The sequence below is a fragment of the Azospirillum picis genome (assembly GCF_017876115.1).
Classification (GTDB): domain Bacteria; phylum Pseudomonadota; class Alphaproteobacteria; order Azospirillales; family Azospirillaceae; genus Azospirillum; species Azospirillum picis.
On sequence record NZ_JAGINO010000003.1, the window covers coordinates 396,056 to 453,726 of the forward strand.

At 70.2% G+C, this 57,671-nt stretch carries 47 protein-coding genes (1 of these 47 cut by a window edge); 17 read left to right on the forward strand and 30 right to left on the reverse strand.

All coding sequences use genetic code 11. The features are described from left to right. From J2850_RS06795 to fumC, 3 genes are all read right to left on the reverse strand, one after another. On the reverse strand, positions 1-89 hold the 5' end (the start) of the coding sequence (locus J2850_RS06795; RefSeq protein WP_209980082.1) for a DUF599 domain-containing protein. The gene continues 634 nt to the left of window position 1, outside the view; the window shows 89 of its 723 coding nt (coding positions 1-89); it begins with the start codon at positions 87-89; its stop codon lies beyond the left edge, outside the window. A gap of 122 nt (positions 90-211) precedes the next feature. After that, the gene (locus J2850_RS06800) at positions 212-427 is read right to left on the reverse strand and encodes a ribbon-helix-helix domain-containing protein (protein WP_209980085.1); all 216 of its coding nucleotides are present in this window, start codon (positions 425-427) and stop codon (positions 212-214) included. A gap of 85 nt (positions 428-512) precedes the next feature. Then, complete coding sequence (gene fumC / locus J2850_RS06805; RefSeq protein ID WP_209980087.1) at positions 513-1,904, reverse strand: class II fumarate hydratase; 1,392 nt, start codon at positions 1,902-1,904, stop codon at positions 513-515. 280 nt (positions 1,905-2,184) lie between these two features. Between fumC and J2850_RS06810 the strand changes: the two genes are divergently transcribed. Next, entirely contained in the window at positions 2,185-2,448 is a 264-nt protein-coding gene (locus J2850_RS06810) for a hypothetical protein (protein ID WP_209980089.1), read from the forward strand. Between the two features lie 341 nt (positions 2,449-2,789). After that, positions 2,790-3,005, forward strand: a complete 216-nt coding sequence (locus J2850_RS06815) for a hypothetical protein (RefSeq protein WP_246512853.1) — start codon at positions 2,790-2,792, stop codon at positions 3,003-3,005. A gap of 38 nt (positions 3,006-3,043) precedes the next feature. Here the strand turns inward: J2850_RS06815 and J2850_RS06820 are convergent, their stop codons facing one another. Further along, positions 3,044-3,526: a GNAT family N-acetyltransferase gene (locus J2850_RS06820; protein WP_209980094.1), complete on the reverse strand. Its 483-nt coding sequence runs from the start codon at positions 3,524-3,526 to the stop codon at positions 3,044-3,046. Positions 3,527-3,638: 112 nt separating this feature from the next. Further along, positions 3,639-4,712, reverse strand: a complete 1,074-nt coding sequence (locus tag J2850_RS06825; protein ID WP_209980095.1) for a glycosyltransferase family protein — start codon at positions 4,710-4,712, stop codon at positions 3,639-3,641. 320 nt (positions 4,713-5,032) lie between these two features. Here J2850_RS06825 and J2850_RS06830 point away from each other — a divergent pair, with 320 nt between their 5' ends. After that, a complete protein-coding gene (locus tag J2850_RS06830) occupies positions 5,033-6,319 on the forward strand; it encodes a lytic murein transglycosylase (protein ID WP_209980097.1) in 1,287 nt (428 codons plus the stop codon). Between the two features lie 26 nt (positions 6,320-6,345). Here J2850_RS06830 and J2850_RS06835 read toward each other — a convergent pair whose 3' ends face one another. After that, the gene (locus J2850_RS06835; RefSeq protein WP_209980099.1) at positions 6,346-7,002 is read right to left on the reverse strand and encodes a hypothetical protein; all 657 of its coding nucleotides are present in this window, start codon (positions 7,000-7,002) and stop codon (positions 6,346-6,348) included. A gap of 281 nt (positions 7,003-7,283) precedes the next feature. Here J2850_RS06835 and J2850_RS06840 point away from each other — a divergent pair, with 281 nt between their 5' ends. The 4 genes from J2850_RS06840 to J2850_RS06855 all read left to right on the forward strand — a co-directional run bounded on the left by J2850_RS06840 (position 7,284) and on the right by J2850_RS06855 (position 14,238). Next, positions 7,284-8,372, forward strand: coding sequence for a response regulator (locus J2850_RS06840; RefSeq protein WP_209980101.1), 1,089 nt, complete (start codon positions 7,284-7,286; stop codon positions 8,370-8,372). Between the two features lie 258 nt (positions 8,373-8,630). Continuing rightward, positions 8,631-12,143 (forward strand): indolepyruvate ferredoxin oxidoreductase family protein, encoded by a 3,513-nt coding sequence (locus J2850_RS06845; protein ID WP_209980103.1) that lies wholly within the window; start codon positions 8,631-8,633, stop codon positions 12,141-12,143. A 325-nt stretch (positions 12,144-12,468) separates the two neighbouring features. Further along, positions 12,469-13,299 carry a cell wall hydrolase gene (locus tag J2850_RS06850; RefSeq protein ID WP_209980104.1) on the forward strand — a complete coding sequence of 277 codons (831 nt, stop codon included), beginning with the start codon at positions 12,469-12,471 and terminating at the stop codon, positions 13,297-13,299. A gap of 210 nt (positions 13,300-13,509) precedes the next feature. Beyond that, positions 13,510-14,238, forward strand: a complete 729-nt coding sequence (locus tag J2850_RS06855) for a CBS domain-containing protein (RefSeq protein ID WP_209980106.1) — start codon at positions 13,510-13,512, stop codon at positions 14,236-14,238. Between the two features lie 113 nt (positions 14,239-14,351). Here the strand turns inward: J2850_RS06855 and J2850_RS06860 are convergent, their stop codons facing one another. Beyond that, entirely contained in the window at positions 14,352-16,412 is a 2,061-nt protein-coding gene (locus J2850_RS06860; RefSeq protein WP_246512854.1) for a PAS-domain containing protein, read from the reverse strand. Positions 16,413-16,652: 240 nt separating this feature from the next. Between J2850_RS06860 and J2850_RS06865 the strand changes: the two genes are divergently transcribed. Further along, on the forward strand, positions 16,653-17,126 hold the full coding sequence (locus tag J2850_RS06865; protein ID WP_209980108.1) for a hypothetical protein: 474 nt from the start codon (positions 16,653-16,655) through the stop codon (positions 17,124-17,126). 291 nt (positions 17,127-17,417) lie between these two features. Here the strand turns inward: J2850_RS06865 and J2850_RS06870 are convergent, their stop codons facing one another. The 22 genes from J2850_RS06870 to J2850_RS06975 form a co-directional block, all read right to left on the reverse strand. Next, on the reverse strand, positions 17,418-20,540 hold the full coding sequence (locus tag J2850_RS06870) for an efflux RND transporter permease subunit (RefSeq protein WP_209980110.1): 3,123 nt from the start codon (positions 20,538-20,540) through the stop codon (positions 17,418-17,420). Next, on the reverse strand, positions 20,537-21,793 hold the full coding sequence (locus J2850_RS06875) for an efflux RND transporter periplasmic adaptor subunit (protein WP_209980111.1): 1,257 nt from the start codon (positions 21,791-21,793) through the stop codon (positions 20,537-20,539). Before J2850_RS06875 ends, J2850_RS06870 begins: the two co-directional genes overlap by 4 nt. Before the next feature lie 36 nt (positions 21,794-21,829). Then, positions 21,830-22,438, reverse strand: coding sequence for a TetR/AcrR family transcriptional regulator (locus J2850_RS06880; protein ID WP_209980113.1), 609 nt, complete (start codon positions 22,436-22,438; stop codon positions 21,830-21,832). A 243-nt stretch (positions 22,439-22,681) separates the two neighbouring features. Continuing rightward, positions 22,682-24,187 carry a BON domain-containing protein gene (locus J2850_RS06885; protein WP_209980115.1) on the reverse strand — a complete coding sequence of 502 codons (1,506 nt, stop codon included), beginning with the start codon at positions 24,185-24,187 and terminating at the stop codon, positions 22,682-22,684. 307 nt (positions 24,188-24,494) lie between these two features. Further along, complete coding sequence (locus tag J2850_RS06890; protein ID WP_246512855.1) at positions 24,495-24,896, reverse strand: response regulator; 402 nt, start codon at positions 24,894-24,896, stop codon at positions 24,495-24,497. A 107-nt stretch (positions 24,897-25,003) separates the two neighbouring features. Beyond that, complete coding sequence (locus tag J2850_RS06895; protein WP_209980116.1) at positions 25,004-25,342, reverse strand: STAS domain-containing protein; 339 nt, start codon at positions 25,340-25,342, stop codon at positions 25,004-25,006. A 79-nt stretch (positions 25,343-25,421) separates the two neighbouring features. After that, complete coding sequence (locus J2850_RS06900; protein WP_209980118.1) at positions 25,422-27,590, reverse strand: PP2C family protein-serine/threonine phosphatase; 2,169 nt, start codon at positions 27,588-27,590, stop codon at positions 25,422-25,424. 8 nt (positions 27,591-27,598) lie between these two features. Further along, on the reverse strand, positions 27,599-29,044 hold the full coding sequence (locus J2850_RS06905) for a hypothetical protein (protein WP_211113802.1): 1,446 nt from the start codon (positions 29,042-29,044) through the stop codon (positions 27,599-27,601). 10 nt (positions 29,045-29,054) lie between these two features. After that, positions 29,055-29,864, reverse strand: a complete 810-nt coding sequence (locus tag J2850_RS06910) for a hypothetical protein (protein WP_209980121.1) — start codon at positions 29,862-29,864, stop codon at positions 29,055-29,057. Between the two features lie 48 nt (positions 29,865-29,912). Beyond that, on the reverse strand, positions 29,913-30,710 hold the full coding sequence (locus J2850_RS06915; RefSeq protein ID WP_209980123.1) for a GNAT family N-acetyltransferase: 798 nt from the start codon (positions 30,708-30,710) through the stop codon (positions 29,913-29,915). A gap of 37 nt (positions 30,711-30,747) precedes the next feature. After that, a complete protein-coding gene (locus tag J2850_RS06920; RefSeq protein ID WP_246512856.1) occupies positions 30,748-31,800 on the reverse strand; it encodes an ABC transporter substrate-binding protein in 1,053 nt (350 codons plus the stop codon). A 5-nt stretch (positions 31,801-31,805) separates the two neighbouring features. Continuing rightward, positions 31,806-33,968: an MFS transporter gene (locus J2850_RS06925; RefSeq protein ID WP_209980127.1), complete on the reverse strand. Its 2,163-nt coding sequence runs from the start codon at positions 33,966-33,968 to the stop codon at positions 31,806-31,808. After that, on the reverse strand, positions 33,965-34,750 hold the full coding sequence (locus J2850_RS06930) for a hypothetical protein (protein ID WP_209980129.1): 786 nt from the start codon (positions 34,748-34,750) through the stop codon (positions 33,965-33,967). The genes J2850_RS06925 and J2850_RS06930 overlap by 4 nt, the downstream gene beginning before the upstream one ends. Positions 34,751-34,792: 42 nt before the next feature. Then, a complete protein-coding gene (tssK, locus tag J2850_RS06935) occupies positions 34,793-36,127 on the reverse strand; it encodes a type VI secretion system baseplate subunit TssK (protein WP_209980131.1) in 1,335 nt (444 codons plus the stop codon). Positions 36,128-36,233: 106 nt separating this feature from the next. Continuing rightward, a complete protein-coding gene (tagH, locus tag J2850_RS06940; RefSeq protein WP_209980133.1) occupies positions 36,234-37,442 on the reverse strand; it encodes a type VI secretion system-associated FHA domain protein TagH in 1,209 nt (402 codons plus the stop codon). 4 nt (positions 37,443-37,446) lie between these two features. After that, positions 37,447-38,019 (reverse strand): DUF6931 family protein, encoded by a 573-nt coding sequence (locus J2850_RS06945; RefSeq protein WP_246512857.1) that lies wholly within the window; start codon positions 38,017-38,019, stop codon positions 37,447-37,449. Between the two features lie 62 nt (positions 38,020-38,081). Continuing rightward, positions 38,082-40,202, reverse strand: coding sequence for a type VI secretion system Vgr family protein (locus tag J2850_RS06950; protein ID WP_209980136.1), 2,121 nt, complete (start codon positions 40,200-40,202; stop codon positions 38,082-38,084). A 148-nt stretch (positions 40,203-40,350) separates the two neighbouring features. After that, entirely contained in the window at positions 40,351-40,827 is a 477-nt protein-coding gene (locus tag J2850_RS06955; protein WP_209980137.1) for an Hcp family type VI secretion system effector, read from the reverse strand. A 136-nt stretch (positions 40,828-40,963) separates the two neighbouring features. Next, positions 40,964-43,654, reverse strand: a complete 2,691-nt coding sequence (gene tssH, locus J2850_RS06960) for a type VI secretion system ATPase TssH (RefSeq protein WP_209980138.1) — start codon at positions 43,652-43,654, stop codon at positions 40,964-40,966. 63 nt (positions 43,655-43,717) lie between these two features. Continuing rightward, positions 43,718-44,845 (reverse strand): methyltransferase domain-containing protein, encoded by a 1,128-nt coding sequence (locus J2850_RS06965; RefSeq protein ID WP_209980139.1) that lies wholly within the window; start codon positions 44,843-44,845, stop codon positions 43,718-43,720. 4 nt (positions 44,846-44,849) lie between these two features. Next, entirely contained in the window at positions 44,850-45,233 is a 384-nt protein-coding gene (locus J2850_RS06970) for a PAAR domain-containing protein (protein ID WP_209980140.1), read from the reverse strand. Between the two features lie 17 nt (positions 45,234-45,250). Beyond that, positions 45,251-45,592, reverse strand: a complete 342-nt coding sequence (locus J2850_RS06975; RefSeq protein WP_209980141.1) for a hypothetical protein — start codon at positions 45,590-45,592, stop codon at positions 45,251-45,253. A 273-nt stretch (positions 45,593-45,865) separates the two neighbouring features. Between J2850_RS06975 and tssA the strand changes: the two genes are divergently transcribed. From tssA to J2850_RS07020, 9 genes are all read left to right on the forward strand, one after another. Beyond that, positions 45,866-47,002, forward strand: coding sequence for a type VI secretion system protein TssA (gene tssA / locus J2850_RS06980; RefSeq protein ID WP_209980142.1), 1,137 nt, complete (start codon positions 45,866-45,868; stop codon positions 47,000-47,002). 44 nt (positions 47,003-47,046) lie between these two features. Continuing rightward, positions 47,047-47,553 (forward strand): type VI secretion system contractile sheath small subunit, encoded by a 507-nt coding sequence (gene tssB, locus J2850_RS06985; protein WP_209980143.1) that lies wholly within the window; start codon positions 47,047-47,049, stop codon positions 47,551-47,553. Between the two features lie 4 nt (positions 47,554-47,557). Continuing rightward, the gene (tssC, locus tag J2850_RS06990; RefSeq protein WP_209980144.1) at positions 47,558-49,048 is read left to right on the forward strand and encodes a type VI secretion system contractile sheath large subunit; all 1,491 of its coding nucleotides are present in this window, start codon (positions 47,558-47,560) and stop codon (positions 49,046-49,048) included. 7 nt (positions 49,049-49,055) lie between these two features. Then, complete coding sequence (gene tssC / locus J2850_RS06995) at positions 49,056-50,630, forward strand: type VI secretion system contractile sheath large subunit (RefSeq protein WP_246512858.1); 1,575 nt, start codon at positions 49,056-49,058, stop codon at positions 50,628-50,630. Positions 50,631-50,667: 37 nt separating this feature from the next. Beyond that, a complete protein-coding gene (locus J2850_RS07000; RefSeq protein WP_209980145.1) occupies positions 50,668-51,474 on the forward strand; it encodes a type VI secretion system accessory protein TagJ in 807 nt (268 codons plus the stop codon). Positions 51,475-51,622: 148 nt separating this feature from the next. Next, complete coding sequence (tssE, locus tag J2850_RS07005) at positions 51,623-52,099, forward strand: type VI secretion system baseplate subunit TssE (protein ID WP_209980146.1); 477 nt, start codon at positions 51,623-51,625, stop codon at positions 52,097-52,099. Continuing rightward, positions 52,092-53,924, forward strand: a complete 1,833-nt coding sequence (gene tssF, locus J2850_RS07010; protein WP_209980147.1) for a type VI secretion system baseplate subunit TssF — start codon at positions 52,092-52,094, stop codon at positions 53,922-53,924. Before tssE ends, tssF begins: the two co-directional genes overlap by 8 nt. Next, the gene (gene tssG, locus J2850_RS07015; protein WP_209980148.1) at positions 53,888-54,973 is read left to right on the forward strand and encodes a type VI secretion system baseplate subunit TssG; all 1,086 of its coding nucleotides are present in this window, start codon (positions 53,888-53,890) and stop codon (positions 54,971-54,973) included. The genes tssF and tssG overlap by 37 nt, the downstream gene beginning before the upstream one ends. Positions 54,974-55,137: 164 nt before the next feature. Next, on the forward strand, positions 55,138-56,679 hold the full coding sequence (locus J2850_RS07020; RefSeq protein ID WP_209980149.1) for a class I SAM-dependent methyltransferase: 1,542 nt from the start codon (positions 55,138-55,140) through the stop codon (positions 56,677-56,679). 46 nt (positions 56,680-56,725) lie between these two features. Here J2850_RS07020 and J2850_RS07025 read toward each other — a convergent pair whose 3' ends face one another. Further along, positions 56,726-57,529, reverse strand: a complete 804-nt coding sequence (locus J2850_RS07025; RefSeq protein WP_246512859.1) for a tetratricopeptide repeat protein — start codon at positions 57,527-57,529, stop codon at positions 56,726-56,728. Positions 57,530-57,671 lie beyond the last annotated feature (142 nt).

The window sequence follows — 57,671 nt, forward strand, 5'->3', positions numbered from 1 at the left end:
ATATGGTCCTGGACGATGGTGAAGCCGGCCCAGCAGGTCAGGAACCAGGCGAGGGCGAGGATGTCGAGCAGGGAGGTGTCGGGCGGCATCGCGTCGGACCGGCGGCGGGGATCGGAGGGGGCATCGGAAGGGGGCGAGGAGCCCGCACCGTGTACGCCTGCAACGGGGCGCTGTCCACCCCGGGCCATCCATGCTGCTCTTTGCGCGGGGACTATGCGTCCTCGCCGGAGCGGTTCTGGACGGCTTTCAGCACGTGGACGCGGATGGCGCTGGACAGGTTGCCGGTGCGGCTCTGGTCGATCTCCTCGATCAGGGCGTTCACCGAAAGGCCGCGCGCCTGCGCCACCGCCTTCAGGGCGTCCCAGAATTCCTCTTCCAGCGATACGCTGGTCGGATGGCCGGCGATCAGCACCGAACGCTTCTTCATGGTCACGCACACTTTGTGGAAGGGCGGAGGCGGAAGCACCGGGCCGGGACCGGCCGGGAACGATGCCCCCACCCTACCTTCTAGCTTAACCTGGACCAACCATCCGTTCGGGGCGAACCCATTGATCGAATTGCTCATCCGTCAGGAGTCCGAGCGCGGCGCCGGCCTCCTTTAGGCTTGTCCCTTCCTTGTGGGCCTTCTTGGCGATCTTCGCCGCATTGTCATAGCCGATATGGGGATTCAGCGCCGTCACCAGCATCAGGCTGTCGGCGACCAGCTTGGCGATGCGCTCGCGGTTGGCCTCGATTCCCACCACGCAGTTGTCGGTGAAGCTGACCGCCGCGTCCGCCAGCAGGCGGATCGACTGCAGGACGTTGAAGGCGATGACCGGCTTGAACACGTTCAGCTCGAAATGGCCGGTGGCGCCGGCGATGGTGACGGTGGTGTGGTTGCCCATCACCTGGGCGCACACCATCGTCATCGCCTCCGACTGCGTCGGGTTGACCTTGCCCGGCATGATGGAGGAGCCGGGCTCGTTCTCCGGCAGGGACAGCTCGCCGATGCCGGACCGCGGACCGGAGCCCAGCAGGCGGATGTCGTTGGCGATCTTCATCAGCGACACCGCCAGGGTGTTCAGATGGCCATGGACGTCGACCAGCGAGTCATGGGTCGCCAGCGCCTCGAACTTGTTGTCCGCCGTGACGAAGGGCAGCCCGGTGAAGGCGGCCACCTCTTCGGCGAAGGCCTCGGCGAAGCCGACCCTGGCGTTCAGGCCGGTGCCCACCGCGGTGCCGCCCTGGGCCAGCCGGTAGATCTGCGGCAGCGCGGCGCGCACGCGGCCGATGCCGTAGGAGACCTGCGCCGCATAGCCGGAGAACTCCTGCCCCAGCGTCAGGGGAGTGGCGTCCTGCAGGTGGGTGCGCCCGATCTTGACGATGTCGGCGAACGCGTGGGCCTTGGCGTCCAGCGCCGTACGCAGGCGCTCCAGCGCCGGGATCAGAGCGTTGACGATCTCGTCGGCGGCCGCGATGTGCATCGCGGTCGGGAAGCTGTCGTTGGAGGACTGCCCCATGTTGACATGGTCGTTGGGATGGATCGGCGTCTTCGACCCCATGACGCCGCCCAGCATCTCGATGGCGCGGTTGGCGATCACCTCGTTGGCGTTCATGTTGCTCTGGGTGCCGGAGCCGGTCTGCCAGACGACCAGGGGGAAATGATCGGAAAGCGTGCCGTGGATCACCTCCTCCGCCGCCGCCGCGATGGCGGCGCCGAGCGTGGGATCGAGCGCGCCGAGCTTCATGTTCGCAACGGCCGCCGCGCGCTTCTGGATGCCGAGCGCACGCACCAGCGGTACCGGCATGCGCTCTCCGCCGATGCGGAAGTTCTGCAGGGAGCGCTGGGTCTGCGCCCCCCAGTATTTGTCGGCCGGAACTTCGATCGGGCCGAAGCTGTCGGTCTCGGTACGGACGCCGTTCATGGCAGAGCCTTTCTTGATCGCCGCTTTTGGTCACGGGTGGGGCGGGTTGCTGTCGCCTCCGCCCAGCCAGATCTTTGAGGCGGACGGTCCGACGGCAAGGGCTGGACATTCCAGTTCCAGGTAAATCGGCCCGTTCCAGGTAAATGGGTACTCCCCCCCGAATTCGTTCTTGTTGCGTTCGCTTTTCTTCCGTACGCTTTCTTGAGGACGGCCCCATCGAACGAGCATCCGGCGGTGGGGCCGGTGCCGACAGCCACTTGGACTGCCCCTGGGGGACTGGATGGACGATCTCGCACTGGACCATATCCGCGCCTTCATCGCCCGGACGCGGGTTGCGGAAATGAAGAGCCGCGGTTGGCGGGTCGTCGGACCGGGCGAAGAGGGCTCCGTCTTGATGGAAGGCCCGATGCCGGGCGCCGGCGGCAAGTTCGCCGGCTGCCGGTTCGAGGACGGACCGGTCGGCGACCTGTTCGAGGATCTGGTCGCCCGCGCCCTGGAGCGCGCCGATGCCCGCGACCGCACGGATGGGCGGCGCGCCGCCTGATTGTCCCACCGCGCCATCGCCTATTGGATGGCGCGGCCCTCACCCTTTGGCGGCCTCTCCCACCAATGCTCAGAGCGGCCTTGAGCAACCTTGCATAGTGTCGGGTGTTCTCCTTATGCACGGTATGCACACCCGCTCTTGTTTCCCGACAGGCGCCACAGGTCGAAAGACCATTGCTTTCGTCAGAGGAGTTACCCCTTTTTGGCGGTTTGATGGTTTATACCCAAAGATCGGGGGTAACTCTCAAGATACGACCTGCTGCATAGCCCTGTTAGGAAGTCTTTAACCGGGCCGGTGGCTTCATGAGGTCATCGGGAACGCTCAGGCCAAGGGAGTTTTACATGATCGCGGCAGTCAACTCGAAGAAGATCAGCGCTTCGTCCGTGGCTCATATTGCGCTTCTCGATGAGTTCATTCGCCTGACCCAGGACAGCATCGTCGAGCAGGACGATGCCTTCGTGCGCGACAGCCTCGTCGACCTCCTGTCGAACCTGCGGTCGGAACGCGCCGATTATGCCGAGATCGTCGGCACGTCCGCCCTCAACCGCGCGGCCTGACGCCATCGCCCGGCGCCCGGCCGGCCCGGCCCCCCGTTCTACTCCTCCGCCGCGAGCGCGTTCAGCGCCTCGCCGGTCAGGCGATAGGGCAGCCACTCCTTCATCTGCCGGAACCCCACCCGGTCGTAGAAGCCGCGTGCCGGGTTCCAGTCGAGCACGTTCAGATCGACGCGCCGATAGCCCCGTTCGACCGCCCGCTGGGCGATCGCGGACAGCAGCTTGCGGCCCACGCCGTACCGCCGGGCGTCTGGGGTGACGTAGAGATCCTCGACGAACAGGCCCGGCCGCCCCTCCCAGGTCGAAAAGTTGCGGAACGCCAGCGCGAAGCCGACGGGCGTGCCGTCCAGTTCCGCGATCAGCGCCTCGAACACCGGCTGCTCTCCCCAGCCGTCGCGGCGGAAATCCTCCTCGGTCGCCTTGACGGCATCGGCCTCCCCCTCGAACTCCGCCAGTTCGCGGACGAACCGCAGGATGGTGGCGCAGTCGGCCTCGACGGCGGGACGGATGGTGACGGTCGGCATCGGCGGCATTCTCCCGGCGGATCGCTCTCATGAAAAAGGGAGCGGACGATAGCCCGCTCCCAGCCGTTCCGCACCCGTTACCGCGTCACGGCGTCCCCGCCGCGCGCGCCGGTCAGTCGTCGCCGCCGCCCTTCAGGTCAAGGATCCCGCGCAGCTCCTGCACCCGCCGCTCGGCGCTGTGCTCGGCCAGCACCCGTTTGCGCGCACGCCGGCCAAGGTCGGTCAGGTGATTGCGCGGCAGCATCATCGCCGTGGTGACGTCATCGGTCTGCGCCGCCACCAGGATCTCGCGCCCGGGCTCGAAGAAGCTGTCCAGGCCCTCCCACTGGTCGGCGACGATGGCCGACCCGCAGGCGGCCGCCACGAACAGCCGGTCCGAAGGGCACCAGCCGATCCTGCGCTCCTCGTCGCGGGCCAGCGTCAGCGCCAGGCTGGCCGACGCCAGGACATCGGGATGCTCCGCCGGATCCAGGCTGGGGAAATTGAGGATGTTCGCCGCCTTCGGCACGCCGTCGGGCAGCTCGGCACCGACCAGCACGAAGCGCCGCCGCGTCAGCCGCTGGGCCGGATCGATGAAGAAGCGGTCCAGCCCCTCCCGGATGCCGTCCGGTCCGGTTACGATGCAGCAGAGGTCGCCCAGATACTCGCGCCGGAAGTCTCCAGCCTTGTCGGCCTCCGGCACGATCCAGGGATAGAGCGGCACCACCGCCTCCGCCCCGGCCTTTGCGCGGTAGCGCTCCAGCGCCGGACCACCGCAGGAGGCCATGACCACGTCGAAACCGGCCAGCCCGTCCGTGGGGAGATGCGGCACCGCCTCCCCGGCCTCAAGGGCGGTGAGGCTGACCGCCGCCTCCGGATCGTAGAGGGCGCGGCGCGGCGCCTTGGAGTTGCGGACGAGGTCGGCGGCAAGGCGGGCATCGGGACCATGCGCCACCACGAGCGCGACGCCGGCGTCGTCGGCCTGAGCCGCCGCTTCCGACGCCACGGCGTCCCAGTCGGCGTAGGTCAGGACGTCGCCGCCGGGGATCGCCCAGGGCGCGGCCGCCACGGTGTCCGGCCCGGCCCGCTCCACCGCGACGACCCGATGGCCGCGGATCGCCAGTCCCTGGATCAGCGCACGCCAGCGCAGGGTGTGGCCGCCATCGCGGCGATACCCGTTGGTCAAGCCGAAGATCACGATTTTCATGGCGTCGGCATCCTTGGCGTTCGGTGGTGGGGCGTCCCGTGGACGGGTGTTCAGTTGCGGGCGATGGCCCCTTCGTCGAACCGGCACCCGGACAACGCGGCCGGCGAAGGCCGAGTTCCAGGGCATCCTGCCCGCAGGCGGCGGCCCCCGGCCTGCGAGAGGCCGCGAAACTGTCGGGATGAAAGGGAATATGGACCGGAGCGCCGGCTGTACAAGCGTGCAGGCCTGATGACCCCGGGAATGGTGAATTCCTGGTTGAGCGGCAGGGCCGGGCGTCCTAGGGTCACGCCCCGGATTACCCACCGATCACGGTCGAGCGCATGCGACTTCCGTTCCGACACCCCGCCCGCCTCCTTCTCGCCACCCTGCTCATGGCAGGCTGCCAGAGCACCGGCGCCATCGCCCCAGTGTCGGCCGCCGGCCCGGCTGCCGGCCCGGTGGCAGTTACGCCGGCCGCCCCGGCACGGCCCGATGCCGCACAGGGCGTTCCCTTCCCCGAGTGGCTGGCGGCCCTGCGGGTCGAAGCGATCGGCCAGGGCATCCGCGCCCAGACCTTCGACCGTGCCTTCGAGCGGGTGACGCTGTCCGACCGCGTGCTGGAACTGGATTCCTCCCAGCCCGAGTTCACCCGGCAAGTGTGGCAGTATTTGGACAGCGCCGTGAATGAAAAGCGTGTCCAGGACGGCCGTCTGCGACTGCAACAGAACGCAGCGTTGCTGAATCGCATCACCCAGCGCACCGGGGTCCCGGGCGAGATTCTCGCCGCCTTCTGGGGCGTGGAATCCGATTTCGGCAAATCGACCGGAAACTTCTCGGTGGTCGACGCGCTGACGACGCTGGCCTACCAGGGCCGCCGCACCGGCTACTTCCGCTCCGAGCTGCTGGCGGCGCTGCGCATCCTCGATTCCGGGGACATCGCCCCGGAGCGGATGACCGGCTCCTGGGCCGGCGCCATGGGCCAGACCCAGTTCATGCCGACCGTGTTCCTGAAGAATGCGGTGGATGAGGACGGTGACGGCCACCGCGACATCTGGGGCAGCATGCCCGACGTGCTCGCCTCCACCGCCAAGTTCGTGGTCGCCAACGGCTGGAAGGCGGGAGAGCCCTGGGGGCAGGAGGTCCGCCTGCCCGACGGCTTCCCCTACGACCAGGCGGAACTCGGCATCGTCAAGCCGGTGTCCCAGTGGCGCCGGCTGGGCGTGACGGCGGCCGGCGGGCCGGAGCTGAGCGGCGACGCGCCGGCGGCAATCCTGGTCCTGGCCGGGCACCGCGGCCCGGCCTTCCTGGTGCGCGACAACTTCCGCGCCATCATGCGCTACAACCCCTCGACCAGCTACGCCCTGGCCGTCGCCCTGCTGGCCGACCGGATGAGCGGCAAGCCGGGGGTGCTGGGAAGCTGGCCGCGCGAGGAGCAGGCCCTCAGCCGCGACGAGCGCATCGACCTCCAGCAGCGGCTCGCCGGCCTCGGCCTGGAGCCGGGTACGGCCGACGGGATCGTCGGCGCCAACACCCGCAATGCCGTCCGCCGCTTCCAGGCCTCCATCGGCGAGATCCCCGACGGCTTCGCCACCAAGGGTCTGCTGGAGCGGCTGCGCCAGCGGTCGTAGGGCGGATCAGCCGCGGCGCCGCCGGCTCAGCGGGGCGCCCGGCCCGATGCCTGCGAGGACAGACCGAGCGGGCCGCGCAGCAGGCCCCATGCCGGGGGCAGCAGGCTGGCCGCCATCGCGGCGCCGGCCAGCGCGTCCGGCCAGCCGTCCAGCAGCAGCCAACTGCCGCCGAGCCCGGCCAAGCCGGCGGCGAGCGGCACGAGATCCCGGCGCGAGCACAGCCAGACCGTGCGCAGGGTCAGCGTTCCGCGGCGGCCGGCGAACAGCAGCGTCGAGGCTGCCACCCCGACCGCCATCGCCAGCAGCAGCGCCAGGCTGGCGAGCGGAACGTCGGGCATGGCCAGCGTGGCGATGGCGCGGCCGGCGACCACGACGACCGCGATCGCGGCGACGGCCAGGGCCATCCCGTGCAACGCGGGCAGGCGCGCACGCCATTCCGGCGCACCGCCCGTGGCCAACATGGTCACCGCGTGGGCGACCGCATGGTTCAGGACCAGGAGGGCGGCCGCCCACAGGGTCACCGCCTGCGTCGCCCCGGCTGCCGAAACAAGCAGGGCGCCGAGAAGGGCATTCACCGCCATCGCCATGCGCATGGTGTACCGGAAACCGGGCCGGCCACCGCCGGGAGGCCCGCCGCCCCGCTTCCCTCCGCCGCAGGCTCCCCCGCCGCAACCGCCGTCCATCCCGGTCTCCTTCCGCCCAGCCGTCAAGGCGGCAATGATAAAGGGCGTTCAACCGCCCGTCCATATACATTAGATTTTCCTGTTGCGCCGGATCTCACCCCGCCTTCTATCGAAAGAGGTGTCGGTCGAGATTGGCACCCCTTTCGAACGGTGCCGCGTTTACCCCCTGCTGCCCAAGGGTACAGGGTCAGGCTCATTGGGCGTTCACCCGTCCCCTTCCCGTGAAATACGGCGCCGCCGGGCGATATCCGGTGATACGCAGCCGCAACCGGAAACGCTCCATGACGAAGCGCCCCGCCTCCCCCGTCAAGATCCTGATCGTCGATGACAACCCGCTGCTTCAGCGCGCGCTCAAGGACATGCTTGGCCTATGGGGCGTCGGCCAGATCACCGCGGTCGCCAACGGGCAGGAGGCCAAGGACGCGCTGCGGCGCGAACCCTTCGACCTGATGGTGACCGACTGGGTGATGGAACCGGTGGGCGGCGCGCAGTTGATCCAGTGGGCGCGCCAGTCGCCGGGCTGCCTGCGCCCCAACCTGCCGATCATCGTGCTGACCGCCAACGCCGACCTCAGCACCGTGCGGTGTGCCTGGGATGCCGGCGCCGACTCCGTGCTGGCCAAGCCGGTCCCGGCCGCCACCCTTGCACGGCGCATCGACGCGGTGCTGAACCGCCGCGACCCGGCGGCGCGGGCCGCCAGCCGGCCCGATGCACGCGGCGACGCCCAGGGGAACGGCGGCGCCGGCGGCGTGGGCAACGGTTCCAAGGGCGGCTTCGGCAGCGGTACCGGCGAGGCGCGGCAGCCGGGCCAGCCCTCTCCCATCCAGCGGCCGGCCGCCCAGCCGGTCTTCCCCTCGCTTCGCCCGACCAGCGCGCCGGCGCCTCTGCCGCCGTCCCCTCCCTCCGGCATGCTGCCGCCGCCGGATGCCGGTGCGGCCGCGATGCGCGGCGGCGATCCCCGGCGCACGCGGATGCTGCTCGCGCTCGACAAGCTGGAGGCGGCGATCGAGCGTCCCGATCCGATCGGCAGCCGGCTGCGCCATGCCTTGTCCGACCTCCAGATCGCCGCGGCCGGCGACTCCGCGGCATCGTCGATCGTCGCGTCGCTGTCGACCTGCGTCACCTGGGTGGAGCCGGACATCGAGGGATACGGCGACGCCCTCCAGGCCCATGCCGCCGCCCTGCGCTGGCTCGCCGGTGCCGACGGCAGCGCCCAGTCGATGGCGGTCTCGCTGTGCCTGATCCGTGCGCTGCGCGCCAGCGTGCGGACTCTGGCGGCCCGTGGCCACAGCGACATCAGCGGCTGGCCCGACGCCGGCGGCGCCAATCCCTCCGGTCCGGCCGGCAAGTCGCCCTTCAGCGGGCGCTGACGCCACGCCCGCGCTGGAGCGGGCTCTCGGAACCGTGGGGGGTGGAGCGGAAATTCCACCGGAACCGGGAATCCATGCGCTCCGTTACGGCAGGCCGGCGGTTGCCGTCCGTTCCTTGCTTTTTGCCGGCGGGGCAGTCGAGGGCGTTGCGATATAAGACAGTCATCATTACCTTTTTGCCAATCGAACAAATCGGCGCACAAGCACTCAGCCAGCCGCTATGCTGGTGCCGCCGACCGATGGCAAGGGGAAGGAACGATGGCTCTCGCGACGGTCTCTCTGGACGACAAGTACGCGCTCGAACAGGGGCGCGTGTACCTCACCGGCACCCAGGCCCTGGTGCGGTTGCCGATGATGCAGCGCCAGCGCGACCTCGCGGCCGGGCTGAACACCGGATGCTTCATCTCCGGCTATCGCGGGTCGCCGCTGGGCGGCTTCGACCAGAACCTGTGGAATGCCCGCAAGTTTCTGGAGAAGAACCACATCCAGTTCCAGCCCGGCGTGAACGAGGAGCTGGGCGCCACCGCCGTCTGGGGCAGCCAGCAGGTCGGCATGTTCAAGGGCGCCAAGTATGACGGCGTCTTCGCCATGTGGTACGGCAAGGGTCCCGGCGTCGACCGGTCCGGCGACGTCTTCAAGCACGCCAACGCGGCTGGGACGTCCAGGCATGGCGGCGTGCTGGTGCTGACCGGCGACGACCACAACTGCAAGTCCTCCACCTTCCCGCACCAGTCCGAACACGCCTACATGCACTCGATGATCCCGGTGCTGAACCCGTCGGGCGTGCAGGAGATCCTGGATTACGGCCTGATCGGCTGGCAGATGAGCCGCTATTCCGGCTGCTGGATCGCCATGAAGACGATCGCCGAGACGGTGGACACCTCGGCCTCGGTCACCATCGACCCGCACCGCGTCTCCCCCATCGTCCCGACCGACTTCGCCCTGCCGCCGGGCGGCCTGAACATCCGCTGGCCCGACCCGCCGCTGGAGCAGGAATACCGGCTGATGAAGCACAAGCTGTACGCCGCCCTGGCGTTCGCGCGTGCCAACAAGCTGGACAAGGTGGTGATGGAGAGCCCGCGCCCGCGCTTCGGCATCGTCACCACCGGCAAGAGCTATCTCGACGTCCGCCAGGCCTTCGACGAGCTGGGCATCACCGAGGAGATGGCCGCCGACTGGGGCATCACCGTCTACAAGGTCGGCATGCCCTGGCCGCTGGAGCGCGACGGCGTCCGCCACTTCGCCGAGGGCCTGGAAGAGATCGTCGTGGTGGAGGAGAAGCGCGCGGTCATCGAGAACCAGTTGAAGGAACAGCTCTACAACTGGAACCCCGACGTCCGCCCGAAGGTGGTCGGCAAGTTCGACGAGCAGGGCGAATGGATCCTGCCGAGCGCCGGGGAGCTGACCCCGGCCCAGATCGCCGTGGTGATCGGCCGCCGGCTCCAGCGCTTCATCGACAACGAAAACCTCGCCCGCCGCATCGCCTTCCTCGACGCGCAGGAGAAGCAGAAGGCCCATGTGGCGCGCGTGGTGCGCAAGCCGACCTTCTGCTCCGGCTGCCCGCACAACACCTCCACCGTCGTGCCGGAGGGCAGCCGGGCGCTGGGCGGCATCGGCTGCCACTACATGGCGACTTGGCTCGACCGCTCGACCGACACCTTCACCCAGATGGGCGGCGAGGGCGTGCCCTGGGTCGGCCAGGCCGCCTTCACCGAGGAGAAGCACATCTTCGCCAACCTTGGCGACGGCACCTATTTCCACTCCGGCATCCTGGCGATCCGGCAGGCGATCGCCGCCAAGGTGAACATCACCTACAAGATCCTGTTCAACGACGCGGTCGCCATGACCGGCGGCCAGCCTTTCGACGGCACGCTGACCGTGCAGTCCATCGCCCATGTCCTGCGCGCCGAGGGCGTCCAGCGCATCACCGTCGTCACCGACGAGCCGGAGAAATACGGCATCGGCAACGGCCTGCCGCAATATGCCAACGTCGAGCATCGCGACGACCTTGACCGCGTGCAGAAGGAGATGCGCGAGGTCCCCGGCGTCAGCGTCCTGATCTACGACCAGACCTGCGCCACCGAGAAGCGCCGCCGCCGCAAGCGCGGCAAGATGGTCGACCCGGCCAAGCGCGTGGTCATCAACGAGCTGGTCTGCGAGGGCTGCGGCGACTGCTCGGCCAAGTCGTCCTGCGTCTCGGTGATCCCACAGGAGACCGAGTTCGGCCGCAAGCGCCAGATCGACCAGTCGAGCTGCAACAAGGACTATTCCTGCACCAAGGGCTTCTGCCCCAGCTTCGTGACGGTCGAGGGCGGCTCCCTGCGCAAGCCGAAGCCGGCCGCCGCGAAGTCGGCCGACGCCACCGCCCTGCCCGCCCCGGCCATTCCCGCCTTCGATAAGACCTGGAGCCTGTATGTCACCGGCGTCGGCGGCACCGGCGTCGTCACCATCGGCGCGCTGCTGGGCATGGCCGCCCACATTGAGGGCAAGGGCGTCGGCGTGCTCGACATGACCGGGCTGGCGCAGAAGGGCGGCGCCGTCACCAGCCACATCCGCATTGCCAACAGGCCGGAGGACATCCACTCCGTCCGCATCGCCGCCGGCGGGGCCGACGCGGTGCTGGGCTGCGACCTGATCGTCGCCGCGGCGGGCGACGGCCTGTCGAAGATGACCGCCGGCCGCACCCGCGCCGTCATCAACACCCATGACAGCATCACCGCCGACTTCATCAAGAAGCCGGACATGGTGATCCCGGTGCGCGACCTCGTCGGCGACATCAAGAAGGCCTGCGGCGGCGAGGCCAACGTCGACGCCTTCGACGCGACGAAGCTCGCCACCGCTCTGCTCGGCGACAGCCTCTACGCCAACCCGTTCCTGATGGGCTATGCGTGGCAGAAGGGCCTGATCCCGTTGAGCGAGGAGTCGATCCTCAAGGCGATCGAGCTGAACGGCGTGTCGGTGAAGCTGAACGTCGACGCGTTCCAGTGGGGCCGCCGCGCGGCGGTCGATCTGGCCGCCGTCAACGCCGCCGTGGAGGCCGCCGCGAAGCCGCAGGAGGTGGCGCAGGCCGCGCAGTCGCTGCTGCTCGACCAGCGCCGCCAGTCCGGCAGCCTGGACGAGGTGATCGAGCGCCGCCACCGCTTCCTGGTCGATTACCAGGACGCCGCCTATGCCGCCCGCTACCATGCGCTGGTCGACTGGACGCGCCGGGTGGAACAGCAGAAGGTCCCCGGCTCCACCGCGCTGACCGAGGCGGTCGCCCGCGCCCACTTCAAGCTGATGGCCTACAAGGACGAGTATGAGGTGGCGCGCCTCTACACCGACAGCGGCTTCGTCGAGAATGTCCAGCGCATGTTCGAAGGCGACTGGAAGCTGACCTTCCACATGGCCCCGCCGGTGATGGGCGAGAGCGGCGAGGACGGCGGGGAGCCGAAGAAGAAGAGCTTCGGACCCTGGATGCTTCCGGTCCTGCGGCTGCTGGCCAAGGGCAAGCGTCTGCGCGGCACCTGGATGGACCCGTTCGGCCGCACCGAAGAGCGTCGGCAGGAGCGCCGGCTCATCGAGGAGTACGAGGCCGTGGTCGGCGAACTCCTGAACGGCCTGACCCGCGACACCCTGGCCCTGGCGGCGGAGATCGCCGCCGTGCCGATGGAGATGCGCGGCTACGGTCCGGTGAAGGCCCGCAACGTCGTCGCGGCGAAGGCGAAGGAAGCCAAGCTCCTGGAGGCGTTCCGCGCTCCGGTGGCCATCCAGCCGATCGCGGCGGAGTGAACCGGCGGGATCGCGGCCGAGTGACCCGACCGGAAACCAGACCGGCTTGACGCGGTGGGAGGAGGCGAGCGCCTCCTCCCATTTTTTGTTCACCTTGCCCATGCGGCGGCGGATCGCCGGGGGTGCCGGCCTCCCGACGGTTCCCGCCGCCCCGCCTTATGGCCCCGCCTCCTCCGTTCGATCCGCCCCGGATCACTTCCGAATCCGGCGCCCCCACCATCGGCCGGTGTGCGTAACCCCTTGGAAGGTGGCGGCGCGATGATTGGGAACTTGACTGTTGCGCTCCTGTCAAAGGAAGTCCTTTCCTTGAGCTGGAGTGATCGGAATGCGCTTCCTCTTCCTCGCTCTGTTGCTTGCCATCCCGATGGTGCCGACGGTCGCGGGCGCGCAGGTTCCGGGTACGGATGCCTTCCTCTGCCGTCCGGACGACGCTGGATGCGCCGGCTTTGTCGGGGACGCCAAGCGGACTCTTCCCAAGCGGGGCGGGGCGCGGCAGCCGGTCTTCATCGGAGCGTCGGTCTTCATGCTGACTCCCTGGGAAGCCGAGCGCGAGCGCCGCTGCCTCGCCCTGGCCGGCTGGGCGGAGGCGCGCGGGGAAGGGGCTGACGCGATGGCCGCCGTCATGTGGGTGGTCGCCAACCGCGCCGCCTCGGCAGCACAGCCGTCCCTGCCGTGCCGTATCGTCGTCGCCGCCGGGCAGTTCGAACCCTTTGCGTCCGAACCGGCGACGCGGCAGAAGGCGTCGAAGGCCGCGAAGGTGGTCAAGCCGCGTGCCAAGCCGCAGCAGCCCCGTGAGACGGTCGTCGACAACCGTGCCGAGGCGCGCAGGCTCCTGGCCGACGTGCGGCGGCAGGCACGGGTCATCCGAGCCGGCGGCATGCCCTCCTGGCCGAAGCCGCGCCTGGCCCCCGATCAGGATGCGCTGCGGCTGGCGCGGGCGATCGCCTGGAACCTGAACGACGACGACCTGCCCGATCCCACCGCCCGCGCCTCGCTCTTCTACAGCCCGTCCACGCAATCGGCCCTCGGCCGCCGTAAGCCCGACTGGGCGGAGGCGCGGCTGCGCACCGCGTCGATCGGCGATCACTCGTTCTTCCGCTACCCGCCGGCCGTTGCCGCACATGACGACACCCAGGTCGCCGAAGTCGCGGAATGATGTGGCCAGGGACCGCCCGACCGGTTCCCAGCATCGGCAAGGCCGGGAGTGCTCCAAACCCTGGACGGCAATATTTTCCGGTAGACAACCCGGCCTGATCGCGGTTTTCCACGATGCGGAATACAGGCCGCACAATTGCTCCAGATCAAGCGGTCGCGCTTTTTACGTACTTAATCTTTAAGCGCTGAACGACATCAAGGGAGCGAAACCATGAAGGCAATCGATCTGATGACGCCGCGGGTCATCACCATCGGCCCCGACGCGACCATTGCCGAAGCGGCCAGGACGATGCTGGAGAACCACATCAGCGGCATGCCCGTGGTGGACGCCGGCGGCAAGGTGGTCGGGATCATCAGCGAAGGCGACCTGCTCCGCCGCGTCGAACTCGGGACGGTGCGCCATCGCTCCTGGTGGCTCGGGATCATGTCCGGCGGCACCCTGCCGGCCGAGGACTTCATCAAGTCCCATGCGCGCAAGGTGGCGGACGTGATGACGACCCACGTCACCACGGTGGACGAGGCCGCATCGCCGGAGGACATCGTGCGGACGATGGAGACACGCCGGATCAAGCGCGTGCCGGTGGTCCGCCAGGGCCAGCTCGTCGGCATCATCAGCCGCGCCAACCTGCTCCGCGCCCTCGCCAGCGGCGTATCCGATACGACCGGCGCCACGGCCGCCACCAGCGCCGCCACCAGCGTTGCCGACGACCGATCGCTGAAGGAGCGGGTGACCGCCGCGGTCAGGGAACTGAACTGGGAGGCCCGGTCGCATGATGCCATCATCGTCCGCAACGGCGTCGTCCAGCTCTGGGGCTTCGCCAGCAGCGCGTCGCAGCGCGACGCCCTGCGCGTCGCTGCGGAAGGCGTTCCGGGCGTGAAGGGCGTCGAGAACAACATCCAGGTCGTCGACCCCGCGGAGAGCGGCGCCTGGGGCCTCTGACGCCGGCGCTCCATTCCCCCGTGCCTTCCCATTTCCAGGCAGGCACGGGGGGAAGGGGGTGCGAGGGTGAAGGATCGCCACCCGCCCCGGTGCACGGGGCCGTCGCGGCGCCGCTATTCTCCCCGTTGCCCTGGAGCGGCTCCGGAAGCGCGAGCGGTGGAAGGCGCCGGATCGGCCAGCGCCACGGGGAACCGCAGCACGAACCGCGTGCCCTGCCCTGTCCAGTCTTCCAGCTCGATGCTGCCGCGCATCGTCCCGGTCATGATGTTGGCGCAGATGCTCAGGCCCAGGCCGCTGGCACCGGTGGCGCGCTTGGTGGTGAAGAACGGCTCGAAGACCCTGTCGCGAATCTCGGCCGCGATGCCGCAGCCGTCGTCGGCGTAGCGCAGGTCGATCCAGCCGGCCGGCTCCTCCCGCGCGGACAGGCGGATGCGGCCGGGCTTCCCCTCCTCGAAGGCGTGGACCAGGGCATTGATGATCAGGTTCGACAGCACCTGGGCGAAGGCGCCCGGATAGCCGTCGACGATCAGTCCGCCGGGAATGTCGAGGTCGACCACGACGGCGGTCCGGCGCAGGCGCGGACGCAGGCTCAGCAGCACCTCGTCCACATAGGCCGCGAGATCGAAGGGACGGCGCTCCTCGCTGGCCTGGTCGGCGGCCACCTGCTTGAAGCTCTGGATCAGGCCGGTGGCGCGGTCGATGTTGGTCAGGATCATCCGCGTCGATTCCCAGGCGACATCGAGGAAATCCCGGAAATCGCTTCGGCGCAGGCGGTTTTCCTCATACAGGCGGCGGATGCGGCGCAACTCGTCGGCAAGATGGGAAACCGCGGTCAGCGTCACCCCGATCGGCGTGTTCACCTCATGGGCGACGCCGGCGACCATCTGTGCCAGCGACGACAGCTTCTCCGCCTGGATCAGGCTCGCCTGGGCATCGCGCAATTCCGCTTCCGCCCGTTTGCGGGCCGTGATGTCGAGCGCCACCGTGACGATATGGGTGACGTCGCCGCCGTCATCGGTCAGCGGCATCTTGGTGACCAGCCAGTCGTGCCGCCCGCCGGTCTCGTCGGGCGAGCAGTCCTCGTAGAACGGCACGCCCTGTCCGCTCTCGACCACCAGCCTTTCAAGGGCAACGGCGCGGTCCGGGGAGGGACGGCTGGCCGGGTCCGGCAGATCACGGTAGTAGCGGTTGGTCAGCCGCACGATGCCTTCGCGGTCCTTGACGTCGATCAGCGCCGGGATGGCGTCGATGACCCCGGTCAGGATCTCGCGGCTCTGGCGGAGGGCCTCGTCGGCAATGACGCGATCGGTGATGTCGGTGAAGGTGCGGACCTGGCCTCCGTCCGGAAGCGGCACCACGCGGACCTCGATATAGCGGCCGTCGCCCTGCGGGCGGGCATAGACGAACTCGCCCGCCGGACGTCCCAGGCGGTCCAGCAGGTAGTGCAGCTTCGCGTCCACGTCCTCGCCCATGTCGGGCGCACCCGCCGGCATCTCCACCAGATGCGAGGCGATCTGGTAGCGCGCCACATCGGCCAGCACCGGGTTGCCCCGCATCATCTCCTCGGGAACGCCCAGCAGCTCCAGCGCCTTGTGGTTCCAGGCGATATAGCGCAGGTCGCTGTCCAGCAGGACGATGCCCTGCCCGATGTTCTCCAGGGTCTGGCGCAGCAGGTGCCGCTGCGCCGCAAGCTCGTCCGCGGACCGCCGGCGTTCGGTGATGTCGGTGAAGGTGCGCAGGAAACCACCGCCCGGAACCAGCCTCGTCCTTACCTCAAGCACCCGCCCGTTCGGCCGGCGGTGCTCGAAGCGCGGCGGGTCGGCCCTGCAGGCGCCGTCGACATGGCGCAGCGTGATCGCCTCGGGATCGCCGGGACCAAACTCCCCTCCCTCGACCAGTTGCCGGATGAGCTGGCGATAGCCGGTGCCCGACACCGCGCTCGTCGGGCGGTCGAACATCTCGAACAGGGGGCCGTTGACCAGCCTGACCGTCAGGTCGCCATCCACCAGGATGACTCCCTGGTCCATCTGCTCCAGTGCCAGCAGGGCCAGACCATCGTCAGGCAGCCCGTCCTTGGGCAGCCCGGCGGACGCCGGATCCACGGCGGCAGGGGAAAGGCGGGTCGTAAGGGGATCGTCAAGCTGGGCTGGCAAGGTCGGCGTGCCGTCCGTCATTTCTCGGGTATACCATCGAACGGGGCAGTCTAGCAGCCGATTCCCATCCTGCCGAGCACTCGTCGGCACCGGATGCCCGCGATCGGAGACAATTGGATGATATTTTAAGTTTTTCGGAACGCCTGGGCCGCTATTGTGTTTCGGTCCTGCGTGCGTTTGTGCACTATCACAGGCGGACCTTCCCGCCGTTCGCCGCGTCGTGATGTTTGCCCTTGAGGTAACCGCTGAGGTAACCGCCCGTTGCTCGGACTGACCGCTCTTCCAGCGCCCGGCGCCTCGCCTGCCCCGACCGGGCTCGCGAAGCTGCGCCAGATGCTGGCCAGCGACGCCGCGGCAATCCAGCCGATCCGCCGGATCCCCGACGAGCGGGAGCGCAAGCGCGGCAAGGACGGAACCGAGGCGACGGGCGATGCGCTCCAGGGCAGCGGCCGCGCGGACGCCGACACCACCGCGGCACGGGCACGCAAGGGCTCCGGGTCGTCGAACGGCTTCACCATCGACGGCATCGACGACGGCCTTGCCGGCGAGGGGCCCGTCAGCCCCGGAAGCGTTGCCCTCAATGCCCTGCCGAACGCGGGCTATGTCGCCCAGAGCATCTACCAGGAGGCGATGGGCAGCGGCCTCACGATCGAGCCCTGGTCGGACGCCATCGCCGCCTACCGCCGCGCCGATGCCGGGGTCAATACCCCGCTGCTGACGCAGATCGCCGTCTGAGGGACGGTCCGCATCTCCACCCCAGGGCAATCGCAATAGGCGATAGCCGCATCCCCACCTTCTCCGCCTTGCGTGCCCCCGTACGTACCCCCGTGCGGCGCCGGGACAAACGGAGCGGAACCGCTTTCGCCATCCCCGCGGAGGAGGCGATCCACACCTCCCGGAAAACGGACTCCCTGCAAGTCCGGATCCCGCCGGCGCACGTAGGCGCTGACGTGGCCGCCCACCTGCCCCGCTCCGCTCCCGGCACGATGGGCGTGGGGAGGGTTGGACCGCGAACGGTGCCTGGGCTCAGTCGTCGCCGCCGGCCGGCATCGGGCCGTGCGGCACGTCCGCCTTCCGGCCGCGATGGAACAGGTTGCCGACGATCCGCCCGAGATCCTCCATGTAGAGATAGAGGGACGGCGTGATGTAGAGCGTCAGCACCTGCGACACGCACAGGCCGCCGACGACGGCCAATCCCAGCGGCTGGCGCAGTTCGGCGGCGGCGCCGTGGGCGATGGCGATCGGCAGCGTGCCCATGATGGCCGCCATGGTCGTCATGATGATCGGGCGGAAGCGCAGCAGGCAGGCCTGTTCGATCGCGTCACGCGCCGACATGCCGCTCCGCCGTGCCTCCACCGCGAAGTCGATCATCATGATCGCGTTCTTCTTCACGATGCCGATCAGCATCAGGATGCCGATGATGGCGATGACGCTGAGCTCGGTGTCGAACAGCATCAGCGTCGCCAGGGCGCCGATCGCCGCCGACGGCAGACCCGACAGGATGGTCAGCGGGTGGATGAAGCTCTCGTACAGCACGCCCAGCACGATGTAGATCACCAGCACCGCCGCCCCGAGCAGCAGCGCCTGCCCCGCCTGGGCGTCCTGGAACACCTGGGCGGTGCCGGCGAAGCCGGTGGTGATGGTGGGCGGCAGCCCCATTTCCCGTTCCGAATTGCGGATCTGGTCGACCGCCTGGCCCAGCGAAGCGCCGGGCGCCAGGTTGAAGGACAGGGTGACCGCCGGAAGCTGCCCCTGGTGGTTGACCGCCAGCGGGCCGGCGGTGCGCTCCACCCGCGCGAAGGCATCGAGCGGCACCAGCTTGCCCGTGGTGGTGGAGCGGACATAGATGCGCGACAGCGAGTTGTCGTCGCTCTGGTATTTCGGTTCCAGCTCGATCAGCACCTGATAGTCGTTGCTGGGGGTGTAGATGGTCGAGACCTGCCGTTGGCCGAACGCGCTGTAGAGGGTCGAACGCACTTGGTCGACGCCGATCCCCAGCGTCGCCGCCTTCTCCCGGTCGATGTGGACGTAGGCCTGCGGGTTGTTGAGCTGGAGGTCGCTGGTGACGTCCTGCAGCACCGGCATGCCGCGCAGGGTCTGCTCCAGGCGGGCCGACCATTGGTACAGCTCGTCGAGGTCGAGGCCCTGGATGGTGTACTGATAGAGGCTCTTGGACGACCGGCCGCCGATGCGCAGGTTCTGCACCGGCTGCATGTAGACCGCCATGCCGGGGATGCCGTTGACCTGCCGGCGCAACTGCTGGATCACCTCGCCGATCGCCGGCCGCTCGTCGCGTGGCTTGAGCGTGAGGAACATGCGTCCCTGGTTGCCGGTGCTGCCGCCGGTCCCGACGGAGGAGATGACGTCGACCACCGCCGGATTGGCCTTCATGATCGCGGCGACCTGCTCCTGCCGCTCCGCCATCGAGGTGAAGGCGATGTCCGGCCGGGCTTCGGTGGTCACCTGGATCTGGCCGATGTCCTCCGTCGGGAAGAAGCCCTTGGGGATCGCCTGGTAGAACAGGACGGTGCCGACGACGGTGCCGATCATCACCAGGCCCATCAGCGGCCGGTGGCGCAGCGTCCAGCGCAGCGTGCGGGCGTACCCGTTCAGCACGGCCGAGAAGCCGCCCTCCAGCATCCGGCCGAACCAGCCCTCCTCGCCATGGGCGTGATGGGCGAGGAAGCGCGAGCACATCATCGGCGTCAGCGTCAGCGAGACGAAGGCCGACGCCCCGATGGACATGGTGACGACCAGGGCGAACTCGTGGAACAGGCGCCCGACGACGCCACCCATCAGCAGGATCGGGATGAAGACGGCCACCAGCGACAGCGTGATCGACAGGATGGTGAAGCCGATCTCGCGCGAGCCCTTGATGGCGGCCTCGAAGGGCTGCATGCCCTCCTCGACGTAGCGGACGATGTTCTCCATCATGACGATGGCGTCGTCCACCACCAGGCCGACAGCCAGCGTCAACGCCATCAGCGAGATGTTGTCGACCGAGAAGCCCATCAGGTGCATGCCGCCCGCCGTCGCGATCAGCGAGATCGGCACGGCCAGCGCCGGGATCAGCGTCGCCGACAGCCGGCGCAGGAACAGGAAGATCACCAGCACGACCAGCACGATGGTCAGGGCCAGCGTGAACTGGACGTCCTCGACCGCCTGGCGGATCGATTCGGAGCGGTCGTTGACGATGTTGATGGCGGCCGACGCCGGAAGCTGCGCCTGGAAGGACGGCAGCAGGGCGCGCACGCGGTCGACCACCTCGACCGTGTTGGCGTCGGGCTGGCGCTGGACCGCGAGCATGATGCTGCGGTTGCCGTTCAGCCAGCTCGCGGTGCGGTTGTTCTCGACGCTGTCCAGCACCTGCGCCACGTCGCCCAGCCTGACGGGGGCGCTGTTGCGGTAGGCGACGATCAGGTCGCGGAAGGCGGCGGCATCCGGAAGCTGGGGGTTGGCGGCGATGACCAGTTGCTGCTGCTCGCCGGTCAGGGTGCCGACCGGCGTGTTGGCGTTGGCGGAGGCGAGCGCCTTCTGCAGCTCGTCGATGCCGATGCCGCGCAGCGCCAGCGCGTTCGGGTTGACCTGCACCCGGACCGCGTATTTCTGCGACCCGTAGATCTGGACCTGCGCCACGCCCGGCAGGGTGGCGACCTTCGGCTGGATCAGCGTCTCGGCGATGTCGTTCAGCCGCGACAGCGGCAGCGTCGGGGAGTTGAGCGAAACGAACAGGATCGGCTGGTCGGCCGGGTTGACCTTGCGGTAGCTGGGCGGCGTCGTCATCTCCGCCGGCAGCCGCCGCTGGGTCCGGGCGATCGCCGCCTGCACGTCGGCCGCCGCCGCGTCGATGTCGCGGTCCAGGACGAACTGGATGGTGATGCTGGTGTTGCCGAGCGTGCTGTTGGAGGTCAGCGTGTCGATGCCGGCGATGGTCGAGAACTCGCGCTCGAGCGGGCTGGCGACCGAGGCAGCCATGGTCTCCGGCGAGGCGCCGGGCAGCGTGGCGGTGACGCTGACGACCGGGAAATCCACCCGCGGCAAGGCGGCGGTGGGAAGCTGGCGATAGGCCGCCAGGCCGCTCAGCACCAGGGCCGCCGTCAGCAGGATGGTCATCACCGGACGGCGGATGCAGAGTTCCGAGAGGTTCATGTCGCCCCTCCGGCCGGCTGCTTTGGCGTCTCGGCGCTGCGGATCGCCGCATCCTGTGCCGTCGACCCCTGTTGCCGCCCTCCCTCGGCGGTCTCGCCGCCCGCCGGTGCCGCCGGCTTGCCGTTGGCGCGCTCGGTCACCTTGGCGCCGGGGAACAGGCGCGACTGCCCGTCGACCACCACGCGCTCGCCCGACTTCAGGCCGGACGCGACGACGCTGAGGCCGCCATGGGTGCGCTCCACCTCGACCTGGCGCACCTCGACGGTGTCGTCGGCCTTGACGACATAGACGAACCGTCCCTTCTGGCCGGTCTGCACCGCCATGTCGGGAACGGTCAGGGCGTTCGGCTCGACGCGAAGGGTCAGCACCGTATCGACGAACTGCCCCGGCCAGAGGCGGGTGTCCGCGTTGGGAAATTCGCCCTTCACCAGGATCGTGCCGGTCTGCTGGTCGACCTGGCTGTCGACGAAGGAGAGCTTGCCCTCGGCCTTTTCGCCATGGCCGCCGGCGATGCTGGCGCTGAGGGGCAGCGTCCCGGCCGCCATCGCGGCGCGGATCGCCGGCAGATGCTTCTCCGGGACGTTGAAGGAGACGTTGATCGGGCGGAGCTGGGTCAGCGTCACCAGCGGGTTGGTATCGGCGGCACGCACCATGGTACCGACCTTGGCGTTCACCGTTCCGGTGCGGCCGTCCATCGGGGCGGCGATCCGGGTGAAGCTGAGCGACACCTTCGCGGCCTCGATCGCCGCCAAGTCGGCCTTGACCGTGCCTTCCAGCGCATCGGCGGCGGCGACCGCGGCGTCATACTGGGTACGGGAGATGGCACTGGTGCGGACCAGCTCCGCATAGCGCTTCACATCCCCCTTCGCCTTCTCCAGGTTGGCGCGGTCACGTTCGAGGTTCGCCTGCGCCTGGCGAAGCTGGGCGTCGAGCGCCCGGCTGTCCAGCGTGAACAGGGTGTCGCCGGCCTTCACCTCCTGCCCTTCGGTGAAGGCGACGGTTTCCACCACGCTGTCGACGCGCGCCTTGATCGCGATCGCCGCGATCGGCTGGACGCTGCCGATGGTCACGATCTCCTCCGGCAGGGCCTGCATCTGCACCTTGCCGGTCACCACCGGCACCGCCCGCGAGGCGGCGCGCGGCGCCGTCTTCGCTTCCTGCCCGCCCCCGTCCGCTTTGCCATGGGCATACCAATAGTACCCGCCGCCGCTGGCCAGGGCAGCGACCAGCAGGACAAGGGAAAGCCGTCTCATCGGATACGACTCCAGACGCCGGCCAAGCGGCGACAGTTACAGGAAAGGCGACAAAGTGGTGATGCTGGACATCAGCAGGTCGAGCACCGAACGTTCGAGCGCTTCACGCGGCCGGTCGCTGACCTGCATGATCCCGCCTTGCACCATGCCGATGACCAGCAGGGGGACGATGTCCAGATCGACCTTGCGGAACTCGCCGGAGGCCATGCCGTCGGCGAGCACCTGCTGGATCGCGGTGGCCGTGCGCTCGTTGCGGCGCCGCAGGATGCGCCGGGTCCGCTCGGCAAGGTCCGACTGGTCGCCGCCAAGCCGCTTCAGCGTCTGGAGGTGCTCGCCGAGCGTGCCCACCAGGACCGAGATCATCGACGACAGGCGGACGGAGGCCGGGACGTTCCGCGGCGCCAGTTCCTCGTCGAGCTTGCGCTCCAGGCCGCCGAGGGCGCGCTCCAGCGCTTCCAGGTAAAGCTCTTCCTTGGAGGGAAAATATCGGTAGAGCGTCGCCTTGCCGACGCCGGCCCTCTTTGCGACCTCCTCAACCTGGACGGAGGCGTAGTCGCGGCCGGCAAACAGCTCCGCCGCGGCGGTGAGGATCACCTCGCGCCGCCGAGCGCGCCAGTCCGGTATCTCTTCCGCATCGAGAGGCATCAATGGAACTCACCGGTTACGAAAAATGACGATAGTCGAGTTCCTTAGAGTGTCAAGGAACGAGTTCGGGAGGGAAATTAATTCGGGTTCATACTAAAAAATGGGACCTGAAAAAACCAGGGCCGCGCCCGTGGACCGGCCAAGCCGGTCACGGAGCGCGGCCGCAGGCCGAACGGGCCGTTCCGCACACGAAATGGTCGCCGGCCCGGCCAGGGCCACTTGCCCCGGCCGGCCCGGCCCCACTCAGCTCCGCGTGGTGGTGGAGCGGTTGGTTCCCACGGACCCCGTGGTGCCGGTGGTCGAACCAGACAGCGAACCGGTGCCGGCCGATGCGGCGGCCGGACCGCCGCTGGCGCCGGCGCCGGTCCCGGTGGCGGTCGGGCTGGACGAGCCGGTGGTCGAACCGATCCCGCTGCCGAGGCCGGACGTCTGGCCGGAGGTGGTATCGGACCCGTGCATGCCACCCGTCGTGGTGCCGACCGGATTGGCGCCCGCCGACGCCATCGCCGAGGCGCCGGCACCGGTGGAATTGCCCCAGGTCGAGCCGCCGCCTTGCGTCTGCTCGGTGCGCGCGCGGACACGCAGGTTGTTCTGGACGTGGCCGACACCCGAAACCGCCTCCGCGACATCCTCGGCGCGGCGCTTGGTCTGGCGGTCGGGCACCATGCCGGTCAGCGTGACCTCGCCGCCGCTGACCGCCACCTCGATGTCGGAGGCATCGATATAGGCATCGTCGGTCAGGCGGTCGCTGACATCCTCGCGCACCCGCTCGTCGGAGCGGCTGTAGCCGCGCGGGCCGCGGCCGCGATGCTGGGCGCGCCGCTCGTCCTCGTGCCGGCGGCGTTCGGCATCCTCGTCGCCGAACCAGGAGGCGATCTCGTCGCCGGCCTGCTCCCAGAAGCCGCGGTCGGAATCGCGATCGCCGCGGTATTCCGCCCGGCGGCGGCCGTAGTCGTCCCCATAGCCGCCATAGCCGCGGTCGCCGACCATGCGCCGACCCTCGCCGGACATGCCGCCGCGTCCGCTTTCCGACCCGTAGGAACCGAAGCCACGGCCGCGCTCGCCATAGCCGCGATCCTCGCCGGAGCCGTAGCCACGCTCGCCGTAACCACGCTCGCCATAGCCGCGGCTTCCGTAAGAGCGCTCGCCGTATTCGCGGCCGCCGTAGCCGAGCGAACCGCGGCCACGCACGCCGGAATCGCCCTCGCCGTAATCACGGACACCGTAATCCCGGTTGCGGTAGTCACGGCTTCCGACATCCCGATCGGTATAGTTTCCCTCGGTCCCGGAATTTCCCGCGCCGGCGAAGCCGCCATAGCCGCTCGACCCCGACCGGCCGCCGTACCCGGCTCCGTAGCCGCCGCGGGCGACGTCGCGTCCACCGCCGAAGCTGCGGTCATAGACCCGCTCCATCTCGCGTGTGGTATCCCGGTCGTACCGGTCGCTCTCGTAACCGGTATCCCGGCCGAAGCCGCCGGACTCGTTGCCGACGCGCCCCTGGTAGCCCTGGTCGCGCCAGGAGCGCCCCTGATCGTCCTGATGGCGGTGGTGCTGGGCGCGGTACATGTCGCGCCTGTCCTGCCGCTCACCCGCACCGCGCTCGCCGGATCCGCGGTCGTCGCTGTCGTAGACGCCCTGGCGGCGGCCTTCGCCGCGCCAGCGCTCATCCGCCTGCATCCGATTGTGGTCGCGGTCGTCGTCGCGCCAGTCGCGGCCTTCGTCCCGCCAACGGTTCTCGTACTGCGCCATCGTGGTCGGCTCCCTCTGCAAGATTCTTGGACCGTGGACGGCTGCAAGGCCGGCCTTGGTCCACGATCAACAGGGAGCGGATAAATGGCGTTCCCGAACTTCCCCCCACCTTCCGGTGCTCCCGGCCCGACGGCCGGCGGCGGCAGGCAGCCGCGTGCCGCGGCATGGCAGCCCCATGCGGGGGGAATGGCACGAGGCTTGCGTAACGATAGGCGGTTGGTTCCACGCATCACTTACGGCTTCGGCGCTTCCTGCACCGAAGCCGTTTTCTTTTCCGCCCTATAATTAAGCAGCAGTGTGGAATTGCTTAATTTGCATGCGGTTCATCCAAAAGCCGGGCAACCGCAGCGCCCAGTTCCTCGTTCAGGAACGGCTTGTAGATGATGTCGTCGGCGTTGAACATGCGCGTCATCTTCAGCACGTAGCCCGCGGGCATGTTGGGAGCACCGCCGGACATCGCCAGGATCTTCACGCCGGGCTGGGCGCTGCGCGCCGCCTTGATCAGTTCGATGCCGTCGACCTCGGGCATCAGCACGTCCGTGACGATCAGATCGAAGCTGTGGCCGTCGAGCGCGTTGATCGCGGCGCGGCCATTCTCCGCCTCGGTCACCTCGAAGCCGCGCCCTTCCAGGTAGCCGGCCACCGAAAGACGCACGGCGGGAGAATCCTCCACCACCAGGATGTTCGGCCGGTCGTCGCGTCCCATCATATTTCCGATCCCTGTTCGGGGACCGTCCTCAAGAAGCCGGCCCAGGCCGCCAGGACCTGCCTCGGCGCCCCGGACCGCCGGGTTCGGTTCAGGTTAGGTTACCGGCTTCAACCGCCGAGCGCGGACACGGCCGCTCCGGCATCGCCATGGATTTCGAACAGCGACGAGAAGCCGCTGAGATCGAATACCTCGCGGATATGCGGTGCCATCGCCGACAAGGCGATCCGGCCGCCGCCGGGGCGCGCCTTCTTGGCGGCGATCAGCAGCGAGCGGAGGCCCGCCGAACTGATGTAGGTCAGCTTCTCCATGTCGACAACCAGCCGCGTGCTTCCGGACCCAAGCGCCTCAACCAGCGCGTTCTCGAACTCGGTTGCATTCCCGCTGTCGATGCGTCCGTCGGCCCGCAGAACCGTCACGCCGTTGATCGACTGCTCGGTAATGTTCATGCCCTGCCCTCAGCAGATGTCGTCCACGTCATGCTTATATCATGCCGGGGCGCGGTAATCGAACGACTTAGCGGCCCGCTCAGGCGACCGCCGCCTCGGCCGGGTTTCCGGCCGCCACCGGGGCCGGGGACGCTCCCCGCCAGCGCAGGACGAGGCAGGTGATGTCGTCGGACTGCGGGGCGCCGGCGGTGAAGCGGGCGACGTCGGCCAGCACCCCGTCCAGGCCGTTGCGCGCGCCGGCCTCGCGCTGGCGGGCGACCGCGTCCACCAGGCGCCCGTCGCCGTACATGACCTCCTCGCCGTTGAACGCCTCGGTGACGCCGTCGGTGAACAGGAATGCCATGTCGCCCGTCTCCAGCGTGACGCTCCGCTCGCCGAAGGGCATGTCGGGCATGGCGGCCAGCGCGATGCCCGGCGTGCGCTCCAACGGCGCCACGGTCCCGTCAGCGGTCATGCGGAGAGGCGGGTTGTGCCCGCCGTTGGAGAAGGCCAGGACGCCGGTCCGCAGGTCGAGCTCGCCGTAGAAGACGGTGACGAACATCATCTGCTCGTTCTCCGCCGCCAGCAGGTTGTTGACCCGCCGCATCGTCTCGGCCGGCCCGACTCCGGACTCGGCGATGGCGCGCAGCATGGTGCGGGTGATCAGCATGAAGAAGGCCGCCGGGATGCCCTTGCCGGAGACGTCGGCGATGACCAGGGCCACCTTGTGCTCGGAGATGGGGAAGAAGTCGTAGAAGTCGCCGCCGACCTCCTTGGCCGGGATCATGCGCGCCGCGATGTCCAGTTCGGGCAGGTCGGGGAAGACCTGCGGCAGGATCGTGAGCTGCATTGTGCGGGCGATCTCCAGCTCCTGCTGCAGGCTGATCAGCCGGCGCTTGTCCGCCAGCGCCTCGCGCAGGTCGCGCACCATCTGGGTAAGCTGCACCTGCTGGGTGCTGACCCGCGTCGCCAGGCGCGAGAAGCCCAGCGCCAGCAGGCCCAGCTCGTCGCCGACGCCCTTGGACTGGGCGGAATGGGCGTCGTGGGTTTCCGCCTCGATCTGGCGCAGTTCCTCCAGCAGGTTCTGGCGGGCCTCCTCCTCCAGCGTGACGGCCAGCGCCTCCATCTGGCGGCGGATGAACCGCTGCTGGCGGCGCAGGCGGCGCTCGCGCTGGCCGGCGGTCCGCTCGATCTCGCGCATCACGCCGCGGAAGACCTCGACCGCTCCGGCGATGCGGCCGATCTCGTCGTTGCCGGCCGGCAGTTCCAGATAGCCCATGGCACGGCCATGGGAGAGATCCTGCAGTGCCTTGACCGCCCCGTCCAGCGTCGAGAAGTTCCGCCGCAGGAACCCGTAGAGCAGGCCGAGCGCGCCGAGCAGCACCAGTGCCGCCGCCGCGACATAGGCTGCCGACCACAGCGCCTGCTCCTCCTCGGCCTGGGTGACGTCGCCGGCGATCAGCACGGTGGCGACCCGCCCGCCGGCAAGGTCGGCGACCGGCAGGCTGGCCAGCGCGTAGCGCCGCCCGCCTTCGGCGAATGTGGCGATCCGGCGCTCGGCCGGCCGGACCAGCACCCTGACCGCCGGCCACAGGGGATCGGTCTCGCCGTCGATCGCCGCGCCGTTGCGCGCGACCGCGAACACCCGCGCCCCCGTGGTTCGCCGCAGCACGTCGAGCGCCGCCTTGAACTCCACCCCGGCAACCACGGCGCCGGCCACGCCGGCACCGCTGCCGGCGCCGCCGCCCGTTCCGGTTCCGGCATAGATCGGCGCACCGGCGACCACGACCAGCCGCTCGCCGTCGACCAGCCGGACGCCGCGCGCCAGCTTCTGCCCCGACAGGATGCCGTCCAGCGCCCCGCGGTTCAGCAGGGGTGCCGGGTCGAGCGCGGGATCGGTACTGAAGAGAAGGTCGCCGGACTCCGACAGCAGGTTGACGTCGGTCAGGCCGCCCCCGGTGGCCGGCACGGTCCCGGAGGCCGGAACGATCCCGAGCGCGCTCACCCGGCGGTTCAGGGCGCCGCGGTCCTCGGCTTCCACCGCGCGGGCGATCTCGGCATCGCCGGCCAGCCGCCCCAGGTTCTGGTCGATCCGTCCGGCGGCGCCGGAAACGGCGAGTTGCCAGGAGGTGTCCAGCCGGGCGAGCTCCAGCTCCTTGGCCCGACGGTCGGCGGCATCCTCGCGCAGGGCGGAGAAGCCGAGCAGGAGCCCGGCGACCACGGTGACGGTCGCCAACACGAACAGGATGATGCGGGTCTGAAGCAGCATGGGGCCTCTCAACTCCGCGGAACGACGATGGCGCGGGCCAGCAGGGCGGCCAGCGCGGCGGGCAGAAGGGCGGAGCCGGCGAGCATCGCGGCGTCCCAGCCGACCGCGGCCCCCCACAGCAGGGCGGCCAGGATGCCGGAGCCGAGCGCACGCAGGATCGCGGCCGTGCCGGCCTCTTCCCGCACCTGCCGGCGGACGTAGGACAGCGCCAGCCCGGCCGACAGGCCGCCGCACAGCGCGCCTGCCGGAAGCTGGAGCAGGGAGGGCGCCGCGGCACCGCCGAACCAGCCGGCCCCGGCCGCCAGCGCCAGCAGGGCGGCGGCCAGGGCGGCCAGGCGCCGCCGGCCGGCCGGAACGGCATGGCCGGCCATCACCGACAGGACGAGGATCACGGCAGCCGCCCCGAGATCCGCCCAGCCGGCCGCAGCCAGTCCCACCGCAACGAGCAGGGTGCCCGCGGCGGCGGCCGGCACCACGAAGGCGAGGACGTCGTCGGCGCGGGAGTCGACCACCCGGCGCGGCGCGGTGGCGAGACCGGGGCCAAGCGCCTGCAGCGCCTCCAGGCGGGCATGGTCGACGGCGGCGGCGACCTCGGGGTCGAAGACCGCGGCGCGCACCTCGTCGGCGTGGGCTGCGAAACGCTGGCGGCGGTCGTAGAGACCGAAGACCACCGCGTTGAAGGCGAAGAGCAGCCGGCCGACCTGATCGCGCGGGCGGCGGCCGAGCAGCGTGCCGAAACGGCCACCGGCAGCCTCGTCCATCACGCCGCCCAGCCGACGCAGCGGTGCTGCCAGGCTGGCCCTCGCCAGCACGCCGGCCAGTTCGGCCAGCAGCAGCAGGACCCCCGCCCCGCCCAGCGCCACCGTCGACAGCTCGCCGGCGATCTGGCCGCGGACCTGCCCCGGCTGCACCCCGACCAGCACATGGCCGGCCGGGGGCGGGCTGGCTCCCCCGCCCCCGCCCTCGGACGAGAAGCGGCCGATGCGCACCGGCAGGCGCAGGATCAGGAAGCCGTCGCGCTCGACCGGCTGCAGCGTGGCGGCACGCGTCTCTGGGGTCGGCAATCCGCGCAGCGCATCGGACAGCTCGGTCAGGCGTACCCTGGTCGGGCCGCCGGCCCCCGCGGTGACGGCGCCCTGCAGCAGGGTGCCGTCGCGGCCGGCCAGCGCCAGGAAGCCCAGGTCGGGGTTGCGGCCGGCGATGCCCTGCATGTAGGCGTCGACCCCCTCGATCCGCTCCAGCGGGATGCCGTAGCCGATGGCCCGCTCCAGGTCGTGCTGCACCGCCTCGGCCACCGCGGCGGCCTTGGCGGCGCGGGCCTCGCCGAGCTGCTCCTGCGCCAGCCAGGTTCCCATCACGCCGACCGCGGCCATCGCCAGCATCGCCGCAAGCAGGACGGCGGCGGGGACGCCGATCGTGAACAGGCGGTGGCTGCGCCTTGCGGCCATGGTCATTCCGGCGTCCTCACGCGAGTTCATCCAGGCGCGCGACCTCGCGCTCCGCCCGGTCGAGGATGGACAGGCGCGACCGGACCGCCTCGACGAAGTCGGCGGCCGGCAGTCCCAGGGTGCCGGCCGGGCCGGCGGCGGCGGACAGGGTGGCGGGCTCCGCAGCATGGGCGCGCTCGTCGAGCCCCTCCAGCACGGCGGCGAGCCCGGCCAGGGCGCGGCGCGGGCCACGCGCCAGCCACAGCCCGGCGAGCCAGCCCAGCAGCCCGGCGACCACCGCGGCGAGCACGCCGCCCAGCGCAAGGGTCAGGGCATAATGCCGGATCGGTTCCGCCATGGCGCCGGCCGGCATGCGGACCAGGACGCTGCCGGCCGCGGTGTCGAAGCTGGTGGCGAGCCCGACGCCGTAGATCCGCTCCTCCCCCTGTTCGTCGGACCACAGGCCGCTGACCCGTCCCGCAGCCCCGCCCGCGGCCTCCGCCTGCCCGACCGGCAAGGTTTCCCCGACCTCGACGGTGTTGGTGGAAAAGAGGACGGCGCCGTTCTCGTCGAGCACGGCGACCGAGCGGATCCCGGGCAGCGAGGCGCTGGCGCGGGCGAGCAGCCCCTCCACCTGCGGCAGGTCGCCGAGCGCCAGCCCGAGGTTGAGCTGCACCTCCAGCGACGCCTTGGCCTCGCTCAGCACGAAGCCGACCTGGGAGGTCACGGCCTCGTCCAGGCGGCGCGCCTCCTCGCGCGTCCACAGCACCACCGCCGACAGGGCGGCGATGAACACCGCCACCGCCATGAACGCCCCCAGGCGCGCCCCGAAGCTCCCCGATCCCATCCGGCCTTCCCCCTTGCGGCTCTCTCCCGGCCCGGCGCCGGCGGCCGATCAGCGCCCGCGCACCGCCTTGGACCGGCCGCACAGCGCGAACCAGGTCTGGGCGGCCCCGTCGCCGGCGGCGATGCGGCCCCAGACATGCCCGCCCTCGAACACGTCCCACCGTCCGGACAGCTCCTCGACCGCCACCAGCCCGGCGCTGGACGGGTCGAAGACCGGGTCGGCGGTGAAGTCGCGGTGGACCAGCAGCCGCACCAGATCGCCGCCGACGCGGATCAGCCGCTTCGGATAGATGCCGTGCCCGGCCAGATGGCCCCAGCTCCGGTGGTTGCGCGGGCTGACGGTGGTCAGCAGGTGCCGCCGGCCCAATGCCTCCGCCACCTCGATGCGCCAGTCGATCAGCCGGTGGTGCAGGCCGCGCCCGCGCTCCGACGGGTCGACCATCGCCGAGGACATGTGCGCGACCGAGGACAGCTCCTCCTCCGGCAGGTCGAGGTCGCGGCCGCGGTTGGGGTCGTCCGCTCCCGGCAGGCCGAGCGCGCCGTAGGCGACCAGCCGGTCGCCGCGGAAGATGCCGGCGGTCAGCCCGAGCTCGCCGAGATGGTCGGCGACGAAGTTCCCGACCTCGCCGGCCATGCGGTAATGGTCCGGGTCGTCCAGCATCGCCACCACCCGCACGCGGAAATCGGCCAGCGCCCGGGAATCGTCGAGGTCCATCATGCGGGCGGTCAGCCCGTCCGGCAGGGCGTCGGCCAGCGGCTTGAGGCGGACGGCGGCGACCGCGCGGGCGGCATCGCCATGCAGGACGGGCGCGCCGGCCCGCAGCGCGACGGCGGCGGGCGCGCTCACGGCGCGCCGCCGATCAGAGGTCGGCTCATGTCCCCACTCATGATTCGATGATCTCCGCGAAGTTCAGCAGGCCGATCGGCGGGTAGTATTCCAGCGCCCGCACCGTCGCCATGTTGATGATGATCGAGAAGCGCTTGAGGGTTTCGACCGGGATGTCCGCCGGCGTCCCGCCGTCGACCAGGATCTGCGCCGCCTTGAAGGCGGTGAAGCGCCCGATGCCGTAGGCGCTGCTGGCGAGCGCCAGCATGGCCTTGTCGGTGCGCACGATCAGCTCGGTCACCGAGAAGGTCGGCAGCCCCAGGCGCAGCGCCTCGGAGGCGACCACGGTGCGGTTGTGGAAGGCGATGAAGGTGTCCGGGCCGATGTAGAGCACCTCGCCGCCGCGCCGGGCCACACGGGCGATGGCATCCGGCACGGCGGCGGAGATCGGCTCGCCGCGGTCGTTCAGGGGAACCGGCTCCTCGATCAGCTCCAGCCCGCGCGGCCCGGCCTCGGCCCGCAGGTTCTCGATGGTGAGGATGGAGTTGCGTTCCTGCGGGTTGTAGACCACCCCCAGCCGCTTGACCGGCCGGTAGGCCTGGATGGTGTTGAGCTGAACCGCGATCGGCGCGATGTGGATCGTGCCGGTGACGTTGCGGCCCGGCCGGTTGAGATCCCGCACGATCTTCGCGTCGGTCGGGGCGGCGACGAAGGTAAAGACCACCGGGATGTCGGTGATGTACTTGCGCGGGTCGGGGTCGTCGTAGGGACCGACCAGGGCGCGGGTCTGCGGCGTGCCCCAGCTATAGATCAGGTCCGGCCTGGTGTCCCGGATCTCCTCCATGATGGCCGGCAGCTTGCCGGTGTCGCCGCCGGTGTTGCGGATGGTGAACTCGGTCTTCAGGCCGCGGCGGGCGAGATAGTCCTTGAAGCCGTATTCGTTGTCGCTCTCGCCGCGGCCGAGCACCATCATGATGCGGAAGGTCCTGTCCGGCACCGTCGCCAGCGCCTGGCCGGCCAGCGAGGCCGCCGGCAGCGCGAGGCCGCCCGCCGCCGCCAGCTTCAGCAGCGAACGCCGGTGGATGCCGAAGTCGCGGGGATCGATGCTCATGGCGGTCAAGCCTCCTGCGGCCGCGCCGCGGGAGCGGGCGGGTGGCCGGTGCGGAAGAGGATCCAGAACAGCAGGGCGCTCGCCCCGCACAGCAGGCCGATGCCCAGCATCGCCTCGCGGTAGGAGGTGGCGACGGCGACCGCCATGGCGGTCACCGGACCCAGCGCGCCGCCCAGCCGCTCGATCAGCCGGTACCAGCCGATGGCCGCCGTCTCCGGCAGGCCGCCCTCTCGGGCGATCTGCGACACCAACGTCAGTTGCGGCGCCCCGACCAGCGCCTGCGACAGGCCGAACAGGGCGATCGCCAGCGGCGGCCCCCACAGCTCCTGGGTGGCGATGATGGGCAGGCAGCTCGCCAGCGTGCCGATCCCGCCGGCGGCGATGAAGCCGCGGCGCGCCTGCCAGCGGTCCGACAGGCTGGCGGCCAGCGGCGACACCAGGATGAAGGCGACGAAATACATCATCTGCACCCGCCCGATCTCCGCCTTGCTGGCGCCGTCGGCGGTCAGCAGCAGCGGCACCAGGCAGAAGAGGAAGGCGGTGGAGGCGATCTTGGTCGGGATGGCGCTCAGCACCATCAGGGCCGAGAAGCGGAAGTCGCGGAAGAGCGGCAGCGCGCCGCCCATCGGCGGGCGGGCAGCGCCGGCCGGCGCCGCGCCGCGCCCGCGCAGCAGCAGCAGGCTGACCGACAGGCCGGAACACAGCGCCAGCACGGCGCCGAGCAGGAAGGTGGCGCGCGATCCCACCTGGTCGGCGATGATGCCGCCGCTGACCGGCCCGCAGACGCCGGCGGCCAGCAGGGCGCCGATGAACATCGCCATGCCGGCGGCGCGGTTGCGCGGCGTGCTGTGATCGACGACGATGCCCTGGGCGGTGATCAGCACCAGCCCGTAGCCGAGCGCCGTCAGGCAGCGCCACAGCATCAGCTCGAACAGCGAGCCGGCGAAGGCGGTCAGCGCCAGGCTGACCGATCCCAGAAGCGCGCCGATGGTGAAGGAGCGCGCCCGCCCCCAGCGTTCGGAGAAGCGGGCGCCGCCCGGCTGCGACAGCGCCCAGATCAGCATGAACAGGGTGATCGGCAGGCTGACGACCATGTCCGGGGTCAGCCACGGCACCTCGCCGGCGAAGGACTTGGCGTAGGCCGGCAGGAAGGGGCGCGACAGCTCCTCCGACAGGCAGAACAGGAAGACCGGCAGCCGCAGGAAGACGAGGTTCAGCGGCGTCGGCGCCGCGCCGGCGGCGTTCGGGTCGCGGAAACGGAAGCGGCGGGCGACCGCCGCCAGCCCGGCCTCGGCCCGGCCGACGCGCGGGTCGTCGGCGCCCAGCCGCCGGCGCAGCTCGGCCACCCGCGCCGACAGGCCGGCATGACGGGCGTTCACGGCGTCGAGCGCCCCGCTCATGCCGCGCTCAACCGCGCGGTCGTCGCCGCCGCGGCCGGCCGCGCGGACCTCCGGCAGGCCGGCCCGGAAGTCGCCCTCCTCGGCGCGGTCGGCGAGCAGCCGCAGGGTCAGCACCCGCCGCATGGCGAGGTTCACGACGAGCTGCAGCACCTCGAAGATCAGCAGGATGGAGACGATGACCACCGACAGCACGTCGAGCGCAAGGTCGGTCGACGCCTTGGCCAGGAAGGCGCTGTCGACGCCGACATGGAGGACGCCGGAGGCGGCGGCGGCGCTGCCCAGCCGGCGGTCGACGTCGACGAAGCCGGTGGCCAGGCGGTCGGCGGCGGGGCCGGCCAGCCGGTCGGCGGGCACGGCGGCGCTTCCGACCGGCATGCCGGCGAGCGGCCGGCCGGCCGACGCGACGATGCGGCCGGCGGGATCGGTGACGGCGATGTAGGCGATGTCCTCGTGCCGGCCGACCTCGGCCGCGAACAGGGCGTCCAGGCCCGGCATGCGCTCCAGCGGAATGCGGGCGGTCAGGCCGCGGTCGATCTGCGCGGCCAGCAGGTCGCCGACCGTCTCGGCCTTGCGCGCCAGCTCGGGCTGGAACAGCGGATCGAAGCTGCGCAGCGACAGCCACGAGGCGCCGCCGGCGGCCAGCAGCAGCACCGCCACCGTGACGATCGTCAGCCGCAGGACCAGCGCGCTGATCGGGTCGCGGCGGGAGGCGGGTTTGCCGGCGGCGGCGGAGGTGGCGGCCGGCCGGTCGCGGTTCGCGTCGCTCATGATGCCCTCCCCAGGGGGGCCGTGCCGCGTCCCGCCGCCGGCATCACCGCGTCCAGTTCGCGTTCGAGATCCTCCATCGCCTGCTCGGCGCCGGCGATGCCGTGGGCCAGCCGGTCCCGCACCAGCCCCAGCGGCGCCGCCCCGGCCGCGAGCCCGCGCCGGCCGCCGCCATGGCGCACGACGAGGAAGACCGCTGCCATGGTGACCGCGGCGGCCACCGCGACCAGCGCCAGCGTTCCGAACCGCAGCCTCTCCTCCACCGCCGCCACCCGTGCCTTGAGGCCGGCCAGCGACGACCGCAGGATGACCTCGCCCACCGGCTGGCCGAAGCTGTTGCGCACGCCGGTGCCGATGACCAGCACGTCGCCGATGATCTGCTGGCGCCGCGCACCGGGCGCCGTCTCGCCGCCGGCCGCAGCACCGGCCACGGCACCGTCCCAGCGCACCGGGGTCGGGCGGCCGATGGCGTCGCGGTCGGCGGCGAACAGCACGATGCCGCGGTCGTCCACCACCTCGACGCCCAGGATCTCCTGCCCGGAGGCGGCGCGTTCGGCCTGGGCCTGCAAATCCACCAGTTCCGACAGGTCCAGCCCGAGCGTCAGCCCGTACTCCACCCGCCGCCGCATCTCGTCGGCGACGACCGCGAGGCGGGAGGTGGTGACGTCGCGCAGCTTCTGCTCGAACTTCAGCCCGGACAGCAGCACCGACAGCAGGACGGCGGTCGCCACCGTCGCGGCGATGACGGCGCCGGTGCGCAGCGCGAGGACGCCGCCGAGCCTCATGGCGCCGCGCCCGCGGCGGGGAGCCGGAAGTAAGGCGTCGAATCAGCCACGGATCGCCCAAAGCTCCATAGCAACCTGCGGGAAGTCACCCGCCAGATGAACAGCGATTCCGCCCGAAGTTGCAAGCTGTTTCCAAATAGGATTACCGCGTTCGAGCTCGAAATACACGGCACCCGCATGATACGGGAGTTGCCGCGGCGCGACCGGCAGCGGCCTTACTCGGATACCCGGCAACTGCACGTTCACCAGTTCGCGGATTTGTTCGACCGGACCGATCTTCACCAGCGCCGGGAAGTTGCGGCGCAGGTTCTCGCCGGGCATGTCGGCGCGCACCGCCAGAACGAAGGTGGCGGTGGTGATCAGCGACCGGTCGGCGATGGTGCCGACGCGGATGCCGTACTTGCGCTCCAGCAACTCGATCGGGATGGCGGTCTGTTCCAGCACCGCGCTGAGCGAGCGGCGGATTTCCGCGGCCACCGGTTCCAGCGTCCCCTGGAGGTCGTCGTGGCGGTAGGGAGGGAAGGAGGGCGGGCGCTTGTTGACCGCGGTGAAGGTCGCGAGCTCGCCGGCCAGCCCCAGCATCAGGCCGTGCAGGCGCTCCGGATGGATGTCGGGCATCCGGGCGAGGTTGGCGAACAGCGGCTCGCTGCGATTGACGAGCTGGAGCATCAGGAAGTCGGCGATCTCCGCCGCCCCCCGGGCGCCGGAGCCGGACACGCGGCCGGCCAGCGCCTCGGCGCGGCTGTTCAGCAGCCCCTGGATCTCCGTGACGTAGCCGGCGAGCGGCGCCAGCGCCTGGACGTTCAGGGCCGGCGGGATGTAGCGCTCGTCCAGGCTGGCGCGGCGGTCGGAGCGCACCTCCTGGATGCGGGCGAGGCCGAGGCAATGGTAGCCGGCGCGCTCCTGGCGCTCCAGCCGGTAGCGCAGCCGCAGCCGGCCGGTGCGGATGGTCGAGACGCTGGCCGACCCGGCGATGGCGTCGACGGTTTCGGTCTCCTCGCCGACATAGCGGGTGGCGGCGTCGGCGCTCTCGCCGACCTCGAAGTCGACGCCGCCGCGCTGGCGCACCGGCAGGGCGAGGTAGACGATGCTGTTCGCCAGCGTCTCCGGCAGGTCGAGCGGCGGCGGCGGCGGATCGTCGTCCGGGATGTTGACCGGCGTCCCGTCCTCCAGGATGCCCTTGCAGCGCAGCACGGCGAACTTTCCGACCGCCAGCAGGTCGCGGTTGATCACCAGTTCGCTGATGCCCCAGGCGAAGGGACGGATGCCGGCCACGCGGCCGCGCACCAGCCGCTCGACATAGCGGTCCTGCTGCTGGAAATGCTGCGCCCGCATGAACATGCCCTCGGACCAGATGACCTTGTCGTCCCAGCTCATGGGCGCTTTTCCTCTCGCAGGCTGATGGTCTTCGCAGTGCTTCCCCCGCCGGCGGCGGGCGGGAGGGGTGCTGTTCCGCATGGTGCGCCCATGGCGCCGGCCCTCCTCATCCGCCGAGCGCGTGGCGGTGGATCGGCAGGAGCCGGCGATAGAGCGCCGCCAGCCGGGCGTTGCCGTCCGGCGTCTCTCCGGCCAGTTCCCGCACGGCGGCCAGAAGGGCCGACTGGTGAGCCCCGCCGTCGGCGACCGCGGCGCGCAGCATCGCCCCGGCCTCGTCGGCCGGCAGGGCGCGCAGGCGGGCCAGCGCGTCATCGGCGTCCGTCGCGCGGCGCAGCGGCGAATCCCCCTGGGCCAGCGTGTCCTCGGGGTCGAGGCCGAGCAGCGCCTCCAGCGCCGCCTGCCGCTGCACCAGCGACAGCACGACCTCCGCCAGGGCGCGGGTGAGGAGGTCGGGGGCCGCCACCGCCGCAGGCGCCGCCTGGGACGGCAGCAGGGACGGCAGCGGAGACGGCGCCTGCCGGCCGAATGCCGGGGGAACCAGGGGATCGTCGTCCCAGTCGTCCTGGAAGGACGGAGCCGCGGTCACGGGCGGCACCGGTGCCGGCGGCGGCCCGCCGGCCGGCCGGACATCCACCGGCTCGTCGAGCCAGTCGTCCGGAATGCTGGAGGTACCGGAAGGCGGCAGGGAAGACGCCGGGCCGCCCCCGCCTTCGGTCGCCAGGCGCATCGTCCCGAAGCTGTCGGGAGAGAAGTCGGCCTGCGTCGATCGCGACCAGTCCGGATCGGCCGCCGCGCCGCGGACTCCGGGCGGCTGCAGGTCGCCGAACAGGTCGTCGTCCTCGGGGATCGGGGTCAGCGGCATCGGCGGGCGGTCGAAGGCCGCCGCGGCGAACGGGTCGTCCTGCGACGCCGTCCCGCCCGGCACACCGCCTGCCGCGGGCGGGTCCGAGCCGCGCAGCACCGCCAGGAACGGGTCGTTGGCGGCAGGCGCCTCGTCCGCCGCGAAGCCGGCGCGCATGACGAAGCCGCCCATCCGCAGCCGGTCGCCGTCACCGATGACCGCGGAGTTGCCGCGCCCGATCGGCGACGGCCCGTCGTTCAGGAAGACGCCGTTGGTGGAGCTGTCGATGACGATGTAGACGCCGCCCTTGAACTCCACCATGCAGTGGGCCTTGGACAGCACCCGTTCCGTGTCGTTCAGGATCCAGTCGCAGTCGGGACCGCGGCCGATCACCAGCCGGCCGCTCCCGAGGTCGCGGGTGATGTCGCCGCCTTGCGCCGGCGGGCTCTGGATCAGGGTCAGGCGCAGCTTCATGGCCTCACGCACCCTCCACCTTGCCGCTGCCGCCGTTGGCGATGTCGAGCGCCTGGACCAGCGCCGCCTTCTGGCGCGCCTTGATCTCCTTCGGCACCGCGGCGGCGGCCATCAGCACCGCCGCGGCGGCGGCGGTTCCGGTCAGCCCGTCGCCCGGCGGCACAACCACCGCCGCGTCGGGCGGGGCGAGGCTGCCGCCCGACCAGAAGGCGCCCATCGCCGCGTAGGCGCAGGCGGTTTCGAAATTCGCCGCCTGGGCCGGCGCGAAGGCGGCGCGGCGGTTCTCCTCCGAGGGACGGAACACCCAGGCCTCGGCCGCCGCCAGCGCATCGGCGTCGGCCGGCGGCGCATCGGCGGGCAGCGCGCCGCGGGCCGCGAGGCAGCCCCACCACACGGCCTCGCGCCGCGGCAGCGCCATGCCCAGCAGCCGTATGGCATCCACATACAGCTCGGCGTCGATCAGCGCCTTCAGGAAGGCCGCCGTCGGCAGGCCGGGCGACAGCAGCGCCTTGGCCTCCGGCGACAGATCCAGCCCGGCGACCGCCTCGGCCGCCCGGGCAAAGCGCAATTTCGGCAACAGCCCGATATCCACCGTCCCAACCCCGTTCCCATGACCGTCCGACTCTGCCGGACGGTTCGTCAATTGATGGTTACCACGCCGCCTTTGACCTGAACCATCGCGTCGCCGTTCACCTGGGTCATCGCACCCTTGATCTGCACCTGCATGTCGCCGGTCAGCTTGACCATGCCGCCCTTGATGGTGACGCCCATCTGGTCGATCTTGACGCTGTTGGCCCCGACCTTCAGCTCGATGCCGGTCGCCGCCTCAAGGGTGATCTTGCCGGCGTCCGCCTTCACCGTGGCGTCGCCCAGGCCGAGCTTCAGGCTGTAGGCGCCCATCTTGACGTTGACCGCCATGTCGCCCTGGCCGACGGTCAGCGTGTCCTTGCCCTGCCCGACCTCCACCGTGCGGTTGCCCTGGCTGACGGTGTGGCTGTCGTTGCCCTGGCTGACGGTGACGGTGCGGTTGCCCTGGCCGACCGTCAGGCTCCGGTTGCCCTTGGTCACCTCGTGGGTATCGTTGCCTTCGGATACGGTGACGGTGCGGTTGCCCTTCGAGATCGTGACGGCCTCGTTGCCTTCCGACACGGTTTCGGTCCGGTCGTTCTTGACGGTGATGGTCTGGTCGTGGTCGACCTGGAGGCTGTCGTCGTTCTCCACCACCCGCTTGAAGTCCTTCTGGGCGTGGAAATAGATCTCCTCGGCGTCCTTCTTGTCCTCGAACCGCAGTTCGTTGAAGGCCGTCGCGTCGCCGCCCTTGCTCGACCGGGTCTTGATGCCGCTCTGCGTCTTGTTGTCGGGCAGCGTGTAGGGCGGCAGGTTCTCGCCGTTGTAGACGCAGCCGACGATCAGCGGCCGGTCGGGGTCGCCGCCGAGATAGTCGACCAGCACCTCCATGCCGACGCGCGGGGTGAAGATGGTGCCCCAGTTCTTTCCGGCCATCGCCTGGGCGACGCGCAGCCAGACGAAGCTCTTCTCGTCGTCGGTGCCCTTGCGGTCCCAATGGAACTGCACGCGCACCCGGCCGTACTTGTCGCAATAGATCTCCTCGCCGCTCGGACCCACCACCGTCGCGGTGTCCGGCCCGTGGGTGCGCGGACGCGGCACCGGCGGCGGGCGGAACACCGTGGCGTCGGGGATCGCGGCGAAGCGGCAGGAGAAGGCCGGCGGGCCGCCCGCGTTGCCGAGATGGCTTTCGTCCTGCGCGCTGAGCGCCAGTTCGGTCAGGACATAGCCCTGCCCGACCTCCGCCGCCACGGCATGGCCGGCCATCGTGATCTTGCCGCCGGCGGACAGGCCGCGGTAGGTGCCGCTGCCCGCCACCTGCTCGTATCCCGTCTCCGTCTCCTCCATCCGCAGGCGCGACAGCGTGGTGCCGTCCGCCTTCACGCCGTAGCCGCCGGGATAATCGAAGCGCTCGTGCGACTTGAAGGCCGGGACGCTGAGGACCGTGGTGGTGCTCGCGGCGAGGTCGGTGCTCGGCGTCTCGAAATTGTAGTCGCTCAGCGTCCACTTGCCCGAGACGTAGGACTGCCCGTGCGCCCAGCTATCGATGACCAGGGTGTTGCCCTGGTTCGACGCCGCATGGATGACGTCCTTGTCCAGGCAGTCCGCATAGCCGGCGGCGGAATCGCTCAGCACCAGCGTGTGCTTGCCGGCCTCGTGCTGGAAGTAGAAAAAGATGCCTTCGTCCTGCAGCAGGCGGGCAATGAAATCGAAATGGGTCTCGCGGTACTGGACGCAGACCGGCCGGGCGTTGTGGGTGCCCGAAAGCCCCTGCTTCTTCACCTCGGTCACGCCGCAGTCGGCCAGCATGGCGTCGACGATCTGCACGACGCTCTTGTCCTGGAAGACCTGGCAGTCGGAGCGCAGCGTGGCGAGCCAGAGGGTCGGCACGATCTCCGCGGTGTAGCGGCGGTAGCCGCGCAGGGCTAGCGGCCCGGCGGTGAAGCTCCTGACGATCCCGTTGATGACGCGCGGGTCGCCGCCCTTGCGGGCGATCGACAGCGTCAGCGCCTTGCCGAGGATGTCGGCCGGGGCGATCGCCATCTCGGAGGAAACCATCGTGATGGTGTAGCGGAACAGGCGCGACAGCCCTTCCTCACCCTCGACGGCCACCGGGATCAGCACGTCCGCGCCCAGCGGCGAGGTCAGTGTCAGAAGCCGGCCGGTCTGCGAGATGGTGGGCGCATCCGACATGCGGGCTTGGTCCTTGATACGGGGAGGATGCGGGGAGAGTGTCGGCGATGGCACGGGCGCGTAGCCCCCTCCCTCGCCCCTCCCCCGACGGGCGGGGGAGGGAACACCCCTCCCCTGCGAGGCGGAGGACGGTCGGGGGCGCCGCCTATCAGGCGCTCTTCGTCGTCGACAGGTCGTACGAGACCGAGATCGGCGTGCCGGCCTTGTTCTTGTCGTCGTAGGGGATGAACTTGTACTCCATCTTGGTGAAGCTGATGGAGATCGACTCCGACGGGCGGTCGCCGCCGCTGGACATCGAGTAGGCCGAAACCAGCGCGTTGGTCAGCGTGTATTCGGCATAGGTGTTGCCCGGACTGCCGGTGGTGACGAGGTGGATCTGCACCTTCTTGCTGACCGCGCCGGTGCAGGACTCGACGAAGAACTTCGGCGAGGAGCTGTCCATCAGCTTGGTGATGGTCACTTCCGAAACCGACGGCTCGGACGCCTCGCGGTTGGCGGTCGAGCCCGACGGGGTGCTGATGGCGCGGCCGACGCCCCACTGCAGCGAACCGACGTCCAGCCACTTCTTGTGGGTCTCGTGGGTGGCTTCGCCGTCGATGCCTTCGTACTTCAAGTAGATCGCCATGGTGGTCTCCTCACGCTCTTCAGAAGGATGAAGCTTGGTCTGTGCCTTATGGATACGAACAAATCGGGCCCGGGACTGTGACGGCCGTCACCGGCCGCCATTTTTCGCCCCCGGCCCGAAGGTCGGGTCCCGGCTGTCAGGCGATGTCGTAGACGAAGCGGTCTTCGCCATCGACCGAGACGTGGACGCGGGTGATCGGCTCGCCGTCGCCCATGCGGGCGAGGATGCGGGACGACATCTCCGGCAGAAGGGTGCGGTTCAGGATGGTCTCGATGTTGCGGGCACCGCTCGAAACCTCCCGGCAGCGGTCGACGATGCTGCGGATCAACTCCTCCGAGTAGGAGAAGTCGGCCTTGTAGTTCTGCACGACGCGCTTGGCAATGCGGTTCAGTTGAAGACGAACGATCTTCATCAGATTCTCGTCGGAGAGCTGGAAATAGGGGATCACGGTGCAGCGGCCGAGGAAGGCCGGCTTGAAGCTCTTCTGCAGCTCCGGCTGCAGCGCCTCCAGCAGGCCGTCGGCGTCGGGCGCGGTCTCCGGGTCGGCGCACAGCTTGTGGATCAGGTCGGTGCCGGCGTTCGACGTCATGATGATGACGGTGTTCTTGAAGTCGATGTCGCGGCCTTCGCCGTCCTTGATCGTGCCCTTGTCGAAAACCTGGAAGAAGATGTCCTGCACGCCGGGATGGGCCTTCTCCAGCTCGTCCAGCAGGACGACGCTGTAGGGCCGGCGGCGCACCGCCTCGGTCAGGACGCCGCCCTCGCCAAATCCGACATAGCCCGGGGGCGAACCGAGCAGGAGCGAGACCTTATGCTCCTCCTTGTACTCGGTCATGTTGATGGTGGTGACGTTCTGCTCGCCGCCATAGATCAGGTCGGCCAGCGTCAGCGCGGTCTCGGTCTTGCCGACGCCGGACGTGCCGACCATCAGGAAGACGCCGATCGGCTTGCGCGGGTCGGTCAGCTTGGCGCGGCTGGTCCACATCGCCTGGGCGATGGCGTCCAGCGCGTGGTCCTGGCCGATGATGCGCTCCTTCATGCGGTCGGCCAGCGACAGGATGGTCTTGATCTCGTTGGAGACCATGCGGCCGACCGGCACGCCGGTCCAGTTGGCGACGACCTCGGCCACCGCCTGGCCGTCGACCGCCACCTTGACCAGCGGATCCTCGCCCTGGAGCGCCGCCAGCTCGGCGGTCAGCGCCGAAAGCTTGGCGTTGAGCGCCTCGGCATCCGGGGCATCCGGGGCGTCGGCGGCGGGCGCGCCCTCCGCCGGGGCCTTGGCCTGCTCGTGCGCGGCGACGAGCTGGTCGCGGGTCTCGTTGATGGCGCGGACCAGCTCCAGCTCCTTGGTCCAGCGCGCCTCCAGCGCCTCCAGCTCGGCCTGCGTCGCCGCGATGCGGTCCTTCAGGGCGGCGACCTGTTCGGCATGGTCGATGCCGATGGCCTGCTCGCGCTCCAGGATGGCCACCTCGGTGTCGGTGAGCTGCAGGGTGCGGCGCCGGTCCTCGATGGCCGGAGGGGTCGCGGTCTGGCTCATCGCCACGCGGGCGCAGGCGGTGTCGAGCAGGCTGACCGCCTTGTCGGGAAGCTGGCGCGCCGGGATGTAGCGGCTGGACAGGCGGACGGACTCGATCAGCCCCTCGGTGACGATGCGGACCTTGTGGTGCTTCTCCAGCGTGGCGGTCAGGCCGCGCATCATGTCGACGGCGACCGGCTCGGCCGGCTCCTCCACCTTCACCACCTGGAAGCGGCGGGTCAGCGCCGGGTCCTTCTCGAAGTACTTCTTGTACTCGGCCCAGGTCGTGGCGGCGATGGTGCGCATCTCGCCGCGCGCCAGGGCCGGCTTCAACAGGTTGGCGGCGTCGTTCTGCCCGGCCTGCCCGCCGGCGCCGATCAGGGTGTGCGCCTCGTCGATGAACATGATGATGGGCTGGCTGGAGCCCTTCACCTCGTCGATCACCCCCTTCAGCCGGTTCTCGAACTCGCCCTTCATGCCGGCGCCGGCCTGGAGCAGGCCGAGGTCGAGCGACAGCAGGCGGACGTTGCGCAGGTCCGGCGGCACGTCGCCGGCGGCGATGCGCAGCGCGAAGCCCTCGACGACCGCCGTCTTGCCGACGCCGGCCTCGCCGGTCAGGATCGGGTTGTTCTGGCGACGGCGCGTCAGCACGTCGATGATCTGCCGGATCTCGGCGTCGCGGCCGAGCACCGGATCGATCTTGCCGTTCTTGGCGCGGTCGGTCAGGTCGATGGTGTACTGGTCGAGGTTGGGGGTCGCCCCGCCCGCCTTCGGCGCACCGCCGGCCGCCGCGCCGGGCGCGCCGGCAGCCGCCACCGGGGCGCTGGTCCGCGCCTCGGCGGTATCGGCCACGATCTTCGGCAGGTCGCGCTTGAGCGTGTCCGGCGTGATGCGGGCGAACTGGCCCGACATGTCGCGCGCCTGGGCGGAGAGCGAGTCATCCGACAGCAGGGCGGCCAGCAGGTGTCCGGAGCGGACCGCCCCCTCGCCATACTGCAGCGACGCCAGCACCCAGGCCTCGCGCATCAGTTGCACCAGGTTGGGCGACAGCGCCGGCGCGCGGCTGTTGCCGGTCTTCAGCTTGTCCAGCACCCGCGTCAGGTCGGCCGACAGGCGCCCGGCGTCGATCTCGTAGACGCGCAGGATGGCCGAGACGTCGCCGTCGGCGGCGCCGATCAACTGGAGGAGCCAGTGCTCGATCTCGCAATTGTAATGCGTGCGCGACAGCGTCTGGCCGGCCGCAGCCTCCAGTGCCCGCCGGCACAGGGGGTTCAGCCGTGAAATCATGCTCTGCAGATCGACCGCCACCATGGCTCCATCCCCTTCCTGTGTCGTCCCTGTCTTTTCTGCCGCTGCGGGTGGGGGCTCTCCCCCCTACGCCCTCAGCGTGACGATGTGCGCCGTGTAGGTCATGCGGGCACGGTCGTGCATGCGGACCGTCCAGTCCATGTCCATCGGCTCGGCGCAGGGCCGCAGCCGCTCCACCGACTGTTCGTGCGCTCCCGGCGTCAGCAGGCGCGCCAGCACCGCCTCGCAGCGGCCGCCGTCGTCCCCCCGCTGGGAATGGCCGCCGAGCCATGCCTCCACCGGCGTCGCCTGCGTCGACCAGTCGAAGGGCGTCGCGAGCACCGCCCCGCCGCCGTCCGCGACCATGCGGTCGACCGCCTGCAGCAGGGCCGGCGGCGACGCCACGCAATCCAGCAGGTTCATCGCCGCGACCAGCGCGAAGCGGCGCGGCGCGAAGGGCGGGAAGAGCGCGTCGGCGATCCAGAAATCCACCCGCTCCGCCGCGGCGAAGCGCGCCTCCACCCGCCGGCGCTCATAGGCGATGCCGGCACGGCGCAGCGGGAACACCGCCTCTCCCCGTTCCAGCACGCCGCGCGCCAGCATCAGCAGCGGCCAGTGCAGGTCAAGGCCGAGCACCAGCCCGCCCGTCCGTTCCGCAAGCTCGAAGCTGGTCCGCCCGGCGGCGCAGCCGAGGTCGAGGACCGGCCCGGCGGCAAGCGCCGCCGCGTCCCCCAGGGGTGCCAGCCCGGCCGCCAGGCAGCGCACCACCGAGCCCGCCTGCCCCGCCGGGGCGTCGCGGCGGCCGTCCGCTCCAAACTCCGGATCAAAATGCGGACCAAACTCCGGATCAAGGTCGGCGTAATGGTCCCAGCCATAGCTGGACAGGTGCTGGCGGGTGGCGTTGAAGGCGCTGTCCGGCCCGAAGCCGTCGCCCAGCACCCCGTCCATCGCCGCCGGGACGTCGGTGCGCGCCGTCAGCAGATGGCCGTTCGACGCCATCCAGCCGCGCGGATCCGGCACCAGGATCGGCGCGCCGTCGACGATCGGGTATTCCATGGCGCAGCCGGGGTCGCCGCAGACCAGCGTGCCCCAGCGCACGTCCGCCGTCGCGCCGCCCTCTTCCACGATGCCGAGAACGAGCGGCACCGCCGCGCCGCGGCCGGCGAGGCAGCGCGGGCAGACCGGACCTAGCTGCTCGAAATGGGCAAGCCGCATGCCGTCAGCCGCCGATGATGACGGTTGGGCAGCCGGGCGGCAGCACCTTGCCGACCGGGCCGGGGATCGGGGCGACGCAGCTCGTATGGGCGGTCATGTCGTTGATGCGGGCGGCCGGCAGGTTGTTGACCAGCACCGTCGCCGATCCCTGGGCGATCATGCCCGGCCCGGCCGGAATGCAGCCCGGCAGCATGCACGGCGCCGAGATGTCGGTTGCCCGTGCCGCCGGCATGTTGCCGATCAGCACGGTCGGGCTGCCCAGCACGATGGCCAGCGGCAGGCCGGGATGCGCGCTCGGCGCCGGCACCGGCGCCGGGGGATGGATGGGCGCGTGGCAGTGCGGAGTGTCCTGCTTGATCATGTCGCCGAGGCGGGCGGCAGGTGGCATCGGGCGTCTCCGGCCGGTCAGAACGAGGCGTCGGCGGACGCCACCGCGGCGCCGGACAGGAAGGATGGAGGGGCGGTTTCCGGCAGGACCGGCCGGCCGCCCCTGAACTCCGCCCGTGCCACGACGGTTTCGCCGTCAGCCGCGTAGAACAGGCATGGCCCATCCAGCAATCCGGCGGCCATGCCGACCCGTGCCACAAGCCGCCCGGACGCGTCGCGCTTGTCCACCATGACGGCGGCATATGCGCCGTCCGGCACCCCCGCCCCTTGCATGAAGGGTTCGGCGAAGGGATCGGAGAAGGTGGCAGCGGGGGGCGCCGCGGAGGGACGGGCAGCCTGCCTGTTCGCGTCAACGCTCATCGGGAAAGTCCAGGACGGGTTCATGCCGGCGTCGAGGGTGAAGCATCTATCTGCAATTACGTTTCGTCAAGCTTGTCGGGGTACCGAAAACGTTAATTTGTTTCGTGACTGCAATATTCCTGATGGAGGGAGGGACCACGACGAATAGCCTTGTCGAACCAACGGAAGTAACGCTATCAATTTGACGCTCGAACCCTTGCTCCCGAATGGCCTGTCGCCGCCGGGAAGCCCTATGTCTTCCTTCATATGTAAGTGGAAAGGGTGCCTTCCTCCATGCCGACACCGCAGATTTTCGATATCGAGGAGCTGCTGCAGCCGATAGAGGGAGAGTCGGAAAGCGGGATCGACCTCCGCGAGAACGCATCGGTCGATTACTACACGGTCAAGGATGCCCGCAGCGCCGCCCGCGCCGCCGAGCGCTCCATGGACGTGGAGGACGATGCCGGCGGCCTGCTGCCGGAATGGCGGACCATCCTGGAGGTCAGCCCGCGCATCCTGCGGACCCAGGCCAAGGACCTGGAGGTCACCGCCTGGTACATCGAGGCGCTGCTGCGGGCGGAAGGCTATGCCGGCCTGCGCGACGGCTTCACGCTGGCCCGCGGCCTCGTCGAACGCTTCTGGGACGGGCTTTACCCCGCCCCGGACGAGGACGGCATCGCCACCCGCGTCGGCCCGCTGAGCGGCCTGAACGGCGAATCGGCCGACGGCACGCTGATCCAGCCGATCCGCAAGGTGCCGCTGACCTCGGGCGATCCCTCCTACGCGCTGTGGCAGTACGAGCAGGCGATCGAACTGTCGAAGATCACCGACGAGACGCGCCGCCAGGCGCGCATCGACAACGGCGCCATCACCTGGGACCAGTTCGAGCAGAGCGTGCGCGACACGCCGGCGTCGGACTTCAAGACCCTGGTGGAGGACATCCAGGGCGCAATCGACGCCTTCGAGGCGCTGGGGACGGCGCTGTACGACAAGGCCGGGTACGACGCCCCGCCCGCCGGCAACATCCGCGGCGTGCTGAACGCCGCCCTGGACGCCGTCAACTACGCGGCGCGCGACCGCCTGGCGACGCTGGCCGGCGACGAACCGGCGCCGGCGGCCGAGGCGTCGCCCGGAACCGGCGAATCCGCGGCTGCGGCGGCCGGTCCGGCCGCCGGCGCCAAGGTCCAGGCCAGCGGGGCTGTGACAACGCGCGAGGAGGCCTTCAAGGTCCTCTTGCAGGTCGCCGATTTCTTCCGCAAGACAGAGCCGCACTCTCCCATCTCCTACACGCTGGAGGAGGTGGTCCGCCGCGGCCGCATGTCCCTGCAGGAACTGCTGCAGGAACTCATCACCGACGAAGAGACACGTCGGCAGTTCTTCATCGCGTCCGGCGCCAAGGCGCCGCCGCCGGCCGAGCAATCCGGGTATTGACGATCACCGCCTGTCCTTAGGCGTGAGCAGGGAGGTCCGTTACGATGGCGAGTATCCACCAGAAGCTGGATCGCGTGCGCAAGCCGCGCGTCCATATCACCTACGACGTCGAGACCGAGGGCGCGACGGTCGTCAAGGAGCTGCCTTTCGTCGTCGGCGTGCTCGGCGATTTCTCCGGCGACCCGACCGAGCCGCTGAAGCCGCTGAAGGACCGGAAGTTCATCCAGATCGACCGCGACAACTTCAACGACGTCATGGCCCGCATGACGCCGGGCCTGAAGCTGAAGGTGGACAACACGCTGGCCGACGACGGCACCCAGCTCTCGGTCGACCTCGCCTTCAAGTCGATGGAGGATTTCGAGCCGGGCCGCGTCGTCCAGCAGGTGGAGCCGCTGCGCAAGCTGCTGGAGACCCGCAACCAGCTCCGCGACCTCCTGAGCAAGGCCGACCGTTCGGAGGAGCTGGAGGGCCTGCTGGAGCGCGTCCTGCAGAACACCGACGAGCTGCAGGCGCTGAGCGGCGAGCTCGGCACCGAAAAGAAGGAGGGTTGATCCGATGAGCGACGCCCAGACGCAAGGCTCCGCCGCCGTTTCCGTCGAGGAAGGCACCGGCCTCTCCATCCTCGACCAGGCCATCGCCGCCACCAAGCAGACCGAGCCGGACCGCGCGCAGGAGCTGCTGCGCACCCTGACCCAGGAAGCGCTGGCCGGCACGGTCACCTTCAACAAGAACCTGGGCCAGACGATCAACAAGGCGATCGCCGCGATCGACGCCAAGATCAGCAAGCAGCTCAACGCCATCATGCATCACGAGAAGTTCCAGAAGCTGGAAGGCTCGTGGCGCGGCCTGAACTATCTGGTCATGAACTCGGAGACGGGCTCCACGCTCAAGATCCGCGTCATGAACTGCCCGAAGAAGGACCTGTACAAGGACATCTCCAAGGCGGTCGAGTTCGACCAGAGCAACCTGTTCAAGAAGATCTACGAGAACGAGTTCGGCATCGCCGGCGGCGAGCCCTACGGCGCGCTGATCGGCGACTACGAGTTCACCAACCACCCCGACGACATGGAGCTGCTGACCGGCGTCTCCAACGTCGCGGCCGCCGCCTTCGCTCCCTTCGTCTCGGCCGCCAGCCCCAAGCTGTTCGGCTTCGAGGACATGACCGAGCTGTCGAAGCCGCGCGACCTGGAGAAGATCTTCGACAGCGTCGAGTACGCCAAGTGGCGCAGCTTCCGTGAGAGCGACGACAGCCGCTTCGTCACGCTGACCATGCCGCGCGTGCTGGCCCGCATGCCCTACGGCGCCAACACCAAGCCGATCGAGGAGTTCGAGTACGAGGAGGCTCCGTACGAGGGCGGCGTCGCCCGGTCGATGCAGCACCAGGACTATTGCTGGATGAACTCGGCCTACGCGATGGGCCAGCGCCTGACCAACGCCTTCTCGCAGTACGGCTGGTGCACCGCCATCCGCGGCGCCGAAGGCGGCGGCAAAGTGGAGAACCTGCCCTTCCACACCTTCACCTCCGACGACGGCGACAGCGACGCCAAGTGCCCGACCGAGATCGGCATCACCGACCGTCGCGAGGCCGAGCTGTCGAAGCTGGGCTTCCTGCCGCTCTGCCACTACAAGAACCAGGACTACGCCGTCTTCTTCGGCGCGCAGACCACGCAGAAGGCCAAGAAGTACGACCGGCCGGAGGCGACCGCGAACGCCGCGATCTCCGCCCGCCTGCCCTACATCATGGCGACCTCGCGCTTCGCGCACTACCTGAAGATCATGGCCCGCGACAAGATCGGCTCCTTCATGGAGGCGAGCGACTGCGAGGCCTGGCTGAACCGCTGGATCCTGAACTACGTCAACGGCAATGCCGACGCGGGCCAGGAGATGAAGGCGAAGTACCCGCTGGCCGAAGCCAAGGTGCAGGTCAAGGAGATCCCGGGCAAGCCCGGCTCCTACAACGCCGTCGCCTGGATGCGCCCGTGGCTGCAGATGGAGGAGCTCACCACCTCCATGCGCATGGTCGCCCGCATCCCGCAGGCCGGCTGACCGCCGCATGAGCGACGTCGCGGCCGAGCTGCCTGCCGCAGAGCCTGGGACCGGGATGGACGGCGACGCGGATGCGACGCTGCTGGAGAGGCCGTTGCGCCTGCGCGCCGTCGACATGGCGCTCGGCCGCGACGGCCCGGCTCCGCTCGACGCGTTCCTGGCCGCCGGAGGACCCGGCGAGGCGCTGCGCCTGTGGTTCGGCACGACGCTGCCCGTGTATGACAGCCTGGACCGGCTGCGCGCCGCCCTCGACCGCGACATCGCGGCGATCGACGCGCTGCTGACCGACCAGGTCAACGCGATCCTGCACCATCGGCGCTTCCAGGCACTGGAAGCGTCGTGGCGCGGGGTGCGCGCCCTGGTGAAGCAGGCGCAGTCCGCCGAGAGTGCGGTGGTCCGCCTGCTGAACCTGACCTGGGCGGAGCTGTGCCGCGACCAGGAACGCGCCATCGAGTTCGACCAGAGCCACCTGTTCAACAAGGTCTACAGCGACGAGTTCGGCATGCCGGGCGGGCGCCCCTTCGGCGTCCTTCTCTGCGACTATGCCGTCCGCCACCGCCCGGCGAAGGAGCATCCGACCGACGACGTGTCCGGCCTGAAGGGCCTGTCGCAGGTCGCCGCCGCCGCCTTCGCCCCCGCCATCGTCGGCGCCGCACCCGAGCTGTTCGGGCTGGAGACCTTCCACGAGCTCGGCCTGCCGCTGGACCTGAGGTCGGTCCTGCGCCAGGCCGAATACCAGCGCTGGCAGCGCCTGCAGGAAACCGAGGATTCGCGCTTCCTCGGCGTGGCTCTGCCGCGCGTGCTGATGCGCGAGCCCTACGGCGACGACCCGCAGGCCCGCCACGGCTTCCGCTACCAGGAGGAATCCGTCGGCGGCGAGGGCGGCATGCGGCTGGAGGACCATTGCTGGGGCAATGCCGTCTACGCCTTCGGCACGGTGCTGATCCGCTCCTTCCTCCAGCACGGCTGGTTCGCCGACATCCGCGGCGCCCAGCGCGACGTGATCGGCGGCGGGCTGGTGACCGAACTGGTGGTCCCCGACTTCGCCACCGACGCGGTCCGGGTGGCGCAGAAATTCTCGGTCGAGGTTTCGATCTCCGACCAGCTCGAGCGCGACCTGGACGAACTGGGATTCATTCCGGTCAGCCGCTGCAAGGACACGCCCTTCCTCGTCTTCTACGGCAACCAGTCGGTGCAGCGGGTCGGCCAGTACAGCACCGCGACGGCCACGGCCAACGCCCGGCTGTCCGCCATGATGCGCTACATGTTCTGCGTCGCGCGCTTCGCCCATTTCCTGAAGGTGATGGTGCGCGACCGCGTCGGCTCCTTCGTGACGCCCGAGGAGTGCGAGCGCGACCTGCAGAGCTGGCTGCACGGCTACTGCCTGGGCAACGACGACGCCAGCCTCGACCAGAAGGCGCGCTATCCGCTGCGGGAAGGCAGCATCCAGGTCCGCGCCATGCCGGGCAAGCCCGGCAACTACCAGTGCGTCATCCATCTTCGCCCGCATTTCCAGCTCGACCAGGTCTTCTCGACCTTCAAGCTGGTCACCGAACTGGCCCAAACCGGCGGGGCGGCCTGACCCGCTCAGGCCCACGCTCCAGGGAGAGAAACCGATCATGAGCGAAACCGCAGCCGAGCTCTTCCAGTCCGGCCGCCTCGACGAGGCGATCGCCGCGCTGAACGGCGAGATCAAGAAGAAGCCGACCGACCTCGACCGCCGCGTCTTCCTGGCCGAGCTGCTGAGCTTCTCCGGCAACCTCGACCGTGCCGACCTCCAGCTCGACACCCTGGGCACGCAGGAACCGCAGATCGCCGTCACGATGGCGCTGTTCCGCCAGCTCGTGCGCGCCGACCAGGCGCGGCGCCAGCTTTTCGCCGATGGCCGGGTGCCGGAGTTCATCGACCTGCCGCCGCCCGACCACCTGCGCCTGCATCTGGAGGCGGTGACCGCGCTGCGGGCCGGTGACGTGGCCGACGCGGCGGCCAAGCTCGCCCAGGCGGAATCCCTGCGCCCGCCGGTGGCCGGCCGCCACGACGGCGCGTCCTTCGACGATTTCCGCGACCTGGACGACCTGACCGGCGGCTTCTTCGAGGTCTACACCAGCACCGGCAAGTATTTCTGGATCGCCACCGAGACGGTCGAGCTGATCGAGTTCCGCGCGCCCGAGCGCCCGCGCGACCTGCTGTGGCGCCCGGCCCACATGGTGGTGCGCGGCGGCCCGGACGGCGAGGTCTATCTGCCGGCGATCTACGCCGGCGCGCCGGCCGACGCCGCCGACGCGGTGAAGCTCGGCCGGGTGACGGAATGGTCGGAGGACGCCGACGCGCCGGTGCGCGGCACCGGCCAGCGCTGCTTCCTGGTCGGCGACGAGTGCGTGCCGATGATGCAGCTCGGCACGCTGGAGTTCTCCGGGGCGGTGTGAGGCTCTCGTCCGATCCCCTCACCTAACCTCCCCCGCTGGCCGGGGGAGGGAATTTCGCCCTCTCCCGTCAAAGCACCAACCTCCCTCCCCCGCCCAGCGGGGGAGGGCCGGGGTGGGGGCAGACGGCAAGCGCCTCCCCAAGGTTACCATGGATCGCAACCACTCCATCACCTTGTCGGTCCTCGACCGCCTGCTCGACGACACGCCCGAGCACGTGGCGCCGCGGCCGCATACGGTGGCGGACCTGCGGGCGGCGATCCGGCGCGACCTCGAAAACCTGCTCAACACCCGGCGGCGGGTGCTGGGCTGGCCGGACGACCTGACCGAGCTGGGAAGCTCGATCCTCGGCTACGGCTGCCACGACCTGCTGGTGGAGAATGTCGCGACCGACTCCCGCCGCCGGGCGGTGGTGGCGCAGATCGAGACGGCGATCCGCCAGTGGGAGCCGCGCTTCGCCCATCTCCAGGTCGCGGTCGTCGACAATGCCGACCCGGCCGACCGCAGCCTGCGCTTCCGGATCGAGGCGCTGATCCATGCCGACCCCGCGCCGGAGCCGATGGTCTTCGACAGCGTGGTCGACCCGACCTCCAACATGGTCACCGTGACGAGCAAGGCCCGTGGCTGACGAACTTCTTCCCTACTACAACCGCGAGCTGACCTACCTGCGCCGGATGGCCGCCGAGTTCTCGGAGGCCCATCCCAAGATCGCCGGCCGGCTGCGCCTCAGTGCCGACGCCGTGGAGGATCCGCACGTCGCCCGCCTGCTGGAAGGGGTGGCCTTCCTCAACGCCCGCATCAGCCGCAAGCTGGACGACGAATACCCCGAGCTGGTCGACACCCTGCTCGACGTGCTCTATCCGCACTACCTGGCGCCGATCCCGTCGATGGCGGTGGTGCAGATGAAGAGCAGCCCGGACCTGACCGGCCCCCACACCGTGCCGAAGGGGACCGAGCTGGAAACCGAGGCGTTGCGCGGCGAGACCTGCCGTTTCCGCACCGTCTATCCCACCACCCTGTGGCCGATCGAGCTGGAGCAGGCGACCCTCGTCGGCCGGCCGCTGGTGGCGCCGCCGAACCCGCGCGCCGGCGACGCCGTGGCGGCGCTGCGGCTGACGCTGCGCTGCCGCGTCCCCGACATGACCTTCACCGAGCTGCAGCCCGGCGTCCTGCGCTTCTTCCTGCGCGGGCAGCCGCAGCAGGTCTATGCGCTGCACGAGCTGATCTTCAACAACACGGTGTCGGTGGCGCTGGCCGACGATCCGCAGGATGCCGACGCGGTCATCCTCGGCGCCGACGCGGTGCGGCCGGTGGGCTTCGGCGAGGACGAGGGCATGCTGCCCTACCCGGCGCGCTCCCATGTCGGCTACCGGCTGCTGACCGAATATTTCGCCTTCCCCGAGAAGTTCCTCTTCTTCGACCTCGACCTCGCCTCGAAGGTGCTGCGCCGGGCCGGGAACCGTCTGGAGATCTTCATCTACCTGAAGGACAGCGACGGCGACCTCGAACGGGCGGTGTCGAAGGAAAACTTCGCGCTGGGCTGCACGCCGGTGGTCAACCTGTTCCGCCAGCGGGCGGAACCGGTGGCGCTGACCCAGACCCAGCACGAGTACCGCGTGGTGCCCGACGCCCGCCGGCCGGGTGCCCTGGAGGTCCACTCGATCGACAGCGTGACCGCGACCGATCCGGCCGGGGCGCAGCGGCGCTTCCTGCCCTTCTACGGCCTGCGCCACGGCGGGGTGGAATCGTCCACCCGCACCTACTACACCGCCAGCCGCCGGCCGGCCGGCGGCCGCGATCCCGGCACGGAGCTGCATCTGGCGCTGGTCGACCTCGACTTCGATCCGTCGAGCCCGGCGGATTCGGTGCTGTCGGTGGAGACCACCTGCCTGAACCGCGACCTGCCGGGGCAGCTTCCCTACGGCGGCGGCCACCCGCACCTGAAGCTGACCGAGGGCATGGCCGCGGTCGCCGGCCTGTCCTGCCTGACGCCGCCGACCCAGACTCTGCGGCTGGCCGACCGGCGCGGTCATCGCTGGCGGCTGGTCTCCCACCTGCTGCTGAACCACCTGTCGATCTCCGGCGGCGCCGAGGGCACCGAGGCGCTGCGCGAGATCCTGCGGCTCTACGACTTCCGCGATTCGGCCGAGACGCGCGGCATCGCCGACGGCATCGTCAAGGTATCGACCAAGCGCGGCACCGCGCGCGCACCATCGCGGCCGGGCGACGTCGCCTGGGGCGACGCGATGTGCCGCGGCATCGACGTCGGCATCGAGTTCGACCCGCAACGCTTCAGCGGCAGCGGCATGTTCCTGCTGGCGATGATCCTCGACCATTTCCTGGGGCTGTACTGCTCGATCAACTCGTTCACGCGGCTGACCGCCACGGTCAAGGGCCGCACCGGAGTGCTCCGCACATGGCCCGCCCGCGCCGGCAACCGCCCGCTTCTGTAATCGACCGGCTGTTCCGCGCGCCCCACCGCTTCGACTTCTTCCAGGCGGTGCGGGTGCTGGAATGGCGGGCCCGCCGCGAGGCGCGCGACAGCCGGCTCTCGCCCCGGCACGCGGTCGGCCACGACCACGACCCCCGCGAGGAGGTGGTGCGCCTGCGCGCCGAGACCTCGCTGACCTTCCCCGGCAACCAGGTGGCCGGCGCGGAGACCGGGACGGACGGCAGGCCGCCAGTGGTCGTCGGCGCCTTCATGGGGCTGGTCGGGCCGCTCGGCGTCCTGCCGCAGCACTATACCGAGCTGATGATCCGGTCCCTGCGCGAGCGCAACCGGGCACTGCGCGACTTCTACGACATCTTCCACCACCGCGCCTTCTCGCTGTTCTACCGGGCCTGGGCCAAGTACCGTCTGGCGCCGTCCTTCGAGCGCGCCCGCGAACAGCGCGAGCCCGATCCGGTCAGCACCGTCGTCGGCAGCCTGATCGGCATCGGCCAGCCGTCGCTGACCGGCCGGCTGGCGGTGGCCGACGAGACGCTGCTGCATTATTCCGGCCTGCTGGCACGCGGCCCGCGCTCGGCCGCCGACCTGCAGGAGATGCTGTCCGACCATCTCGGCCGCCCGGTGACGGTCGACAGCTTCGTCGGAAGCTGGCTGCCGATCGCCCCGGACGGCCAGACCCGCCTGCCCGGCCCCGGCGATCCGGACGGTCGGCACTGCCGGCTGGGGATCGACGCGCTGGCCGGCGACCGAGCCTGGGACGTGCAGGGCAAGTTCCGCCTGCGCATCGGCCCCCTGAAGCACGACCAGTTCCGCGACTTCATGCCGGAGGGCCGCGAGTTCCGGAAGCTGCAGGATCTGGTGCGCCTCTATGTCGGGCCGGAACTGGACTTCGAGCTGCAGGTGACGCTGGAGGCGCCGCAGGTGCCGGCTGCCCGGCTGGCCGCCGGTCCCGACGACGCCACCGCGACGCGGCTCGGCTGGAACGGCTGGGTGCTGCACGCGCCGAGCCCGGTCGAGCGCTCGGACGCGGTGTTTCCGATGCAGGATTTGTGAGGCGTGCGTACAGGGCGCCCCCTCCCCGGCCCTCCCCCGCTTCGCGGGAGAGGGAGCAGGTTTCCCCTCTCCCGCAAAGCGGGGGAGGGAGGGGCCCGCTCGCCAGAGCGGGAGCGAGGGGGCACCACAGCGATGACGCGCCATCTTGGAAGAACGAGGACCCCATGAGCGACTGGAGCGCCGGCTATGTGTCGGACATCGAATATCTGCCGGGCTTCTACCGTGAGCAGGGGCCGGCGCATCTGACGCTGAGCTGCCTGATCAACGGCATCGCGCCGCCGTCGACCGCCGACGGCTTCGACTATTGCGAGCTGGGCTGCGGCCACGGCACGACGGTGGCGCTGTTCGCGGCGGCCAACCCGAAGGGGCGCTTCCACGCGGTGGACTTCCACCCGGCGCACATCGCCCGCGCCCGCGATGCCGCCGCGTCGGCCGGACTGACCAACATCGCGTTCCACGAGGCGAGCTTCGCCGAACTCGCCGACGGCGAGGGGCCGGACCTGCCGGAGTTCGACTTCGTCACGCTGCACGGCGTCTATAGCTGGGTCAGCCCGATGAACCGGGGTGCCATCGCGCGGTTCCTGGCGAAGAAGCTGAAGCCGGGCGGGCTGGTCTATGTCAGCTACAACGCCATGCCCGGCTGGTCGCCGATGATGCCGCTGCAGCGGCTGCTGTTCGAGTATTCCGGGCTGGTCCACGACCGCAGCGACCGTCAGGTCAAGGCCGGTCTGGACTTCGCCGAGCAGCTCTGCAAGGCCGGCGCCAAGATCCTCGGCGACGAGGCGATGTTCGGCAAGCTGCGCGGCGAGACCAAGACGCAGAGCGCCGTCGACCAGTCCGTCTACCTGGCGCACGAATACCTGAACGGAAGCTGGCAGCCGCTCTACCACGTCGACGTGGCGCGCGAGCTGGGCGAGGCGAAGCTGACCTTCGCCGGCTCCGCCACCCTGTTCGAGAATTACCCCGACCTGGCGCTGACTCCCGACCAGCGCAAGGTGCTGGACGGCATCGGCGTGCCCAGCCTGCGCGAGACCTTCAAGGACTATTGCGTCGGCCGTCCCTTCCGCCGCGACGTCTTCGTCCGCGGCGCCCGGCGCATCAGCGTGGCCAGGCGCGACGCCCTGCTGAAGGACATGGCGATGGCGCTGACCATCCCCCGCGCCGACGCCCGCACCACCATCCAGGTCCCGCTCGGCGAGGCGACGCTGGAGGCCGGGCATTACGAGCCGATCTTCGACGCCCTCGCCGAGGGGCCGCGCCGCATCGGCGAGCTGATGGAGTTGCCGGAGATCCGGCGGGCCGGCGGCAGCCTGTCGGCCGTCGAGATCGCCGGCATGCTGACCGGCTCCAACCAGGCGCTGCCGGCGCCCAACCCGCCGGAGACGGTAACGCCGCTGCCCGGCGTGCTGGCGCACAACCGCGCCGCCGCCGCCGAACTCGCCACCAGCGAGGGGCGCAAGAGCAGCGCCTTCGCCGCCTCGATCGGCGGTGCCGGCCTGCATGTCAGCACGATGGAGGCGCTGCTCTACGACGGCCTCTGCGAAGGCGTGGCGGAGGATCTCGACGCGCTGGTCGGCCATGCCATGCGCCGGCTGGACGCGCCGGAGAATGCCGACGGCGGCGCCCGGCAGGCCATCGCCGACAGCATGGGCTGGTGCCTGCGCAACAGCCTGCCGGTCTGGCGCAAGCTCGGGGTGATCGGATGAGCCGTCGCCTCGCCCGCCGCCTGCCCTGCGGGCGGCGGGCAGCGCCCTACTGCAGGCGCGGCGCCGCGCCGCCCTGCCCGCCCCCTGCCCCCATGGCGGCACCCATCGCGGCCCCCATTGCCGAATGCGGCATCATCATGTCGCCCTCGCCAAGCAGATCCGCCTGATGCCGGTGGTCCATCCCCTCGGCCTCGTCCTCCAGCATGTCGGGCTCGCCGCCGCCCGTACCGCTGCCGTGTGCACCGCCGCCGCGCAACTCGCTCAGCGCCTCCTTGGCCTCGGGGTCGCCGCGCAGCGCGGCGGCGTGCAGCCAGCGCGCCGCCTCGTCCGGGTCGCGGTCGGTGCCGACCCCCTCGCGCAGGCACAGCCCCAGCCGCATCTGGGCGGCCGGGTGGCCCTGCGCCGCCGCCGCGCGCAGCCATCGCACCGCCTCCGCGTCGTCACGCTCGACCCCGCGGCCGTCCAGCAGCAGCAGGGCGAGGTTGACCTGCGCGGTGGCGGAATGCTGCAGGGCCGCCAGCCGGTACCACAGCGCCGCCTTGGCCGGGTTGCACGGGACGCCGGCGCCCTGCTCGTGCATCCAGCCCAGATTGTTCTGGGCGCCGACGTCGCCCTTCGCGGCGGCGCGCCGGTACCAGGCGATGGCGCGGCGCGGGTCGGGGGGAACGCCGATCCCGTTGGCGAGCAGAAAGGCCAGCATCGTCTGGGCGGCGACATGGCCCTGGCGGGCGGCGCGGCGGTACCACGGTACCGCAGAGGCGACGTCGGCCAGCCGCAGCGATTCCGCGAGCTGGTACTGCGCGTCGCCGTCGCCCAGTTCGGCTCTCATCCTGGTCCAAAGCGTCGGCATGGCTGGGGCACCTTCCCTCAGTTCTCACGGGGGCTCACCGCCATCAACACCAAGCGAATCCGGTCTATTCCATTCGCCGGGGCGTTGTGGGCCGTCCCTGGGCCCGAGTCTGTCCCGCTGCCGGCCGGCGTTCAACCTCTCC

Excerpts from the sequence above, each read along its gene's own strand:
- J2850_RS06800 (WP_209980085.1), bottom strand. The coding sequence starts at position 427 with ATGAAGAAGCGTTCGGTGCTGATCGCCGGCCATCCGACCAGCGTATCG.
- fumC (WP_209980087.1), bottom strand. The coding sequence starts at position 1,904 with ATGAACGGCGTCCGTACCGAGACCGACAGCTTCGGCCCGATCGAAGTT.
- J2850_RS06810 (WP_209980089.1), top strand. The coding sequence starts at position 2,185 with ATGGACGATCTCGCACTGGACCATATCCGCGCCTTCATCGCCCGGACG.
- J2850_RS06815 (WP_246512853.1), top strand. The coding sequence starts at position 2,790 with ATGATCGCGGCAGTCAACTCGAAGAAGATCAGCGCTTCGTCCGTGGCT.
- J2850_RS06820 (WP_209980094.1), bottom strand. The coding sequence starts at position 3,526 with ATGCCGACCGTCACCATCCGTCCCGCCGTCGAGGCCGACTGCGCCACC.
- J2850_RS06825 (WP_209980095.1), bottom strand. The coding sequence starts at position 4,712 with ATGAAAATCGTGATCTTCGGCTTGACCAACGGGTATCGCCGCGATGGC.
- J2850_RS06830 (WP_209980097.1), top strand. The coding sequence starts at position 5,033 with ATGCGACTTCCGTTCCGACACCCCGCCCGCCTCCTTCTCGCCACCCTG.
- J2850_RS06835 (WP_209980099.1), bottom strand. The coding sequence starts at position 7,002 with ATGGACGGCGGTTGCGGCGGGGGAGCCTGCGGCGGAGGGAAGCGGGGC.
- J2850_RS06840 (WP_209980101.1), top strand. The coding sequence starts at position 7,284 with ATGACGAAGCGCCCCGCCTCCCCCGTCAAGATCCTGATCGTCGATGAC.
- J2850_RS06845 (WP_209980103.1), top strand. The coding sequence starts at position 8,631 with ATGGCTCTCGCGACGGTCTCTCTGGACGACAAGTACGCGCTCGAACAG.
- J2850_RS06850 (WP_209980104.1), top strand. The coding sequence starts at position 12,469 with ATGCGCTTCCTCTTCCTCGCTCTGTTGCTTGCCATCCCGATGGTGCCG.
- J2850_RS06855 (WP_209980106.1), top strand. The coding sequence starts at position 13,510 with ATGAAGGCAATCGATCTGATGACGCCGCGGGTCATCACCATCGGCCCC.
- J2850_RS06860 (WP_246512854.1), bottom strand. The coding sequence starts at position 16,412 with ATGACGGACGGCACGCCGACCTTGCCAGCCCAGCTTGACGATCCCCTT.
- J2850_RS06870 (WP_209980110.1), bottom strand. The coding sequence starts at position 20,540 with ATGAACCTCTCGGAACTCTGCATCCGCCGTCCGGTGATGACCATCCTG.
- J2850_RS06875 (WP_209980111.1), bottom strand. The coding sequence starts at position 21,793 with ATGAGACGGCTTTCCCTTGTCCTGCTGGTCGCTGCCCTGGCCAGCGGC.
- J2850_RS06880 (WP_209980113.1), bottom strand. The coding sequence starts at position 22,438 with ATGCCTCTCGATGCGGAAGAGATACCGGACTGGCGCGCTCGGCGGCGC.
- J2850_RS06885 (WP_209980115.1), bottom strand. The coding sequence starts at position 24,187 with ATGGCGCAGTACGAGAACCGTTGGCGGGACGAAGGCCGCGACTGGCGC.
- J2850_RS06890 (WP_246512855.1), bottom strand. The coding sequence starts at position 24,896 with ATGATGGGACGCGACGACCGGCCGAACATCCTGGTGGTGGAGGATTCT.
- J2850_RS06895 (WP_209980116.1), bottom strand. The coding sequence starts at position 25,342 with ATGAACATTACCGAGCAGTCGATCAACGGCGTGACGGTTCTGCGGGCC.
- J2850_RS06900 (WP_209980118.1), bottom strand. The coding sequence starts at position 27,590 with ATGCTGCTTCAGACCCGCATCATCCTGTTCGTGTTGGCGACCGTCACC.
- J2850_RS06905 (WP_211113802.1), bottom strand. The coding sequence starts at position 29,044 with ATGACCATGGCCGCAAGGCGCAGCCACCGCCTGTTCACGATCGGCGTC.
- J2850_RS06910 (WP_209980121.1), bottom strand. The coding sequence starts at position 29,864 with ATGGGATCGGGGAGCTTCGGGGCGCGCCTGGGGGCGTTCATGGCGGTG.
- J2850_RS06920 (WP_246512856.1), bottom strand. The coding sequence starts at position 31,800 with ATGAGCATCGATCCCCGCGACTTCGGCATCCACCGGCGTTCGCTGCTG.
- J2850_RS06925 (WP_209980127.1), bottom strand. The coding sequence starts at position 33,968 with ATGAGCGACGCGAACCGCGACCGGCCGGCCGCCACCTCCGCCGCCGCC.
- J2850_RS06930 (WP_209980129.1), bottom strand. The coding sequence starts at position 34,750 with ATGAGGCTCGGCGGCGTCCTCGCGCTGCGCACCGGCGCCGTCATCGCC.
- tssK (WP_209980131.1), bottom strand. The coding sequence starts at position 36,127 with ATGAGCTGGGACGACAAGGTCATCTGGTCCGAGGGCATGTTCATGCGG.
- tagH (WP_209980133.1), bottom strand. The coding sequence starts at position 37,442 with ATGAAGCTGCGCCTGACCCTGATCCAGAGCCCGCCGGCGCAAGGCGGC.
- J2850_RS06950 (WP_209980136.1), bottom strand. The coding sequence starts at position 40,202 with ATGTCGGATGCGCCCACCATCTCGCAGACCGGCCGGCTTCTGACACTG.
- J2850_RS06955 (WP_209980137.1), bottom strand. The coding sequence starts at position 40,827 with ATGGCGATCTACTTGAAGTACGAAGGCATCGACGGCGAAGCCACCCAC.
- tssH (WP_209980138.1), bottom strand. The coding sequence starts at position 43,654 with ATGGTGGCGGTCGATCTGCAGAGCATGATTTCACGGCTGAACCCCCTG.
- J2850_RS06965 (WP_209980139.1), bottom strand. The coding sequence starts at position 44,845 with ATGCGGCTTGCCCATTTCGAGCAGCTAGGTCCGGTCTGCCCGCGCTGC.
- J2850_RS06970 (WP_209980140.1), bottom strand. The coding sequence starts at position 45,233 with ATGCCACCTGCCGCCCGCCTCGGCGACATGATCAAGCAGGACACTCCG.
- J2850_RS06975 (WP_209980141.1), bottom strand. The coding sequence starts at position 45,592 with ATGAGCGTTGACGCGAACAGGCAGGCTGCCCGTCCCTCCGCGGCGCCC.
- tssA (WP_209980142.1), top strand. The coding sequence starts at position 45,866 with ATGCCGACACCGCAGATTTTCGATATCGAGGAGCTGCTGCAGCCGATA.
- tssB (WP_209980143.1), top strand. The coding sequence starts at position 47,047 with ATGGCGAGTATCCACCAGAAGCTGGATCGCGTGCGCAAGCCGCGCGTC.
- tssC (WP_209980144.1), top strand. The coding sequence starts at position 47,558 with ATGAGCGACGCCCAGACGCAAGGCTCCGCCGCCGTTTCCGTCGAGGAA.
- tssC (WP_246512858.1), top strand. The coding sequence starts at position 49,056 with ATGAGCGACGTCGCGGCCGAGCTGCCTGCCGCAGAGCCTGGGACCGGG.
- J2850_RS07000 (WP_209980145.1), top strand. The coding sequence starts at position 50,668 with ATGAGCGAAACCGCAGCCGAGCTCTTCCAGTCCGGCCGCCTCGACGAG.
- tssE (WP_209980146.1), top strand. The coding sequence starts at position 51,623 with ATGGATCGCAACCACTCCATCACCTTGTCGGTCCTCGACCGCCTGCTC.
- tssG (WP_209980148.1), top strand. The coding sequence starts at position 53,888 with ATGGCCCGCCCGCGCCGGCAACCGCCCGCTTCTGTAATCGACCGGCTG.
- J2850_RS07020 (WP_209980149.1), top strand. The coding sequence starts at position 55,138 with ATGAGCGACTGGAGCGCCGGCTATGTGTCGGACATCGAATATCTGCCG.
- J2850_RS07025 (WP_246512859.1), bottom strand. The coding sequence starts at position 57,529 with ATGCCGACGCTTTGGACCAGGATGAGAGCCGAACTGGGCGACGGCGAC.